Annotated in this window: 44 protein-coding genes and 2 pseudogenes (1 of these 46 running past the window's edge); 29 read left to right on the top strand and 17 right to left on the bottom strand. The window is 60.6% G+C overall.

Annotated elements, in window-relative coordinates; all coding sequences use genetic code 11:
- Window positions 1–116: 116 nt before the first annotated feature.
- Window positions 117–1,385, bottom strand: coding sequence for an acyl-CoA dehydrogenase family protein (locus NL64_RS19915; protein ID WP_052321267.1), 1,269 nt, complete (start codon window positions 1,383–1,385; stop codon window positions 117–119).
- Window positions 1,386–1,897: 512 nt separating this feature from the next.
- Here NL64_RS19915 and NL64_RS19920 point away from each other — a divergent pair.
- The 7 genes from NL64_RS19920 (at window position 1,898) to NL64_RS19950 (ending at window position 10,356) form a co-directional block, all read left to right on the top strand.
- Complete coding sequence (locus NL64_RS19920; protein ID WP_034149780.1) at window positions 1,898–2,953, top strand: ABC transporter substrate-binding protein; 1,056 nt, start codon at window positions 1,898–1,900, stop codon at window positions 2,951–2,953.
- Window positions 2,954–2,968: 15 nt separating this feature from the next.
- On the top strand, window positions 2,969–3,700 hold the full coding sequence (locus tag NL64_RS19925; RefSeq protein ID WP_034149781.1) for a class II aldolase/adducin family protein: 732 nt from the start codon (window positions 2,969–2,971) through the stop codon (window positions 3,698–3,700).
- 165 nt (window positions 3,701–3,865) lie between these two features.
- On the top strand, window positions 3,866–5,065 hold the full coding sequence (locus NL64_RS19930; RefSeq protein WP_034149782.1) for an LLM class flavin-dependent oxidoreductase: 1,200 nt from the start codon (window positions 3,866–3,868) through the stop codon (window positions 5,063–5,065).
- A 10-nt stretch (window positions 5,066–5,075) separates the two neighbouring features.
- Window positions 5,076–6,647 (top strand): ABC transporter substrate-binding protein, encoded by a 1,572-nt coding sequence (locus NL64_RS19935; protein WP_034149783.1) that lies wholly within the window; start codon window positions 5,076–5,078, stop codon window positions 6,645–6,647.
- A complete protein-coding gene (locus NL64_RS19940; RefSeq protein ID WP_034149784.1) occupies window positions 6,640–7,701 on the top strand; it encodes an ABC transporter permease in 1,062 nt (353 codons plus the stop codon). The genes NL64_RS19935 and NL64_RS19940 overlap by 8 nt, the downstream gene beginning before the upstream one ends.
- 10 nt (window positions 7,702–7,711) lie before the next feature.
- Window positions 7,712–8,557, top strand: a complete 846-nt coding sequence (locus tag NL64_RS19945) for an ABC transporter permease (protein WP_034149785.1) — start codon at window positions 7,712–7,714, stop codon at window positions 8,555–8,557.
- Window positions 8,554–10,356 (top strand): dipeptide ABC transporter ATP-binding protein, encoded by a 1,803-nt coding sequence (locus NL64_RS19950; protein ID WP_034149786.1) that lies wholly within the window; start codon window positions 8,554–8,556, stop codon window positions 10,354–10,356. The genes NL64_RS19945 and NL64_RS19950 overlap by 4 nt, the downstream gene beginning before the upstream one ends.
- A 143-nt stretch (window positions 10,357–10,499) precedes the next feature.
- Here the strand turns inward: NL64_RS19950 and NL64_RS19955 are convergent, their stop codons facing one another.
- The 6 genes from NL64_RS19955 to NL64_RS19980 form a co-directional block, all read right to left on the bottom strand.
- Window positions 10,500–11,585, bottom strand: coding sequence for an LLM class flavin-dependent oxidoreductase (locus tag NL64_RS19955; RefSeq protein ID WP_034149787.1), 1,086 nt, complete (start codon window positions 11,583–11,585; stop codon window positions 10,500–10,502).
- A 29-nt stretch (window positions 11,586–11,614) separates the two neighbouring features.
- Window positions 11,615–14,197, bottom strand: coding sequence for a TonB-dependent receptor plug domain-containing protein (locus NL64_RS19960; protein ID WP_034149788.1), 2,583 nt, complete (start codon window positions 14,195–14,197; stop codon window positions 11,615–11,617).
- Between the two features lie 164 nt (window positions 14,198–14,361).
- Window positions 14,362–15,948, bottom strand: a complete 1,587-nt coding sequence (locus tag NL64_RS19965; RefSeq protein ID WP_034149789.1) for an ABC transporter substrate-binding protein — start codon at window positions 15,946–15,948, stop codon at window positions 14,362–14,364.
- 4 nt (window positions 15,949–15,952) lie between these two features.
- Window positions 15,953–17,161 carry an LLM class flavin-dependent oxidoreductase gene (locus NL64_RS19970; protein ID WP_034149790.1) on the bottom strand — a complete coding sequence of 403 codons (1,209 nt, stop codon included), beginning with the start codon at window positions 17,159–17,161 and terminating at the stop codon, window positions 15,953–15,955.
- Between the two features lie 15 nt (window positions 17,162–17,176).
- Complete coding sequence (locus NL64_RS19975) at window positions 17,177–18,400, bottom strand: lipase family protein (protein WP_034149791.1); 1,224 nt, start codon at window positions 18,398–18,400, stop codon at window positions 17,177–17,179.
- Window positions 18,401–18,414: 14 nt separating this feature from the next.
- A complete protein-coding gene (locus NL64_RS19980; RefSeq protein WP_034149792.1) occupies window positions 18,415–19,488 on the bottom strand; it encodes an ABC transporter substrate-binding protein in 1,074 nt (357 codons plus the stop codon).
- Window positions 19,489–19,895: 407 nt separating this feature from the next.
- On the opposite strand from NL64_RS19980, the gene NL64_RS19985 reads away from it, so the two are divergent.
- Together NL64_RS19985 and NL64_RS19990 are read left to right on the top strand one after the other, a co-directional pair.
- Window positions 19,896–20,975 carry a sigma-54 interaction domain-containing protein gene (locus NL64_RS19985; protein WP_034149793.1) on the top strand — a complete coding sequence of 360 codons (1,080 nt, stop codon included), beginning with the start codon at window positions 19,896–19,898 and terminating at the stop codon, window positions 20,973–20,975.
- Window positions 20,976–21,137: 162 nt separating this feature from the next.
- The gene (locus tag NL64_RS19990) at window positions 21,138–22,529 is read left to right on the top strand and encodes an SGNH/GDSL hydrolase family protein (protein ID WP_155292768.1); all 1,392 of its coding nucleotides are present in this window, start codon (window positions 21,138–21,140) and stop codon (window positions 22,527–22,529) included.
- Between the two features lie 39 nt (window positions 22,530–22,568).
- On the opposite strand, the gene NL64_RS19995 is transcribed toward NL64_RS19990, so the two are convergent.
- From NL64_RS19995 to NL64_RS29185, 5 genes are all read right to left on the bottom strand, one after another.
- Entirely contained in the window at window positions 22,569–23,090 is a 522-nt protein-coding gene (locus NL64_RS19995) for a hypothetical protein (RefSeq protein WP_034149795.1), read from the bottom strand.
- Entirely contained in the window at window positions 23,083–23,931 is an 849-nt protein-coding gene (locus NL64_RS20000; protein ID WP_034149796.1) for a winged helix-turn-helix domain-containing protein, read from the bottom strand. The genes NL64_RS19995 and NL64_RS20000 overlap by 8 nt, the downstream gene beginning before the upstream one ends.
- Before the next feature lie 131 nt (window positions 23,932–24,062).
- Window positions 24,063–25,400 (bottom strand): GGDEF domain-containing protein, encoded by a 1,338-nt coding sequence (locus NL64_RS29180; protein WP_052321268.1) that lies wholly within the window; start codon window positions 25,398–25,400, stop codon window positions 24,063–24,065.
- A gap of 138 nt (window positions 25,401–25,538) precedes the next feature.
- Window positions 25,539–26,663 (bottom strand): response regulator, encoded by a 1,125-nt coding sequence (locus NL64_RS20010; protein WP_034149797.1) that lies wholly within the window; start codon window positions 26,661–26,663, stop codon window positions 25,539–25,541.
- Between the two features lie 241 nt (window positions 26,664–26,904).
- Window positions 26,905–30,642 carry a PAS domain S-box protein gene (locus NL64_RS29185; RefSeq protein ID WP_052321269.1) on the bottom strand — a complete coding sequence of 1,246 codons (3,738 nt, stop codon included), beginning with the start codon at window positions 30,640–30,642 and terminating at the stop codon, window positions 26,905–26,907.
- A gap of 298 nt (window positions 30,643–30,940) precedes the next feature.
- On the opposite strand from NL64_RS29185, the gene NL64_RS20020 reads away from it, so the two are divergent.
- The gene (locus NL64_RS20020; protein ID WP_034149798.1) at window positions 30,941–31,657 is read left to right on the top strand and encodes a class I SAM-dependent methyltransferase; all 717 of its coding nucleotides are present in this window, start codon (window positions 30,941–30,943) and stop codon (window positions 31,655–31,657) included.
- Window positions 31,658–31,837: 180 nt separating this feature from the next.
- Here NL64_RS20020 and NL64_RS20025 read toward each other — a convergent pair whose 3' ends face one another.
- Window positions 31,838–33,004 carry an MFS transporter gene (locus NL64_RS20025; RefSeq protein WP_034149799.1) on the bottom strand — a complete coding sequence of 389 codons (1,167 nt, stop codon included), beginning with the start codon at window positions 33,002–33,004 and terminating at the stop codon, window positions 31,838–31,840.
- Between the two features lie 94 nt (window positions 33,005–33,098).
- Between NL64_RS20025 and NL64_RS20030 the strand changes: the two genes are divergently transcribed.
- Together NL64_RS20030 and NL64_RS30640 are read left to right on the top strand one after the other, a co-directional pair.
- Window positions 33,099–33,992, top strand: a complete 894-nt coding sequence (locus tag NL64_RS20030) for a LysR family transcriptional regulator (RefSeq protein WP_034149800.1) — start codon at window positions 33,099–33,101, stop codon at window positions 33,990–33,992.
- 230 nt (window positions 33,993–34,222) lie between these two features.
- A pseudogene (locus NL64_RS30640) lies at window positions 34,223–34,408 on the top strand (IS30 family transposase); the annotation flags it as partial.
- Here the strand turns inward: NL64_RS30640 and NL64_RS29740 are convergent.
- Both NL64_RS29740 and mhpT read right to left on the bottom strand, forming a co-directional pair.
- Window positions 34,351–34,515: pseudogene (locus NL64_RS29740) on the bottom strand (IS5/IS1182 family transposase); the annotation flags it as partial. The pseudogenes NL64_RS30640 and NL64_RS29740 overlap by 58 nt on opposite strands.
- A gap of 161 nt (window positions 34,516–34,676) precedes the next feature.
- Complete coding sequence (mhpT, locus tag NL64_RS20035; RefSeq protein WP_034149801.1) at window positions 34,677–35,894, bottom strand: 3-(3-hydroxy-phenyl)propionate transporter MhpT; 1,218 nt, start codon at window positions 35,892–35,894, stop codon at window positions 34,677–34,679.
- A gap of 332 nt (window positions 35,895–36,226) precedes the next feature.
- Here mhpT and NL64_RS20040 point away from each other — a divergent pair, with 332 nt between their 5' ends.
- A complete protein-coding gene (locus tag NL64_RS20040; RefSeq protein WP_080758037.1) occupies window positions 36,227–37,549 on the top strand; it encodes an OprD family porin in 1,323 nt (440 codons plus the stop codon).
- Window positions 37,550–37,598: 49 nt separating this feature from the next.
- Here the strand turns inward: NL64_RS20040 and NL64_RS20045 are convergent, their stop codons facing one another.
- Window positions 37,599–38,087 carry a MarR family winged helix-turn-helix transcriptional regulator gene (locus tag NL64_RS20045; RefSeq protein ID WP_034149802.1) on the bottom strand — a complete coding sequence of 163 codons (489 nt, stop codon included), beginning with the start codon at window positions 38,085–38,087 and terminating at the stop codon, window positions 37,599–37,601.
- Window positions 38,088–38,295: 208 nt separating this feature from the next.
- Here NL64_RS20045 and NL64_RS20050 point away from each other — a divergent pair, with 208 nt between their 5' ends.
- From NL64_RS20050 to NL64_RS20090, 9 genes are all read left to right on the top strand, one after another.
- A complete protein-coding gene (locus tag NL64_RS20050) occupies window positions 38,296–39,126 on the top strand; it encodes a p-hydroxycinnamoyl CoA hydratase/lyase (protein ID WP_034149803.1) in 831 nt (276 codons plus the stop codon).
- Between the two features lie 108 nt (window positions 39,127–39,234).
- Window positions 39,235–40,683, top strand: a complete 1,449-nt coding sequence (locus NL64_RS20055) for an aldehyde dehydrogenase (RefSeq protein ID WP_034149804.1) — start codon at window positions 39,235–39,237, stop codon at window positions 40,681–40,683.
- A 159-nt stretch (window positions 40,684–40,842) separates the two neighbouring features.
- Window positions 40,843–42,726 carry a feruloyl-CoA synthase gene (locus tag NL64_RS20060; protein ID WP_034149805.1) on the top strand — a complete coding sequence of 628 codons (1,884 nt, stop codon included), beginning with the start codon at window positions 40,843–40,845 and terminating at the stop codon, window positions 42,724–42,726.
- Complete coding sequence (locus tag NL64_RS20065; protein ID WP_034149806.1) at window positions 42,723–43,964, top strand: thiolase family protein; 1,242 nt, start codon at window positions 42,723–42,725, stop codon at window positions 43,962–43,964. Before NL64_RS20060 ends, NL64_RS20065 begins: the two co-directional genes overlap by 4 nt.
- A 42-nt stretch (window positions 43,965–44,006) precedes the next feature.
- Entirely contained in the window at window positions 44,007–45,755 is a 1,749-nt protein-coding gene (locus tag NL64_RS20070) for an acyl-CoA dehydrogenase (protein WP_034149807.1), read from the top strand.
- Between the two features lie 361 nt (window positions 45,756–46,116).
- Window positions 46,117–46,461: a cupin domain-containing protein gene (locus tag NL64_RS20075; protein ID WP_034149808.1), complete on the top strand. Its 345-nt coding sequence runs from the start codon at window positions 46,117–46,119 to the stop codon at window positions 46,459–46,461.
- Between the two features lie 214 nt (window positions 46,462–46,675).
- A complete protein-coding gene (locus tag NL64_RS20080; protein ID WP_034149809.1) occupies window positions 46,676–47,515 on the top strand; it encodes an amidohydrolase family protein in 840 nt (279 codons plus the stop codon).
- A 1-nt stretch (window position 47,516) separates the two neighbouring features.
- On the top strand, window positions 47,517–48,320 hold the full coding sequence (locus tag NL64_RS20085) for an enoyl-CoA hydratase-related protein (RefSeq protein WP_034149810.1): 804 nt from the start codon (window positions 47,517–47,519) through the stop codon (window positions 48,318–48,320).
- Window positions 48,321–48,405: 85 nt separating this feature from the next.
- The gene (locus NL64_RS20090; protein WP_080758039.1) at window positions 48,406–49,710 is read left to right on the top strand and encodes an MFS transporter; all 1,305 of its coding nucleotides are present in this window, start codon (window positions 48,406–48,408) and stop codon (window positions 49,708–49,710) included.
- On the opposite strand, the gene NL64_RS29190 is transcribed toward NL64_RS20090, so the two are convergent.
- A complete protein-coding gene (locus NL64_RS29190) occupies window positions 49,655–50,284 on the bottom strand; it encodes a TetR/AcrR family transcriptional regulator (RefSeq protein WP_052321271.1) in 630 nt (209 codons plus the stop codon). The genes NL64_RS20090 and NL64_RS29190 overlap by 56 nt on opposite strands.
- 136 nt (window positions 50,285–50,420) lie before the next feature.
- Here NL64_RS29190 and NL64_RS20100 point away from each other — a divergent pair, with 136 nt between their 5' ends.
- The 7 genes from NL64_RS20100 to NL64_RS20130 form a co-directional block, all read left to right on the top strand.
- Window positions 50,421–51,185: an SDR family NAD(P)-dependent oxidoreductase gene (locus NL64_RS20100; RefSeq protein WP_034149811.1), complete on the top strand. Its 765-nt coding sequence runs from the start codon at window positions 50,421–50,423 to the stop codon at window positions 51,183–51,185.
- An 89-nt stretch (window positions 51,186–51,274) separates the two neighbouring features.
- Window positions 51,275–52,924 (top strand): (2,3-dihydroxybenzoyl)adenylate synthase, encoded by a 1,650-nt coding sequence (locus NL64_RS20105; protein ID WP_034149812.1) that lies wholly within the window; start codon window positions 51,275–51,277, stop codon window positions 52,922–52,924.
- Window position 52,925: 1 nt separating this feature from the next.
- Complete coding sequence (locus NL64_RS20110; protein ID WP_034149813.1) at window positions 52,926–53,696, top strand: crotonase/enoyl-CoA hydratase family protein; 771 nt, start codon at window positions 52,926–52,928, stop codon at window positions 53,694–53,696.
- A 42-nt stretch (window positions 53,697–53,738) separates the two neighbouring features.
- Window positions 53,739–54,932 carry an acetyl-CoA C-acyltransferase gene (locus NL64_RS20115; RefSeq protein ID WP_034149814.1) on the top strand — a complete coding sequence of 398 codons (1,194 nt, stop codon included), beginning with the start codon at window positions 53,739–53,741 and terminating at the stop codon, window positions 54,930–54,932.
- A 60-nt stretch (window positions 54,933–54,992) separates the two neighbouring features.
- Window positions 54,993–55,931, top strand: a complete 939-nt coding sequence (locus NL64_RS20120; protein WP_034149815.1) for a SphA family protein — start codon at window positions 54,993–54,995, stop codon at window positions 55,929–55,931.
- Between the two features lie 285 nt (window positions 55,932–56,216).
- A complete protein-coding gene (locus NL64_RS20125) occupies window positions 56,217–57,572 on the top strand; it encodes an MATE family efflux transporter (RefSeq protein WP_034149816.1) in 1,356 nt (451 codons plus the stop codon).
- A 61-nt stretch (window positions 57,573–57,633) separates the two neighbouring features.
- Window positions 57,634–57,671 carry the 5' end (the start) of a TetR/AcrR family transcriptional regulator gene (locus NL64_RS20130; protein WP_034149817.1) on the top strand. It continues 610 nt past the right edge of the window, so 38 of the gene's 648 nt are visible here — the first part of the coding sequence; it begins with the start codon at window positions 57,634–57,636; its stop codon lies off the right edge, out of view.

Raw genomic sequence — 57,671 nt, forward strand, 5'->3', positions numbered from 1 at the left:
TCTTGAGGACGCCATCGCCAGCAAGCCAGCTCCTACGGTTTAACCGCGTGAACCCGATTCATCCCTGCGAACCCGATTCTGTAGGAGCCGGCTTGCTGGCGAAGGCGGGCGTCCAATCACCGCCCGGGGCTGGTGGCACCCTGTTTTTCCTTGGCGTTGAGGATCGCGGTGTATTCGCCCGGGTCGACACCATTGAGGTAGTAGTTGCCGACATGATGCAGGCGCCAGCGGATCGGGTCGTGGGTGGTGTGAACCCGGGCGTTGCGCCAGAAGCGGTCGAGGTTCCATTTGTTCAAGGATGAGCTGGCACCGAGCAGAGAGAAGATGTCGCTGGAGATCTTCAGCGAGGCCGCATCGGAATGAGCGCGTGCGGTGGCCACTGAGAGAATCAGTTCGTCCTGCAGCTCTTTGTTGTCCGGGTCCAGTTCATGTTGATCGAACACCCGTGCAGCATCCCGCAGCAAGGACTGCGCACCACGCAACGCCACGGCGTATTCGCCGATCTGTTTGATGATGTGCGGCTCATGATTGGCATGGTCGACGCCGCTTTCCACCCAAGGGCGAGCGTTGTGGTTGAGGTATTGCACCGCAGCCGACAGCGCGCCTTCGGCAATACCGGTGTCGATGGCCGCGTGGAGAATCTGCGGGAAGGTCAGGCCCGTGCGCTTCATCGGTCCTTTGCGCTGAGAGACGAAGCCTTCGTCGAGTTCGATGTTGTCGAAGATCACCGTGCCGCTGACAGAATTTTTTTGGCCAAAGGCTTCCCAGTCATCGACCAGCGTCAGGCCCGGGGTATTTCGATTGAGCAGCACCCCGGCACCGCCGTCGTCGCTGGCGGCGGTCAGGGAAATCCACTCGGCCAGGTAGGAACCGGTGGAGTAGAACTTGCTGCCATTGAGGATCAGCTTGCCATCGGCGCGACGCTCAACCCGGGTCTTGAGCGCGAACTTGTTCTTGCCGCCCACCTCAGCCAAGGCATTGCCGAAACGTTTGCCGGCCAATACATCGCGGATCAAGCGGTCGCGGATCTCGTCGGAATACCCGGTGAAAATCCCCCGCAGCATGACGTTGTGAATTTGCAGCAACTGACCGACGCCGCCGTCGGCGACTGAAATGAGGCGCACGGTTTCGACGATGGTTTCCACCGAAGCACCGAGCCCGCCAAACGCCTTGGGCACGCCAATGGCGGTCAGGCCACTTTCGGATAACAGCTGCGCCTGGCGTCGGGGAAGTTGACCGTTCTGACTGGCATCGGCGGCGATTTCGGCAATCTCCAGGGCGATTTCCTTGGCCACGGCGATGGCCTGGGCTTCGCTTTGCAACAGACGAATGGGGGCCTGTTCCTGGGTCAGTTGGCCGGCGGGATCGTGTTCAACCTTGCTCATTGTTGTACCTCTGATAATGGATCTGCTGTTGCCCGTAGAACCACACGAACCGCCCTTTGTAGGAGCCGGCTTGCTGGCGATGGGGCCATCAAATTTGCGTCGCTTTTGCGGCCGCTATCGCTGGCAAGCCAGCTCCTACAGGTCCGCGTTGTTCATCCGATTGTGTAGGAGCCGGCTTGCTGCGGGCGTCGCTCCGACGATGGCGTTCTACGGGTTTGTGAAAAGGCCTTGAGCAAGTTCTGCGCCAAGGGCTCGAAAGCGTGCCCGGCGCTGGGTCTGGCGCGGTGAAGGGGTGGCGGGTGTTGCTGGGGAAGCAGTGTGTTGAAGGCTATTGCTCGAACAGCAGCAGTCGCCGAGCAACGCTGCTGGCAGGCCAGCAGTTAGAGGCGGCTCATTTACGCTGGTTGACCTGAGGGCCCGTAGAACCGGGGCTTTCAGCTTTTGGCACGGGCACTGCAATAGCGCTGGCAACAGTCACCGCGACTGACTTGCCCAACCCGATGGAGCTGCCCATGACGCTTGCTGCCAAACAGACTCGACCCGATCCCCACACTGAGCTGGACCAAATCTGGTTCACCCGTTGCCCGGTGCCGACGGCTTCCGGAATCGCCTACAAACTCGGTTGGCTCAGCGACGAATTCGCCGCCGATGGCCTGCCGGTTTCGACCTTGCAGGAGGCCCGTCAACTGGGCCATCACCACTACGATCACGAATTGCCGGGGCTGTTTCGCGAAGGCGGAAACGTGCCGGCATTGGCGGCGCGGGCGGCCGGTGCGCCGAGTCGCTTGATCGGCCTGACCTGGATAGAAGAATGGCAGACCATCCTGGTCCGCCCGGACTCCGGCATCAGCCGGCCGCAGGATCTTAAAGGCAAGCGACTGGCGCTTCCGGCCTGGGGTGAAACCCGTCCGGGCAGCATCGCCCGGGCCATGAGCCTGCACGGCTACAAAGGCGCGCTCAGCCTGGCCGGGCTGGGTTTCGATGATGTTGAGCTGGTGGAAGTCGCGCTCCAGGATCAGGAGCGGGCAGCCAACCCGCAGGAAGGCTTGCAACGCCTGTGGTCGGGCCTCGATTACCTGGTGCGCGGCGAGGTGGACGCGGTCTACGTCAAAGGCGCTTCCGCCGCCGACGCCGCACGCCGTCTCGGGCTGGTGGTGGGGATCGACCTGGACCTGATCGCCGAGCCACGTTATCGCATCAACAACGGCACGCCGCGTCCGATCACGGTTCATCAGAGCTTGCTCGACAATCATTTCGACCTGGTGGTGCGGTTTCTCGCGCAAACCCTCAACGCCGCTGACTGGGCCGCCAATAACCGCGATGCCCTGAACACCATTCTCGAAGAAGAAACCCGCGCCGGCAGCGCCGGGGTTGCCGAGGCCTACCGCGGCGAATTCCACACCACGCTGGCACCGGATCTGTCTTCGCAGCGACTGGAGTTTCTCGATACGCAAAAAGATTTTCTGTATCTGCACGGCTTCCTGGAACGCGATTTTTCCATCGCCGACTGGGTCGATCCGCGCCCGTTGCAAGCCGCCCATGAACTGTTGGCCAAGCGCCGCGCCTGAATCTGGAGAACTGCCATGACCGTACTTATTAACGAGCAATTGATCAGCGAAGAACTGAAGAACTTCATCGACAAGGTGCTGGTCGAGGCTGAGGAAGCCTTTACCGTGTTCCGTGAAACCAACACCATCACCGCCAATGGCACCGTCGGTTTTATCGAGCGCGTACCGGGTCAGGAGCTGCTGGTGTCGGTCAACTACGGCGGCCCGTGGAATTACCGCAAGCCGCTGCAAGCGACGGTCACCGATTTTGAAGGCAAGGTGATCTACGGCAAAGGCAAAGGCGGTTTCGGTCGCTACACCAAACTGTTCCAACAACATGCGGACATCACCACCGTGTCGCATGTGCATTCACCGTATCTCGGCGCGTGGGCGCAGACCCATCGCACGCTGCCATTCCACTACGTGCCGGTGCAGCGCTATCAACTGGCCCGGGAACTGCCGGTGTACATCGACCGCCGTCAGCAGGAAGTGGATTTCATCCTCGACAAAATCGCCGAGAACCCCTTCAACCTGGCGATTCTGGAAGCCAACGGCGGCTCCACCGTGTGGGGCAAGCAAGGCTTGCGCGCCACCGCCGAGTTCATCCTGTTGCTGGAAGAGGGCGCGCAACTGCAATTGCTCGCCGATGCCTTGGGCGGTTCGCGTGCTTATGGTCCGGGGGTTCTGACCCAGCAATGGAAAATGAGCGGCCTGTACGAACAAGCCACCGAACTGGGCCTGGTGCCCGCCATCGATCGTCGCACCTGACCCGCCAAACTCCCGGTCAACACACCCTGTGGGAGCTGGCTTGCCAGCGATGGCGGCCTCAAGAATACCGCAATGTTTGCCGGCCTCATCGCTGGCAAGCCAGCTCCCACAGGGATCGGGTTTACGCCGGCCGAACGGTCGACACATAAACCAAGGAACACGCCCATGGCTGTAAAAATACTCTGGTACCTCACCACCCCCGACGGACCTTATCCGTGGGAGCCAGAAGGACGCTGGAAAACCGATTTCGAACATTTGAAGCAACTGGCCGTGGCCAGTGATCGCCTGGGGTATTACGGGTCGCTGCTGGGTTCCAGCCCTAACGAAAGCCTGGCCGTTTGCGCCGCGTTGATCGATGCCACGCAACGCCTGCGTTTTCTGGTAGCGCAACACCCCGGCGAGTTGTCGCCAGCGGTGTTGGCCAAATGGGCGCTGACCTTCGATCAATTCTCCAACGGCCGTCTGTTGTTCAACGTGGTCAACGGCAACGACGCCGGCCTGGCCATCCTCGGCGTGCATTACCCCCACGATGAGCGCTACGACTTCAGCCTCGAATACTGGCGCGCCTTCCAGAACTTCTACGCCGGCGACACCTCGGGCTATGACGGTAAATACGTCAAGCTGGCCCCTCGCTCGCCGGCTGCTGCCAGCCATCCTCTGGGCGGTTGGCATCCGCCGAAACAGAAACCCGGCATTCCGTTGTGGGGTGCCGGCACCTCGGGTCCCGGCGTCGCCCACTCGGTGCAGTTGCTTGACGTCTATCTGAGCTTCGCCAACACCCCGCCAAAACTTGGAGAAAAGTTCCGCAAAGTGGCGGCAGAAGCCGCGAAGATTGGTCGCGAACTGACCTTCGGCACGCGCCTGCAAATCATCGTCCGCGAGACCGAAGAGGAAGCCTGGGCCCACGCCGAAAAACTCCTGCAGCGCACTTCACTGCAAACCGCCCGCACGGCCATTGAACGGCAACTGCCCCCGGGCGAAACCCTGGACAGCTTCCACAGCGACGACCCGCAGATCCAGCGCAACGTCGAGACCATCCGCGCAGGCCGCCTGCCCAAGGCCCGGGACCTGGAGATCTATCCCAACGTCTGGCTCGGTCCGAGCCTGTTCGGCTTCAACATTCTTGGCCCGGCCGCCGGCACCTATCTGGTGGGCAGCGCCGAGCAGGTCGCCGAGCGCATTCGTGAATACGAAGCCCAAGGCACGTCGGCGTTCATTCTTTCCGGTTTCCCGTTGATCGATGAAGCGCACCGGGTGGCGGATCTGCTGTTCCCGTTGCTCGACCTGGATCACGGTTTCGACGTGCCGAGCCTGCGGGCCGAGACGCCTGCGCCACAACGCGCCAACGCGGTCGAGCGGGCCTGAGGAGTCAGTCATGAGCGAAGGATTTTCCCGTCGCAGGTTTCTCGGTAACGGCCTGGCAGTCGGTGGTGGCCTGATCCTCGGCAGCAGCCTGCTCAGCGGTTGCGACAGTGGCGCGGCCGTCAGTGGCGCAGCGGCGCTGTCCAGCACGCCGGTGCGTGGCGGTCGTTTGCGGGTCGGCATTATCGATGGCGACCAGTCAGGCAACCTCGATGCGCACAAACCGGTGGGCGGCGGGATCATTCGCGGCTGGGCCTTGTACAGCAAGTTCTGGGAGTGGAACACCGATGTCAGCACGCGCCTGGCCCTGGCCGAGTTCGCCGAGCCCAACGCCGATGCCAGCGCCTGGACCATTCGCATCAAGCCGGGGCTGGAATTTCACCATGGCAAGAGCATCGGCGCCGATGACATGCTGTTCTCGGTCCTGCGCCTGACCGACCCGAAACTGGCGTCGCCCTTTGCCGGGCTGGTGGGTGCGATCGACCGCAACGCCTTGCGCAAACTGGACGAGCGCACCATCGAAATTCGTTTCAAGGAAGGGCAAAGCTTCTATCCGCTGGACGAAACCCTGATCAGTTTTGGTGGCATCGTCCCCACCGATTACGACCCGATCAGCAATCCGGTGGGCGCCGGGCCTTACAAACTCAAGAGTTTCATTCCCGGCCAGCGCTCGCTCTACCAGCGTTTCGAAAACTACTACAAACCTGGGCAACCCTATGCTGATGAACTGGAAATCATCGAGTTCAAGGACCAGGTGTCCCGTTCGGCGGCGTTGCGCGCCGGGCAGATCGATGTCGCCAGCGGCGTGCAGGCCGAGCATAGCGCGCTGCTCCAGGCCGATTCGCGACTCAAGTTGTATGCATCGCCGAGCACGTCGTTTACCGGGTTCAATCTGAATCTGGCCAAGGCGCCGTTTCAGGATGTGCGAGTACGCCAGGCGTTCCGTCTGCTGGCCGACCGTCGCGAACTGGTCGACCGCGGGCTCAACGGATTCGGGCGCATCGCCAATGACCTGTATTCGCCTCACGACCCGACGTACAACCACAGCATTGCCCAGCGTCCGTACGATCTGGAACAGGCGCGCTCACTCTTGCGTCAGGCCGGGCAGGACGACCTGCGGGTGGAGCTGACCACCACGCCGGGGCCGGGCGTCAACGCAGCGCTGGTGTTTGCCCAGCAAGCGAAAAAGGCCGGGGTCGATATCAAGGTCACCCAGGTCGATGGCTCGGTGTTCAACGGCCCGCAACGGGAAAACTGGTTGTTGTCGCCGGGCTCGACGCCGGCTCGGGGTTTCCTTGCATCGGCGCTGCACAACGACGCGCCGCAGGCGATTTACAACCGCAGCAATTTCCACGACGAACGTTTCACTTCGCTGTACCAACAGGCGCTGGCTCAACCCGATCTGGAGCGGCGCATGCTGCTGGTGCATGAAGCGCAAAGCATCCAGCACGAGCGCGGCGGCCTGCTGATCTGGGGCTTCAATGACGTGCTGGATGCCGCCTCTGTTCGGGTCGGTGGATTGGCGCCGGAACAGACGACGTTTGCTTCATGGCGTTTCGATGAAATGTGGGTGAACCATGCCTGAGCCGTCCTGCAAAACCCCGCGCACGCCAGCCTGGCTGTCCTGGTTCATCGGACGATTGGGCTACGGCCTGCTGACCGCGTGGGTCATCAGCCTGGTGGTGTTCATCGCCACTCAGGCGCTGCCATCAGACCCGGCGCGGGTGATCCTCGGCCCTGATGCGCCGCTGGAAAGCATCCTCACTTTGCAACGCCAGTTGGGCCTCGACCGGCCGATCATCGAGCAATACCTTCGCTGGCTGGGCCATGCGCTGAGTGGTGAGTTGGGCGTGTCGCTGGACTCCAACGTGGCGGTGGGCAGCATCCTGTTCGGTCGTTTTGGCTACACGTTGGCGCTGCTCGCCGGGGTGATCGCGCTGGTGGTGCCGGTGGCGTTGCTGCTCGGCGTTTCACTGGCCTTGCGACGTGACAGTCGCCTGGACCGCTGGAGCTTGTCGCTGTTGATTTTCCTCAAGGCCACGCCGGGTTTTCTCTTGGCCATCGGCCTGGTGTTGCTGTTTTCCATGCCGCACATGGACGTGTTGCCAGCGGTGTCGATTCTCGATCCGGACAAATCGCTGCTGCGCCAATTGCAATTTCTGGTGCTGCCGGTGCTGACCCTGAGCCTCTCGGCTTTGCCGTACCTGACGCGCATGGTGCGGGCGTCGATGATCGAAGCGCTGGAGTCCGACTACGTGGTCGCCGCCAGGCTGCGGGGGATTCCCGAGTGGCGAATCGTCTGGCGTCACACCTTGCCCAATGCCTTGATTCCGGCGATCCAGGGCGTGGCCCTGACCCTGCGCACGTTGATCGGCGGGGCGCTGTTGGCCGAGGTGATCTTCAGCTATCCCGGCATCGGCACCTCGCTCAATTCGGCGATCCAGATGCGCGATTTGCCGATGGTCCAGGCCATCGTGCTGGTGATCACCCTCGGCGTGGTGCTGATCAATCTGTTCGCGGATCTGCTGACGGTGCTGCTGACCCCGAAACTGCGCACCGCCCGCCGGGTCACCATGATCCAGCGTAACCGTCGGGGCATCCAGCCCTGGTGGCGACGCTCCCCATCCAAGGCGCCTTGAGAGGTGATGCATGACTGACTCCCGACGTCGGCGCTGGCACCTGTGGCTGGCGGAACCGCAAACCCGCAAGGGTGCGTTGATCACTCTGGCGGTGGTGGCGCTGGCATTGCTTGGCCCGTTACTGGCGCCCCACAGCCCGACGGACATGGTCGGTTCGGTGTATGGCGCGCCGGTGGGCGCGGCATTGCTGGGCTACGACTTTCTCGGGCATGACGTGTTGTCGCGCTTGCTCAGCGGCGGCGTGTCGGTGCTGTGGATGTCGGTGGCGGCGGCCTCGATCGCATTGTTGGCCGGCAGCACTCTGGGCTTGTTGGCGGGGTTTTCCCGGCGACGCCTGGATCAATTGATCACTTGGCTCGCGGACGTGTCACTGGCTTTTCCCGACCTGATTCTGGTGCTGTTGATTGTCTCCATGCTGGGGCGTGCGCCTTGGCTGATTGTGTTGACCGTAGCCATCGCTTTCACGCCGGGGGTGATTCGTCTGGCCCGTGGCAGCGCGGTGGCGGTGGCGGGGCAGGAGTTCGTCGAGGCCGCGCAGATGATGGGCTATTCGAGACGGCGGATTCTGTTCAAGGAAATCCTGCCGAACATCCTCACGCCGCTACTGGTGCACTTCGGCAACATGCTGACCTGGGGTGTGGGCATGCTTTCGGGTTTGAGTTTTCTCGGTTACGGCGTGGCCCCGCCAACCGCTGACTGGGGGCTGATGATCAACGAGAATCAGGCGGGCCTGCTGGTCCAGCCCTGGGCGGTACTGGCCCCGGCGATCCTGATCGGCATCTTCGCCTATGGCACCAACATTCTGGCCGAAGGCATCGGCCGCAGCAGTTCCAGGATCGGAGAGAAACAGCCATGAACGCCATTGCCGGGATCGAATCCCGCTCTACTGTGCAGGCGACGCAGGTTTTGCAGGTTCGCGATTTGCGGGTCGAGTTACCGGGCCAAATCGATGTGCTGTCCGGGGTGACCTTCAGCCTTGAACGCGGAGAAATTCTGGGGTTGGTCGGCGAGTCCGGTTCCGGCAAGACCACCCTGGCCACCGCCTTGCTCGCCCATGCCCGAAGGGGCGCGCGGATCGTCGGCGGTCAGGTCGAGGTGTCCGGTCAATCATTGCTGACCCTGGCCGGCGAAGACCTGCGTCGAGCCCGGGGCAGCCTGATCGGCTATGTGGCCCAGGACCCGGCGACCGCGCTGAATCCGGCGCTGCGTATCGGCAGTTTGCTGCGGGAAACCCTTAGCGTTCACCAGATTGAACTCGATCGCACGGCGCAACAGCAGCGCATCGTCGAGACCTTGCGGGATGTCGGTTTGCCCGATAACGCGGCTTTTTTGCAGCGATTCCCCCATCAGCTGTCCGGCGGGCAGCAGCAACGGGTGATGCTGGCGCTGGCCTTTGTCTTGCGCCCGGCATTGATCGTCCTCGATGAGCCGACGACTGCACTGGATGTGACCACCCAGGCGCACATCCTGGCGACGTTGCGCCGGTTGTGCAAAAGCCTGGGCGTGGCGGCGGTGTATGTGTCCCATGATTTGGCGGTGATCAAGGATCTGGTGGACCGGGTGATGGTGATGTATGCCGGGCGTATCGTCGAAGTCGCAGAGCGTGAAGTGCTGTTCCATCGGCCGTCTCATCCTTACACCCGCGGCTTGCTGGCGGCGATTCCCGATGTGGCGCAACGCAGGGATTTACTGGCGATTCCGGGGCACGCACCGGCACCGGGGCAGCGACCACAGGGATGTGCCTTCGCACCTCGGTGTTCCCGTCGTGTTGCGGCGTGTTCGGTGGTTGAGCCGCAGTTGCAGGATTTATTTTCACAGCAGCGGGTGGCGTGTCTGGCTCCGCATCTTCAGGCCTTGGAATTGGTCGGCCAAAGCGCTCTGGCGCCAGTCATCGAGGCGTTAGAGCGCACGCCGCTGCTGGAGATCAAGGACTTGAACGTGGCCTATGACCGTCAGGTGCTGTTCGATGTGTCGCTGCGTGTGGCGGCTGGAGAATGCCTGGCGCTGGTGGGTGAGTCCGGCTCCGGCAAGACCAGCCTGGCCCGTGCCATTGCCGGGCTGGGAGAAAACGCCGAGGGCGAAGTGCATTACGCCGGCGAGTTGTTGAGCCTGTCGGCGCGTCGACGTGACGGGGCGCAACGGCATCAGATCCAGTACATCTTCCAGAACCCGTACCGGGCGCTGAACCCGCGGCAAACGGTTTATCAGACCTTAAGTGCGCCGCTGGAGCATTTCTTCGGTATCAAGGGTGCAGCCGCTCGGGAACGTGTGTATGCAGTGCTCAAGCGGGTTTCGCTGCCGGCCTCGGTGGCGGATCAGTATCCCCACAGCTTGTCCGGGGGCGAGCGTCAACGCGTGGCGATTGCGCGGGCGTTGGTTTGTGAGCCGAAGCTTCTGATCTGCGACGAAATCACCTCGGCGCTGGACGTGTCGGTACAGGCATCGATCCTGGCGCTGTTGCGGCAATTGCAAGGGGAAGGGCTGACGCTGCTATTCGTCACCCACGACCTGGGCGTGGTGCGCGCCATTGCCGACCGGGTGTTGGTGCTGAAATTGGGCCGTGTGGTGGAGCAGGGGCGGGTGGATGCCGTGCTGGACCAGCCGCAGGCTGCATACACACGGTCGTTGCTGGAGAATTCGCCGACGTTGCGTTGACGTCGACCTGCGAAGCTCCGACCAAGCAACAGCAAGATCAAAAGATCGCAGCCTTCGGCAGCTCCTACAGGGGAATACGGTCACCTGTAGGAGCTGCCGAAGGCTGCGATTTTTTATTTGCCTGCCCCATCGACGGGCGTGCCTTACGCCACCCGCGCCTTGCGACGACGCGCTTCTTCGCGCACGGCGGGGATGATCCAGCGGCCATAATCCACGGTGTCGTAGAGCGGGTCGTAGCCACGGTTGAGGAAGGTGGTTACGCCCAGATCGACGTAGTCGAGCAAGGCCTGGGCCACGGTTTCCGGGGTGCCGACCAGGGCGGTGGTGTCGCCGTAGGCGCCAACGGCGGTGGCGGTGGGCATCCAGAGTGCACGGTCGTGGCGATCACCCAGGGCTGCGGCGGCAAGCAAGCGTTCCGAGCCGGTGCCCTTGATGCGTTTTTGCCAGGGGCTGCCTGCCGCAAATTGCGGGTTGGCCTTGATCTGATCAAGAATCTGCTGCGCTCGTTGCCACGCCAATTCCTCGGTCGCGCCCAGAATCAAACGCACGGACAGACTGACGCGCGGCGCCTCGACACCTGCCGCGCTGGCAGCCGAGCGCAATTTGCCGATCTGTTCGGCCACGCCGCTTAACGGCTCACCCCACAAGGCATACAGGTCGGCGTGTTTCACCGCGATCTGGTAGGCAATATCCGAAGACCCGCCGAAGGAAATCGGAATGTGCGGCTGCTGCAACGGTTTGACCGGCGAGAAGGCACCCTTGATGTTGAAGTATTTCCCTTCGAAGTCGAAAGGCTCCTCGGCGGTCCAGGTTCGGCGGACGATTTCCAGGTATTCATCGGTACGTTTGTAGCGCTCGGTCTTGTCCAGCAGGAAGTCGCCTTCCTGAGGTTCGGCGGTGATCCCGGTGATGGCGTGCAGGCGAATCCGCCCGCCGCCGGTGGTGTGATCGAGCGTCGCGAACGCCCGGGCCGCGACTGTCGGGGCGGTGAGGCCCGGGCGGTGGGCGATCATGAACCCCAGGCGCTCGGTGTGCGCGGCGGCGTAGGCGGCGATCTGCAAACTGTCGGCGCTGCCCGGGCCGCTGGCGATCAGCACCCGGTCGAAGCCGGCATGCTCATGGGCGCGGGCGTGGTGGCGGATAAAATCCAGATCGAAATCCGGGCTGCGTATGCCTCGGGTCTCGGACCACTGGCGAGGGAAAATCATGCCGACAAATTCAATGGACATGGGAACACTCCTGATGGTGATAGGCGGTTTTAGAATTGGTAATCCACTTGGGCCAGCACGGTGCGGCCGGGCATGGGTTGCAGGAAGGTGTTGGTGGAACCGGCCAGACCGCTGACGAAGTTCAATTCATCGGTCAGGTTGAGCACGCGCAAAGTGGTGCTCCAGTGCGGCTGGCGGTAGTACACAGCGAGGTCGAGGTTGTATTCGTCGGGGACTTTCACGGTCTTGCTCAGGTTCAGGTACCAACTGCTGGTCCACCAGCCGGACAGCTCGGCACCAAAGCCTGAATCGAAGCGATAGTCGAAGTATCCGCTGGCGGTGTATTCGGGAATCTGTACCGCGTCGAACCGCCCGGACGGCCGCTGATTGAGGCTGTTGTTGTCGCCGAACACGGTGCCGTTATCGGGAATGAACCCCGCCGAAGCAAAACCGGCCTGGGAGGCAAATTCGTTGTAGGCGGTAAGTTTCGAAAGGTTCAACGCCGTGCGCAGGTGATCGTCTGGCTGGTAGCGAATGGTCGACTCCACGCCCTTGATCACCAGTCGCGCAATGTTGTTGTTGCTGTCGGGTGACTGATCCCGCTCTTGCTTGAATGCGGCCAGGGTCATGAACAGTTCGTTGGGCACCGCTTCGACTTTCAATCCCACTTCGTGCAGCACGCTGAGGCTTTCGAACGCTAGCGGGTTGAGCAGGTTGGCACCGGCGCCACTGCCCCAGCCCAGTCCGTTGGAGAAGAACCCGGTGTTGACCGCCAGTGAGCGATCGAAGGTGTAGTACAGCGTGCTGTTTTCGGTGGGCTTCACGTACGGACTGACCTGAAAGGCAAACAGTCGGTAGTTGTCACTGTCCTTGCGCGGGTTGCCGCCGGCGAGCACGAACGGGTTTTCGATTTCGGCGTCGATCCAGCTGCGGCTGGCGCCGATGTTCAGGCCCACTCGCTCACCGAACCGCAGGTTGTGCTGGGTGAACAACGTGCGCGTGGTCCAGGTACTTTCAGCGGTGTAAGGCGCGACGGATTCGGCGTACAGCCCGTGGCCGGCCGGGTACATGGCCGGTAGGTTCAGCCAACCGTAGTAGTTGGAAAATTGCGGCACACCGGGCTGGCCGATCCAGGCACCGTTGCCGCCCGCCGGATTGGAACCGGTCAGCCCCAGCAGATCTCCCGGATTCTTGCCCGACGGATTCTGCGTCAGGTCATAGGCGTTGATGGTCGAGCCGAAATTGTTGTTGGCGGCGATCGACTGGTTGAACTCACGGCGGTAGATCACCCCGGTATTGCTGTCATCACGCAAGGTCAAGCCGCCCAGCTGCGCTTCGTTGCGCGAGCGGAACTCGAAGCGGTTGTCGAAAATATTGTCCTTGGACTGCACCTGGAACGAGCCGACGGCGTCGGTCATGTCCCGCGAACGCTGGTAAAACGTGTTGTTGGCCAAGGTGATGGTCGGGGTCAGGTCGGCTTCTGCGCGCAGTTGCGTGGTGAAGCGCCGCGAGGTGTTTTCATCCTCGTCGCGCTGACCGGTTTGCGAGGACAGGGAGGTCAGGCCGTTGCCGGCGAGCGAGGGGTCATACACCCAGCCACGCAGGCTGCCCGGGTTGGTTCGGGTGTTAGGGGAGGCCGACTGGAAACTGCCATCGACCACGCTGTATTGGCCCTGAGCGTTACGTTGGCGTTTGACCCATCCCAGGGTCGGCGCATCCGCGGCCCCGGACGCGAGTACCGGCGACCACAGGGTGTTGCCGTTCTGAATAATCGGAGTGGCCCGCCCGGCGTAGTATTTGCCGCTGTCCACCAACTCCTGGTTGGCGCGGTTCCAGCCGTGAGTGATGTTGTAGTCGTAGTAGTCGTCGTAACTGGCATTCCAGTCCACGCGCACGTTGTCATTACGCCAGGCAAGGGCGCCGTAGAACGCGTCGAAGTTGTTGTCGACGTTGTCGTAGTAATCCTCCTGGCGCTGCTTGGTAATGCTGATTCGGTAGGCCAGGTTGTCACTCAGCGGGCCGGTGTTGTCGACGCTGAATTTGCTGGAGTCGCGGGATTCACCGTCCGGTACCCAAGTGCCCAACTCACCGCTGAGTCGGGTTTTGAATTCACTGAAGTTGGGTTTCTTGCTCAGGTAATTGACGTAACCGCCACTGCCGGACACTGAGCCATAGGTCACCGAGGACGGGCCGGCGACGATGTCCGCGCCTTCATAGGCGTTGAAGTTGGCCGGGTGCCGCACGCCGTAAGCGCGCTGGCCGTCCTGGAACACTTCAGAACCCTGGGCGCGGAATTGCGGTGCGATCCCGGCGTTCTGACCGCCGCCACGGGTGATGCCCGGGGCGTATTTGACCAGGTCGTCGGCGCTGCGGATCGGGTCGTTGGCCAGTTGTTCGGCGTTGACCTGGGTGATCGAGCGCGGGGTGTCGATCACCTTGGTTTCGATGCCGCCGTAGATCGACGACTCCGGGCGGGTGGGCAGGGCGTCATCGTCCGGATCGCTGGCGCTGGCCTGAACGGTGACGGTTTGCAGTTGAGTGTCGGCGGCGAAGGTTGGTAGCGAAAATGCCGACACCACCGCCATGGCCAGGGCGGAGCGTTTTACGGGCAAACGAAAGGCGATAGAGGGCATAGCGAATGAGCCTCGCAAAAAAATTATGGGTCGATTGGCGATGCCTGAAACAACGCCATTCCCTGTAGGAGCGGGCTTGCTGGCGATGGCGGTGGTGGCCGTTATGTCGGCATCGCCAGCAAGCCGGCTCCTACAAGTCGGTGGTGTCTGGCCGCGCGCGCGGGTCAGGCCGTGTCTTTCAACCAGAGCTTTTCAAAGCGCCAGGTGCTGAATAGCGATTCCTCGGCCTCCGCGCCGCCTACGCGGTTGGCCACGCTGTCGAGCAGATCGGCGTAACCCCAGATCAACATGCCGCCACGTTCGTACTGGATCTGCTGGACCTGGTGAACCAGCGCCTTGCGTTTCTCCAGGTCGGGCTGGGCCATGGCGGCCAGTAACAGCTCGCTGAATTGCGGGTCGTTGAAATGGGTCTTGTTCGACACGGCAAACGGTGCGTCGGTGTGAATCGAGCTGGCCAGGAATGGCGCGCCGATGCTGCCGCCGGTGCTAAGTGTCCAGTCGTTGCGCAGCGGTCCCTGGAAGGTCGCCAGATCAACCTGCTTGACCTTGAGCGTGATACCGATGCGCTTGGCCTGCTCAGCCAGCACCAGCGCCGATGTAAGCCCCGGTCCGGGTGTCGTCACCAGTTCCAGTTCAAGGTTTTCGTGCCCGGCTTCCTTGAGCAGTTGTGCCGCACGTTGCGGGTCGTGAGGGCGCGGCCCGAGCGTGTGGTTAAAGGTTGGATCACTCGGCGCATAGAGGTCGTTGGCCACTCGGCCCTGACCGTTGAGCGCCCGGCGCACGAGCTCTTCGCGGTCGGCCAGCAGGCGAAACGCCTCCCGCACCCGCGGATCATTGAACGGCGGCTTGTCGAGGTTCATGTCGAACGACAACCAGTTGCCGGTGACCGATTTGAGCACCCTGAGCCGTGGGTCGCGCTGCAGCACTTCCAGCTGTTCGGTGGGCATCACGTTCGCCATGTCGATTTGCCCGGAACGCAGGGCCGCCAGGCGCGAAACCTGATCCTTGAAGTCTATGATCTCCAGCTCGTCGGCGTAGGGTTTACCGTCCTTGTAGTAGTTCTCGAACCGCGTGAACAGCGAGCGCTGGCCGGGGGTGAAGCTTTTCAGTTTGTAGGGGCCGGCGCCTACCGGGTTGGTCACCGGGTGATAGTCCACTGGCACGATCCCGCCGAAGTTGACCCAGGTTTCCGCCAGCGGCATGTAGCTGCGGCCTTCACGAAAATTCAGGCGCACGGTGCGTGAGTCGAGCTTGACCAGGTTGTCGCGGTCCACCCAGTGCAGCAACGCAGCGTAAGGCGAGGCCAGTTGTGGATCGGTGAGGCGGCGGATGGAGAAAATCAGGTCATCGGCATCGATGGTTTTGCCATGGTGAAATTCCAGGTCCGGGCGCAGGCGCAACGTCCAGCTGCTCGCATCGGCATTCGGCTCGGCGAATTCGGCCAGGGCCAGGCGCGGCTGCATTTGCTCGTCCCATTCCCACAACTTGCTGTAGAGAGCAAAGCCGCGAACGATGCCGCTGCCAATGGGTTTGTGCGCGTCGAGGTTGCCGCTCTGGTTACCGTCGAGAATGCCCAGGCGCAGACGTCCGCCATACCGCGGTTGATTGTCGGCAGCGGCACTGGCGATTGGCTTTTCGCTGCTCGGGCCGCAGCCGGCGAGCAAGCCACCGCCGAGCAGCAAACCACCGCCAAGCAGCGCACTGTGGCCGAGAAAATCCCGGCGGCTGAAGAGTGAGTGATCGTTGCTCATGGCATCAGGCTCCGGCCGGGCCGTTGGCGGAACGCAGCTCCAGCGGTGCTTGCGACGGGCGACTCAGTTGCACGCGTTCACTGCGAAAGTGCGGCAGGATGTGCTCGCCCAGGCGGTAGGCTTCTTCCAGGTGCGGGTAGCCGGCGAGGAAGAACAGATCGATGCCGATGGCGTTGTACTCGCGAATCCGCGCCACGACATTTTCATAACTGCCCACCAGCGCGCAGCCCGGCGGAATGCCGATGTAGCCAAAACCGGTCCAGACGTTGGGGTGAATGAAAAAGTCGTCGAAGCTTTGGGTTTCGGTTTTTTGCGCGAACCCGGTTTCATAACTGAGTTTGCGCGCAGTGCGCAGCCCGGCATGGGCCGCCACAGCCTTGACCGCGCCCCGGGCGATACCTTCGTCGAAAAAACGCTTGGCTTCGGTGCGAGCCAGTTCCTCGGTCTCCCGGGTGATGACATCGATCGACAAACCGAAACGAATGTCCGTGCGCCCGTACTTCAAGGCTCGCTCGCGAATATCGGCAATCAGCGCGGCAATTTCATCCGGATGCTCAGCACGCATCAGGTAGAAATCGGCGTGCTTGGCCGCGAACTCCCGGGCCGGGATCGACGAGCCCGCAGTGCAAATCAGCGGCAGCTCGGCCTTTTTCAACGGCCCGCGCAAACCACCGCCTTCGGCTTTGTAGAATTTGCCGTCGTAGTGGAAGTTCTCGTTGTGCCAATAACCCTTGACCACGTCCATGAACTCGATGGCCCGCTCATAGCGATCGTCATGATCGCTGAAGTCACCGACCTGACGCTGAATCGCGTCCGAGCCGCCGTTGATGATGTTCCACACCAGGCGGTTGCCGGTGGCGCGCTGATAGGTCGCAGCTTGCTGCACGGCGACCCACGGCGTGTAGTGGTAGGGCTGGAACGCGGTGACGAATTTCAGCGTGCGGGTTTCCCGGGCCAGCAGTGAGCAGACGGTCCAGGGCTCTTCACCTGAAGGCGCGTTGACCATCAGGGCACCGCCAAAACCGTTGATCTCTGCGGCTTTGGCGATCTGCCCCAGGTAGTCGATGTAGGTGAAGTGGTCACCCACGCTGAACGCCGAGACGGCGCCGGTGCTCGGGCCGCCGCGATGCCAGTCGCCGCGGTTGCGCGGGTCGCCGGGGAGAAACTGGGTTTCGCCATGGAGGGGTAGGCGGGTGAAAAATTCAATGCTCATGTCGAAGGCTCCGGCTCACTGCACGTTAGGGCTGCAGATCGGGGTGATCGGCTGGTCGTTGATGACCTTGTGGGCGAAAGGCACCGAATCCTTGAGCGAGGCGTTCACCGTTTCGCTATGCCCCAGCCCTTTGTAGAGATGGCCTTCAACCACGGAGCCGGTTTTGCAGGCGTCCTGCATCAGCGCGACCTGGGTCGAGGCTGCCGGGGTTTTGTCCTCGGCGCCGGTACCGATGAAAATCGGTTGGGCCAGTTTCAGCGTCGGGTAGGACACTTGTTTTTGCCACGCCGCGAGCTGGTCGCCCTTGTAGTCTTTTTTGGCGTTGGCCGGCGTCAGGCCGACACCGACCACATCGCTGACCAGCGCCGCCAGGCAACTGGTGCGGGCCTGCTCGAACAGTGGCAATGCCTTGCCGGTGTAGAAGTCCTTGGGGTTGATGCTCGGGTCGTACTGCTGGGCCGCCAGCAAGGTGTAGAAACCGTAGGCAAGGGAGGCGTCGACTTTGTTGACGTCCTGTTCACCGACGTTTTTCGCACCCACGGTGTAGATCACGCCGGTGCCGATGCTGCCTTTGACGCCGAGGTCCGGCGCATAAGTCGGGGCGTAGGCGGCCGAGGCGAAGGCACCTGCGCCGCCTTGGGACTGACCGACGATCAGCACTTTGTTGGCCAGCCCCGGCACGCCGGAGACTACGGCTTTGGCCGCATCGAGAATGCCGTAGGCGGCCATGCGATTGTTCAGCAGGGGGTGGCCGCCGGGTACGCCGAGGCCCTGATAGTCGGTGGCGACGATGGCATAGCCTTCGTCCAGCCAGCGGCTGAGGTACTGCACGTCGCGATAGGAACGGCCTTGCCAGGACGGCGCGCAAACGTCGGCGACACCGACCGTGCCATGGCCCCAACTCGCGACCGGCCAACCACCTGCAGGCGCCTTGCCTTTGGGCAAGAAAAGCGTGCCCGAAACCACGATCGGGGTCTTGTTATCGATGCCGTCGGTGGAGGTGTAGAGAATCCGCTGCGCGCTGGCAGCGTTGGGCAGGCTCAAGGTTTTTTCCAGCGGCTCGCTACGCAGCAGTTTGCCCGGTGTGGACGGGATAACCTCTTGCCAGGTGTAGAACGACGAGACACGACCGTCACCTTGCCGCGGGTCGGGTTTTGGCGCGTGGGTACCGGCAGCCAAGGCACTCATGGACAGCGCCAGGGCACTCAAACCGAAGACGATTTTTTGCGGCAGTTTCATCAGGATTTCCCTATTCATGGATTGTTGCTGACCTGGCCACGCAGGGCCGGCCAATAGTCGGTGAGTTGCAGATCGATCAGCGCCTGGTTGGTGAAACCGGTGGCCAGCGAAGGGGTGATGTCGTAGTTGTCGCGAATCAGGTGGTTGGCCAGGGCGTAGGCGGTCAGGGCCTGGTAATGCGCCTTGAGTTGTTGGTCGCTTTTCGGCGCCCAGCGCTCTTTCCACGACACGGGATCGTTCTGGTCGTCGCGACGCAACACGCTTTCAGCCGTGCCGGCGCGGGAGGAGAGTTGGTAGTAGGCATCCTGGTTCTGTTCTTGGCTGATCCACCACGCGGCCTTGACCCAGGCCGTTGCCAGCATCTGCGTGATGTCGGGGTGCTGGGTGACGAAGCTGTCGGTGCCCCAGAGGTCGGAAATCAACCGCCAGTCGTTGGCGCCTTGTTTGGTCGACCAGAGAATCTTGCCCACGCCTTTGTCCTCCAGCGCGTAGGCCTCGCTCAGCAGCACCGCTGCATCGACTTTGCCGGCGGACACCGCTGCGGCGCCGACTTGCGGGTTGAGGTTGGCGATTTTGAAGTCGTCGAGCTTCAGGCCTTTGCTGGCGAGGAAGTTGCTGAAGGCGAACTCCCAGGGGCGACCACGGTGCAGGGCCAGGCGTTTGCCTTTGAGGTCTTCGATGCTCTTGGCTTCGGAACCGGCGGGTACCACCAGGTAGATGTTGTTGCCGCTTCCACCGGGCACGATCAACTTGCCCGGCACGCCACCCGCGCCGGCGATCACCGAGGGCAGGTCGCCGCGCACGGCGAAGTCGATGCTGTTGTTGCTGAAGCCTTCGTTAATCTGCGGACCGGCGCCGGCGTGGGGTAGGGCGATCCACTCCAGTTTCACGCCGCGCTGGCTCAGTTGCTGTTCGAGCCAGCCGTCCTCGATCACCCGCCCGGCGATACCGCCAAACACCGGTTTGCCGCCCTGGGTGTAGGCGACGATGGCGATCTTCACCGTGGTCGGTGCCTGTTCGGCCAGTGCAAAGGCACTGAGCAGTAACCCGGTCAAGCCGACCAGGCTGTTACGCCAGAAACGTTTCATCGAAATCTCCCTGTATGGCTATTGGCAAAAGCACTCTGTAGGAGCTGGCTTGCTGGCGAGGAGGCCTTCAAGTCCTGTGGCGTTGTTGAGGACGCCATCGCCAGCAAACCGGCTCCTACAGTTAGTTTGCTGTTTGGAGGGAGAGAGCAGATTGCATGCCACAGCGTGAAAATCGGGCTGCAGGCCTTGCGTGGCGGGGCTATTGGGGTATGGGGCGGAGGTTGCTCAGAGCGGAGGGTGCTGATCTGCAAGCAGGGCGATGCGTGCCAGTTGCTGCTCCAGCAACAAGGCAGGAGCAATTCGATGACATATTCAAAATAGGAATATTCAAATACGAATTAATAATTTTTTAGTCTAAATATCTTCGTGCACTATTGAGCACGCGCTTTTACTGCCAGGAATGCACCATGTCGCTGATCACTCATCCAAATGCCCGCGAATTGACCAAATCGGTAAGGGCCACCGTTCTGGTGTTCAAGGACCCGCGCTCCCAGGAGTTGCTCAGTCGAATAGAGCGCCTGGCGCCCAGTGAGGCCAACACATTGATCATCGGCGAAACCGGAACCGGCAAGGAGCTGGTGGCCCGCCATATTCACCATCTGAGCCGAAGAGGGCGTGAACCTTTCGTTGCAGTGAACTGCGGTGCCTTTGCCGAAACCCTGGTGGAAAGCGAGTTGTTCGGCCATGAAAAAGGCGCGTTTACCGGCGCCACTTCCAGCAAGGCCGGCTGGTTCGAAGCCGCCAATGGCGGCACGCTGTTTCTCGACGAAATCGGTGATCTGCCGCTGAACATGCAGGTCAAATTATTGCGGGTCCTACAGGAGCGCGAAGTGGTGCGCCTGGGCTCGCGTACGCCAATTCCGATCAACGTTCGCCTGGTGGCCGCGACCAACGTCAACCTGGCGGATGCAGTGGTTGCCGGGCATTTTCGCGAGGATCTTTTCTACCGATTGCACGTCGCCACAATTCGCCTGCCGCCGCTGCGGGAGCGACCGGGAGACATCCTGCCACTGGCGGAATTTTTCCTCGAAGAACACTGCCAACGCCTGGGCTACAACCGCGCTTCGTTGAGTGTCGAGGCCGAACGCAAACTGTTGGAACACAGCTGGCCGGGCAACATCCGCGAGCTCGAAAACTCCATCCACCACGCTTTGCTGGTGTGCCGCAATCAGCGCGTCGCCCCGGCGGATCTGCACCTGGTAGACATGCGCTCTTCGGGTATCCGCCACGAGCAGGAACAAGCCGTCCATTCGAGCCCTGGCATCGCTGCACCGGTTAGCCTGGAAGCGGCGCTCAACGCATTGTTCGAGCAAAACATTCCAGACCTCTACGAGCACATTGAAGAAACCATCTTTCGCGCGGCTTATCGGTTTTGCCACGGCAACCAGTTGCAGACCGGGCGACTACTGAACATCAGCCGCAATATCGTCCGGGCGCGGTTGGAAAAAATTGGCGAATTGAACAAGCCGTTATCGGTGGAGGAGTAGCGAATCACCGTGACTCCTGACCGAAACGCCTCATGGCGTCAGCAGTGATGTCGGATACACTCCTGTGCGAGGATCTCTTGCAGCACCCCTGACAGGTGATGCGTACGATTAATTGTTTACTGCGGTGCTTCTATGGGTCGGAACGTTAGTTGTGGCGTCATCTTGAGCCTGGTGCTCGCAAGCTGCTTTCTAACGGTATCCGCAGATCCTGTTCCTCCAGAGCCCGATCAGGCGATTGGCCGTTCGTTGTCAATTATTCGTTCGGCAACTCCGGAGAAGCCTCAGGTCCTGAAAGTTCTTTTCTACGGACAGTCGATCAGTACGCCGAAATGGACCGACCAGGCTATCGCGACGTTGCGAGCCAGATATCCCAACGTGGCCTTCGATTACCGTAACCTCGCTTTGGGCGGGTGGAGCGCCGTTCTCTTGGAACAGGCGGTCGCCCGCGACATCGAGGAGGTCTATCCCGACCTGATCGTTTTTCATGTATATGGCGATCACCGGGCCTACGAGCGAATCATCCGCACCCTTCGCTCCAAAACCGCAGCCGACATCATCATTCAAACAGACCACGTCGTTTATCCGGTTGAACCTGTGTGTGACACTGGCTTACATCTTCGATGGTCGCCGCCAGAGGGTTGTACGGGGCATTTTTTGTTCAAGCAAAGGAGCTGGGAGGAGTTCATGTCCGACGTCTGGGCCCCGGCCCTGGCAGCGAAATATGACCTTGCGCTGGAACCGCGGCGCCAGCGCTGGAATGCCTATTTGCGGGAGCACAACCTTCAAATAGCTGATTTGCTCGCCGATCCGCCGCATCCCAACACTGAGGGGTGGACCCTCATGGCTAACCTGTTCACTTCTTGGGTCGGGGAGCTTGTGGATCATCCTGAAAATAATGAGAACAACACTTTCGGCCATGTTCAGAGCTTTACTGCGCCTGTCCCTGGCGAAAAGACCCGCTACGAATTCGATGGCAACCGCGCCGAATTAATCGCCGCGGGTCCCTTGGACGGAAAAGTAAGTCTCAAGATCGACGGAAAGGACCCCGGCGAGCTCGACGGCTGCTGGCAGACCAGCCGCGTAACGCGGTTGCCTAATGTCCCGGAATGGCCGGCTCTGAAAAAAATCGACGTCCGCCAGACTTATCACGAAGCGGATGTGTGGACGCTTCGGGTCCGGCATCTCGATACCCCGCAAGAAAGTTTCGACTTTGATCTAGAGAGCGCTCGTACAGGCGCAGAGGGAAGCGGCTCGGGTTCGGAGGTTTTCAAGTCGCTCTCGGGGAACGTTACGATACAGCCGGGTGCCTGGAACCTTTCCTATGCCAAGAAAATATCCGGTAAAGGTCTGGAGGAGGAACAAAGCTTTCAATGGGAGCGGCGCTTCGCCTGCGTAGACGAACCGGCGACTCCCCTGGCAAATGGCTCGGTGCAGCAGCGTCATGTGCTGGTAACCGGTCTTCCAAATACACGTCATGTCATCGAGTTAACGGTTTCTTCTGATACTCCCGCGATTTCGGAATTTCGAGCTTATCGGCCGCCGCTTATCGAGTGATTTTGCGGCGTCTGGAACGAGCCTGGCTGATTCCGGCGATTAACCTCTGCTACTCGATGCTGGACGCTGACTGCACAGGATGAACATGTCATTGCCATCATCGAACAGGAAGCGCGTCTCGGACAACGAACGCATCCAGTAACTCACGCTGTTGTCCGAGCGGAAGATAAACATCCCCAGTGCACCCGATAGTTCAGGTAGCGGACTGTCCGCTTCGCCCTTGGCGGCACGCACGACATTGATCTGCAAGCGGTGCTCCTGTTGTTGCACCTCAAAGGCACTGTTGCGACGCAGGGAGCCCAATTCATTTCCCGAGTCGGCCTCGATCAATTCGGCGCGCATACGCATGTGGCTGACCCCGGTGGGCCGCAAGTCCAGTCTGAACCGAGTGGTCAACCACGCAGGACGCAATGCGGACGGCACTTGATGCGCACTCTCTCCAGTGCACCAAAGATCCGGATTGCTCGTGTGCCCGGCCGACAGGCGCCCGAGCGCCACACCCAACAGACCCACGAGTACGAAGGCCAGGCACCACACGATGTTTGCGGTGCGTCTAGTCATATTGTTGTACGCCAATGCAGCGACTGCTGACCATTTCCAGCTCGCCATCGCAAAGAATCTGGTCGGCCCCACGGCGGGACGGTAACAGGTACAGGTGCATGTTTTGCGCCGGGATGCCTAGATGCCCCGCCAGTTCGCGACTGTTCTGCACCAACGATTGCAGGTGCGATGTCGCCGGGGGATGTACGTCCTGCGCCGACAGATGCACGTGCACATCATCTATGGTAACGGGCGCGGCGAACGCGGGCGGTGCCACCTCAGGAGAAGGCCCCAGCCAGATTCTTCCGGACAGGAATGCCAATACCCCCCAAAGAGAGAGTGCGAGCCACAAGCCCCATCGCTTTGGTGGTGTTGTGGGCTGCACTGGACGCGGCGCCGAAGTGGGTGCGGTTGGTGCAGGGTTTGCCGTGATCGATGGCGCTTCGTCCGGTTCGTCTTCTGCATCGGCCATGGTTGAAACCGGCGTTGCAGTTGGGGCAGGCGCCGCTTGCGCAACCGCGGACAACTCCTCGACGCTCACGCCATCGGCGAGCTTGTAACCGATGCGCGGCAAGGTCTGGATGAATTCGCGATCGGGCTGCAGTTTCTCCAGGGCCAGGCGCAATTGCCGGACAACCTGGGCCAGGCTGTTGTCGGTCACTTCCAGTCCATATTGGCCCCAAGCGCCGGCCATCAGTTCGCGTTTGCGCACCACGGCGCCACCCGACCTGAGCAGCATGGCCAGGCATCGACTGGCAATGGCGCCCAGGCGCAAAGGCTCTTCATTGACGGCATCGACGCGAAACAACAGGAAGTTGCTTTCGTCGAACACCAAATGTTCATCAATCAGTAATTGGCCCATGGCGAGCTTCCGTGCGTGGCACGACGGTAAGTCGGAGACGCGTCGTCGACCTCTAGAGTTAAGCGGCCATTTGTTGCTTTAGCCAACGACTACTCAGAATAGACGCCGAAATCTCGGCCTCAGCGCCGAATTCAGGCCAGCTCAGAGTCGGGCAGGAGCTCACTGACATAGCGGTTACGACCTTGCTGTTTCGCTTGATACAGCAGCCGATCCGCACGGATCAGCAAGTTTTGAACACTTTCACCTGGGCCATGCCAGTCGATGACACCCATGCTGCAGGTAACGCCAAACTGCTGGCCGGCGTACTCGATGGTCGAGGTTCGCAGCGCTTGCAGCAAACGATTGGCCATCCGCTGTGCGCCTGGCAGATCGGTGTCCGGCAGCATGATGAGGAACTCCTCGCCGCCGATGCGGGCCACCAGATCCTGTTGCCGTACCGTCCGGGTCAGCAACTGTGCGAAAAACTTCAGCACCTGATCACCGCCGTCATGGCCGTAGGTATCGTTGACCTGCTTGAAATGGTCGATATCCAGCATCAAAACGCATACGGGCGCCGGCTTGCGTGTGGCGCGCGCCAACTCCATTTCTGCCCGTGGCATCGCGTATTGGCGGTTGTACAGGCCGGTGAGAAAGTCGCGAGTGGCCGCGCGATGTTGCTTCACACCGGCATCCATCAGATGCGCCACCAGCCCACTGATCAGCAGTAAACACGCCACGACGGCGGCTGCCAAAAACAACCCGAGACCGTTAAAACTCAGGAATAGCGGCAGAAAGTCCGGGGCCAACGGGTCACTGTAAATACGCATTTGCAGCCCATGGTGCAGATTTGCATAGTGCCGAGAGAAGCGCTCCTGGCCTTGCACTTGAACAAGCTGCGAGGTCGACCAGGCAGCCTCCGAGCCCGGCAGGTAGGTTGCCTTGCCGGAAGTGAAATGGATGTCGATATACAAGGTGGGTCCCTGATCCTGTGTCAGGGCGACATGCACGATCAGCCCCTTGGTGTTCGCTGTCCCCATCGTCTGGGACGGCAGCAGCGGCTGTGGCTCCAGGCGGGTTTGCGTTTCCTGGATCACGGCGTAACGCCCATCACAGGTATAACCCAGCTGTTGCCGGCTGGTCATGTTGATGCCGCCGTCTTTGAGGCGAATGCGTGGCGCCTGCGGCTTGGGCATCGGTGCCAACTGGTGAATCGGTACCCGCAATATGTACTGTGTAAGCCCATCGACATCCGCAGTCAGGGTCGCGGTTGAGCGCTGCTGCCCGGCAATGAATTCGTCTGACAAACAGCCTTTGGGCGGCGGATTGGCCGTCAGCATGGACTGTTGCAGTTTATGGGTTTGCAGATTGTTCAGCAGGCCCGAATACCCCCATTCGCTGCGTTGAGCCAGCAGTGCTTGCTGACTCTCCAACAGCATGTGGTATTGGCGCTCATAGCGATCGACCACGGCAAAGACAATAAGCATCGACATAACGGCCACTGTTATCCAGCAACTGCGCTTGATAGCCTGCGCGTGCCTCACGACCCAGCTCATGATCTTTACTCCAATGTGCCAGTCGGCACCGTTTGTATTGCCATTGACATTGCCATTGCTACGCCTTGGCAGCCGTCAACCCGCCGTGACCCCAGAGGACTCTTCGGTAACGGGGTCGGCGTAGCGTTCGGCGATCTGTTCAAACTTTTTTTCGAGGTCGATGAAGGCTGCCGCCACATCCGGATCGAAATGCCGGCCGGCACCATCGCGGATGATTGCCACCGCGGTCTCGTGGCACATTTGCGATTTGTAGACCCGTCGACTGATCACCGCGTCGTAGACATCGGCGACCGCCATCAGGCGGGCGCTGACGGGAATGGCCTCACCGGCCAGGCCATTGGGGTAACCGCTGCCATCCCATTTTTCGTGGTGACACAGCGCAATTTCCTTGGCGATGCGCAGGAAGGGCACTTGCGCCCCCAGCATTTCCTCGGCATGGACCAGCGCCTGATAACCCAGCCGGGCATGGGTCTTCATGATTTCGTATTCGGCGGGCTCAAAGCGCCCCGGCTTGAGCAGGATATGGTCGGCAATACCGACCTTGCCGATATCGTGCAGCGGCGCCGACTTGAACATCAGCTCAATGCTTTGATCATCCAGACAAGCGCTGAATCGCGGGTGATCGCGCAATTTTTCCGCCAACAAGCGAACGTAATGCTGCGTGCGGCGCAGGTGGTTGCCAGTCTCGTTGTCGCGAGTCTCGGCCAGCGATGCCAGGGCCAGGATGGTCACGTCATGGATGGCTTGCAGCTCCCGGGTTCGCGCCAGGATTTCCTGATCGAGGTAGCTGTTCTGCGAACGCAACAGGTCCGCAGTGGCCTTGAGGCGCAACTGGGTCTGCACCCGCGCCATCAGCGTGGGCGGGTTGATCGGCTTGAACAGGTAGTCCGTCGCCCCGAGTTCGAACCCCAGACACTCATCTTCGTCCTGATTGCGGGCGCTGAGAAACAGGATCGGCACCTCCTGTGTCCTGGGGTCAGCCTTGAGACGACGGCAGACTTCATGGCCATCCATTTCGGGCATCATCACATCCAGCAGGATCAGATCGGGAATCGCCCGCTCGACGATCTGCAACGCCTGGGCACCGCTGGTAGCAATGCGCACGTGATAGAGATCACACAGCAGTTCACTGATCAGCTGCAGATTGGCCGGCATATCGTCGACCACCAGCACGGTGGCTCTAGAGGTTGAGCTGTTCAAAGGGACGTCCTTGTGACGGGGTCACTGGATGGGTCGTTAAAGCAGCCGGGGGAGTCCGGAAGTACGACGGGAAATCAGGTCCCGTCATTTCTGCCAAGTGAATGCAGTAACGCACGCCACCCGAACCACTGCTCTGAAATGGCCTGATGCGTTGCCGCCGGGCGCTGAAAAACGCTGAAAACTTCTGAATCGCCCGTTTTCGAAGGCATGAACGGCGTCTTGCCCGTGTGTTTCCATCCGTTTATTGCGCCGGTTGCGCAGCCCGCATGTTCTCTCTCAGGCAGACTTGCGCCCGCTCGAAATCGAATTGCATGACAGCGCTTTCCAGTGATGGGAAGCGATGGGCAAACGCGCTGCGCAACAAGCCCGCATGGGAGGAAAAACAGGTCACTGCCTGTGCATCAAAATCACCCAGAAGGGCGTCGAGATCGCGGCAGATCCGTTGCAGCTCGACAACGTCGACCCCTGTTGGCATCGTCTCGACTTTGTCGGGCAATTTCTCGCGCAACTGCTCGAGCAGTGCGTCCAGGGGGGCAGACAACGCTTGCAGGCTGATGTGCAACTCATCCATTGGGCGCCTGGCGCGCAGTGCCTGCTCCAATTCACTGGCGGCTTGTGCGACAGCGTCGGCACCGATGGTCGCTGAGGCGCCTTTGCAGCCATGGACCAACCACTCGGCCTGAACCCGTTCGTCCGCCGCCAGCGCCGCATGCAGCTGTTGCAGCAACGGGCTCTGGTCGGCCAGATAGCGGTGCAACAGATCCGCATACAGGTTGTGTCGGCCCAACACCCGTCGCAACCCCGCAGCCATGTCCAGTCCTTCGACTTTCAAACCCGAGTCACACACCGCTGCTTGCGGCATCCCTGCGCGAATTGGGCGGGCCGGATGCTCAGTGAGCCAACGTCGCACAATGGCGTAGAGCGTCTGTGGCTCGAAGGGCTTGCTGACAAAATCATTCATGCCGGCCGCCAGACACGCGTCATGATCACGCTGGCTGGCGTTGGCGGTCATCGCGACAACGGGCAGTGTGCTCAGACCCGGCAACCGGCGCAGCAGACGGGTGGTCGCCAATCCATCGAGCACCGGTATCTGCATGTCCATGAACACCAGGTCATAGCGTACTTCGGACAGCCGATTCAGCGCCTGACGGCCATCCGCCGCGATATCCACCCGACAACCCACCGCCTGCAGCAACTCGGCGGCCACCTGCTGGTTCAGTTCATTGTCTTCCACCAACAAGACACGGGTCCCTTCGACAGCTCTCCAATCGCTCAAAGGCTCCCCGGCGGTGAGGCCATCAACGACATCGCTGCTGGCCAATTGCAGACGGACTTCAAACCAGAAGTTACTGCCTTCGCCCAACAAGCTCTGGACGCCGACCTCACCCCCCATCAACCCTGACAGTTGTTTGGCGATCGCCAGCCCCAGGCCCGTACCACCAAAGCGTCGTGTGGTAGAGGCGTCGGCCTGCTGGAAGCTCTGGAATATGTGCTTGAGCTGTTCGGGCGAGAGCCCTATGCCGCTGTCGTTCACGCTGAAATGAAGCAAGGCATCGTCCGCGCCGGCCTGACGCAGGCTCACCTCAACCCGGATCTGCCCACGTTCGGTGAATTTCACCGCATTACTCAGGTAGTTGAGCAGTATTTGCCGCAGTCGTAATGGATCGCCGCACAAGCATTCGGGCACATCGGCATCGACATCAAGGCGCAGGTCCAGGCCTTTATCGGCAATGCGCGGACGTACCTGGTCGAGCACTTCTTCAAGCAAGTGGGTCAGGCTAAAGTCGCGGACCTCCAGTTGAAGCTTGCCGGCCTCGATCTTGGAAAAATCCAGAATGTCATCAATCACACCCAGCAAATGGCGGCTGGAGCTTTGGACTTTGTTCAGGTAGTCGCGCTGACGTTCGTCCAGCTCAGTCCTCAACGTCAGGTGCGTCATGCCGATAATGGCGTTCATTGGCGTGCGAATCTCATGGCTCATGTTGGCCAGGAATTCGGCCTTGATGCGTGCACTGTCCTCGGCCAGTTGCCGCGCTTGCTGCATCTCGTCTGCCGCCGCCTGTTGGGCGGATATGTCTTCGATGATCCAGATCGAACCGCGTGACTGATTTCCGGAGGCGATGGCCCGGGCACTGACGCTGGCCCAGAAGCATCGGGCGTCCTTGCGACGAAGTTGCAATTGCTGCTGGTAGATTCCGCCGCTGTCGAGCGCCTCGCGAACCTGCGCTTCCAGGGTCATCAACGATTGCTCCGAAATAACCTGATCCAGCCAGATCAGCGGGGAGCACTGCAATTGCTCGTCCGGCGCGTATCCCAGTAATTCATCCAGCCGCGAATTGGCCTGGGTGATCAACCCGTCCTGCACCAAGGCAATGCCATAGGGTGCCGAGGTCACGATGGCTTGTTGCTGTTCGTGCGCCTCGCGCAGGCTGCGTTCTTCCTCTTTGCGCTGGCTGAGATCGCGAATCGCAATGCACAGGCATGGCTTTCGATCCTGTCGCGCCGGTAACAGGCACAGGAACACTGCGGCAGGAAACTCATGACCATCCGCACGACGAGCGACCAGCTCGGCGGTGTCGAGTACCTTGTTCACACGCACTCGCTCGAGCAGGGCATCAATGGCTTCGAGCTGACTGGCCGGGAACAGCGAGCGGTAACTCAGACCCAGCAAGTGGCCGGGGGCGTAACCAAAGACCTGTTCGCTTTCCTGATTGGCCAGGATCACACCGTCCTCGTCGAACACCAACAGCGCTTTAGGGGCGAACTCGACGATGCCGCGATACCAGCTTTCGGTCGCTTCCAGGGACTGCTGGCGTTGCTGCAGTACCAGCGCCTGACGCTCCAGTTGCCGCGCTTGCAGGTGGGCTTGCTGCAGTAACTGCTGATTGTGCGTGCGTTGCTCCAGCAAGTTCAGCAATGGGCCGAGCCGATTGGGCAAGCTGTCGAGCAACTTCAACTGGGCAGGGGCCGGGCGATGGGCGAAATCGAGTTCAAGGCTGGCCAGCTGCTGCCCCTGTTGCAGCAGCGGCAAACTGTAATGCACCTGGCCGGTACGCATGACAAACGGCTCTGCGTCGAATAGCAAAAGCGTGTTGCACCCCAGCCATTCGCCGAGTTTCTGCTGCACCGTTGCGGCAAAAGCCTCGTGACTGGTGCACAACTGCAACGCTTGCACCAACTCGCCGAGGTGGCCCTTGACCCAGTGCTGTCGGTGCAGTTCTTCATTGACCTCGACATAAGCATCGAAGGCCTCGGCCAGGGTTACGACTTCGCCAAGTCCCTGGGGCTGGTGCGGTTCGCCAAGAGCCTCGCCCGCACGCAGGCGGCGCATGCGCTCGGACAGGCGCAACAGAGGGATCATCAATCGGCGGCGCAGCAACACCAGAAATGTCCAGAGGCCGGCGCCCAACGTCGTCAGCTGCATCAGGACATTGATGTGGCTGGCCAGCCTGGCTTTGTTCCGGGCGGCCTCGAAGTCACTGTTGAAACGCTGGGTAGTGGAGAGGGAGAGTTGATTAAGCGCGTCTGCAAAATTCCACTCGGAGTTGATGTAAGTGGTCCCTGACAGCAGTGACGGCCCCCCTCGGTGCCAGCTCTCTTCCATGGCCTGACGCTCCATTGCTGTCTGCTTGAGATCCATCTGCTCGACTTTGGACAGCATTCGGGTTTCCGAGTCAGTCAGTCCGATCTCGCGAAAACCCTGCGCCGCTTCCTGGAACGTCCGGTCTCTTTGCCACTTTTGGTTGTATTGGGTCAGAAACAGTTCATCGCCCGTGCTGACATACAGACGCGCCAATTGAGTCAATTCGCGGTTGAGGGTCGCCATCCGGGCAACACCGGTGATGGTCTGGTGACGGCGATCAGTGGCCCGCTCGGCTTGGGCACCGTAATACTCATCGAGCGTTACGGAGATCAGGCAGGCAATCAGCGCCATGCCAAATCCTACGGAAATGAGTTTGCTCAGACGTTCCAGGCTCATGAACCCTCCTGCGACAAAAGCCCCGGACAGGTGCCGCAAGCTTGGGTGTGCAGTAAACAGCCGCGCCTGCGTCGGTGCTGTGAAAACCGCTGATCCCGTCGAATTGGTTCGATGAAAAACGCTGAAAAGCTGTGAAACGACGCCGCAGTTGACGCAATGGCAAGTGATTGCGGGGAGGGAAGGGCATGGATCACTGAGTAAGCCCTGCATTCCTTGTAGGAATGCAGTACATAAAATTAATGAATTTTTATTATCGCCGTGGGTGACGTAGTTTGATTTGAGGACACGGAGAACCGCCTTGAAATCATCCTCTTTCGACGCCGCTGATAAATTTGATACTTCACGAGCCGATGAATACGGACGTCAGAGCCGTATTGCCCTGGCGGGATATGACGCCTGCCAGGACTTGGCAGCCTGCATGCTATCGGCAAGCCTGGGCAGTCCGGATTCGGCCAACATCCTTGTGGTGGGCGCTGGCGGTACGGCGCAGGAAATTATCGCCATGGCCAGGCTTGAGCCGGGTTGGCACTTCACCGCCGTTGATCCATCCGAGCCGATGTTGGCGGCCGCGAAGGTGCAGTTAGCGGCAAACCATTTGCTTGAAAGAACGACCGTGCATCTTGGGCATGTGGATGAACTGACAGCCGACGAGTCCTACGACGCAGCCACCTTGATCGGCGTGCTCCATCATCTCCCCGGGGATGAGGCCAAGCGACAAGTTTTACGATCCATTCGGACCCGTCTGAAGCCAGGTGCGCCGCTGATTGTCGCGGGCAATCAATATGCTTACGCCAGTCAGCCGTTACTGCTGGCTGCCTGGGGGCAACGGTGGCGGCAGCATGGAGCCAGCCCGGATGAGATAAAAGTCAAACTCGGGAAAATCCTGCAAGGCGCTGACCCTCCACATTCCGAGGCGGCGGTTCAAAAGCTTTTGCAGGAAGCCGGTTTTGGAGAGGGTACGCGTTTCTTCAGCAGCCTTTTCTGGGGGGGCTGGTTGACGTGCAAGATGGCCTGAACCTGGGGGGCGATGGTCCGCTTTTGGACGATTGCTGCTGATTGCGAAGGGGTGCAATCGACCCAAAGCTGCCGGACACCTATGGCTAAAATTGACCGATTGCCGCCCCTCGAAAAGGGTAGCAATTCTACCACTTGGCCCTACTCATCGATGGTAGCGAACCACTCCCCCTCATCTTCGTCACACCACTGCTGCTTCAATCGTTCTGGAACGCCAGGCATAAGCCAACACCATCAGCAGCCCCAGAGCAGCCATCGCCGCTCCGGCCAGGGAAATCGCCGGATAACCCAGACCAGCGTTTATCACTGCTCCGCCCAGCGCTGCGCCGATCGCGTTGCCAAAATTGAAGGCGCCAATGTTCACCGCAGAGGCAAGATTGGGCGCGTCCTTGGCTGCTTCCATTACGCGCATCTGTAGCGGCGGCACCAGGGCGAAACTGGCGATACCCCATATCAGGATGGCCAGAGCAGCCGGCACCGTCCAACGCATCAGCAGGGTGAATGCCAACAAGACGAGAATCAGAACACTTAGCGAGACGATCAAGGTGCGATCTATCGAGCGGTCGGCGGCCTTGCCGCCCCACATATTGCCCAGCGTCAACCCCACACCAAAAAGCACCAGCATGGCGGTGATGTAGGCGGTGGAACTATTGGTCTCGCTGCTGAGGATCGGCGCGATGTAGGTGAAGACGGTAAACATTGCGCTCGATCCGACTACGGTCAGGGCCAATGCGCCCAGCACCGGACCACGCCCCAGTGCCCGAATTTCGGCCATTACACCGACGCTTTGCGGCGTCTTCAGGTTAGGTAGCGCGAACCACAACGCGGCCATGGTCATCACGCCGAGGCCGGTAATTCCCCAGAAAGCAGTGCGCCAACCGAACAGTTCACCAAACCAGGCGGCCAGCGGCACACCGCCGATGGTCGCCAGGGTCAGGCCCATGAACATCGCCGCAACCGCCCCGGCACGTTTCTCCGGGGCGACCACGCTGGCGGCGACGATGGAGCCAACGCCAAAAAATGCACCATGGTTCAGTGAGGTCACCACCCTGGCGACCATGAGGCTGTAGTAATCGGTGGCCAGGGCTGACATCAGATTACCCAGGGTGAAAATCGCCATGAGTCCGATCAGCAGATAGCGTCGGGGAATCCTGCCGGTGGTCAGGGTCATCAGCGGTGCGCCGAGCAATACGCCCAGCGCATAAGCACTGACCAGCAAACCTGCGGCGGGAATGGAAACGCCCAGATCCGCAGCGATACTCGGCAACATCCCCATGGGGGCGAATTCTGTTACGCCGATGCCAAAGGCACCAATGGCGAGCGCGACAAGTGGTGGATTAATACGCATGGAAGGCTCCTTATCTATGCCGCTAATGCTACGATCCAGTCTTTTCAGGCGGTAGATAGCATTTTTGGCAATCACCTTTGCGCAGGAGGCACAAATGGATTTCAACGGCAGGTCAGGTGAAATGAGCGTGTTCACCACCGTGGCGCAGGAAGGCAGCCTGTCGGCCGCCGCGCGTGCACTGGGCCTGACACCCTCGGCAGTCAGTCGGATCATCGCGCGTACTGAGCAACGTCTTGGCACCCGCCTGCTGTTGCGCACCACCCGAGCGATTACCTTCACTGCCGAGGGCGAAGCGTTCCTGCGCGGCGCCCGGCGTATCCTGGCCGACATGGACGAGGTCGAAGAAGCCATCGCCGACCAGGGCGTACCCAGAGGGCGATTGCGGGTCAGTGCCGCCCTTGGCCATGGGCGGCTGGCCATCGTTCCCTTGGTTGCAGCATTCAGCGCCCGTTACCCGAACATCGTCGTCGACCTCACCCTCGGCGACGAAGTGGTCGACATTCTCGGCGGGCAGGCCGATGTCGCAGTCCGCTTTGGCCATCTTCCCGACAGCCCGCTGACCGCGCGCAGGATCGGCGACACCGGCCAGGTAGTGGTGGCATCGCCCGAGTATCTGCAGCGCCACGGTATCCCCCAGGAACCGGAAGACCTGCTACAGCATAACTGCCTGCGATTCAACTTCCGGCGTGCCGAACCCAACTGGCCGTTCATCCGCGATGGAAAAGAGTTTTCCCTGAAGGTCAGCGGCAACATCGAATGCAGCAGTGGTGAAGCGCTGGCACAACTTGCACGAGTAGGTGCCGGCATTGCGCGTATCGGTGAGTTCAGCGTGAGCGAGGATTTGCGACGCGGCGACCTGATTCCGCTATTGGAAGCCTGGAACCCCGGGGACCAGGAACCGATTCATGCGGTGTTCGTCGGCGGGGCGGCAATGCCGGCGCGGGTGCGATTGTTCGTTGACTTTTTGCTGGAACATCACCGGATGTAAGCGGAGGCGTAAGCTGATATTTCCGGGTACTTGTGATGTTGAAGTGACCAAAACATTTTTGGGTGCACTATCAATAGGTGGTTTGCCTTACTGGAACAATCGTGAGCTCTGGCATTGATGGGTCGTCCGCACCTCTTAAAATGGCCGTCGTGAAAGTCCGCTTTTGGCTGTGGATTCAACCGGTCGATGCAACACAACTAAATTCTGTGTAAGCAGAAGGAGTGTTGCAGATGAAGCACAGACCTCGGATCTATTACACCGAAAGCCAGAAAAAACTGACGTGGGATCACTGGCAGAAAGGCGACTCTCTCCAGCACATAGTCCAACTATTTGATCGAAACCATTCATCGATACAGCGCGTCTTGGCGGGAATGACGCCTTCAAAACCCCGCTTACCCAGGTCAAGTTCATCGACAAAAACGTCGACTACGCGCACCGGATTGGTATCACTGACGTAGTTGTCGAGGCTTTCGGGAAGTAAGGTGCTTTGCCCTCGATGTTCGCCTTGGATAAAGCGCTTCATGGGCGATCCCTGCGATGAATTCCTCAGAAATCATCGCAATGGTTCACGAATGTGTTTTTGAGCAATCTGGGCCGGAAAGCGACGGTTTAGTTGCGACCGTCGCTGGGGGATATACACCTCTTACTGCTTACCTGCCTCTTTTATGTGGAGATAAGCCCGCTTTAGTTGGCGGTCTTCAGTTGCACTTCGGCGGTCGAACTGGAGCGGGCGATCACAGTGAGGATCGACAGGGCGGCGATCACCAGCCCTGGTGACGTCGCCAGCAGCACGCCAGTGGTGCCCGCACCGGCAGCAAGGATTTGCCCTGCGGCCAAGGGGCCTGCCACCGAGCCCAAGCGGCCGATCGCCACGGCCGCGCCGACGCCGGTGGCGCGCACTGCGGTCGGGTAGGACGGTGGCGCCAGGGCGTAGAGCACCAGTTGCGCAGCCATGACGAACAACCCGGCGGCAAACCCGGCGATCGCCATCGGCACGATGCCCACGGCCAGGCCGACCCCGGCCAGCGCCGTCAGCAACCCGGCATAGACGAACAGCACGACCTTGACGCCGTTGCAACGGTCCAGGAGCAGGCCGCCGAGCAGCGAGCCAAGGGCGCCGCCGATGTTGAACAGCATCTGCACCAGACCCGCCTGGGGTTTGCTGAAGCCCTGTTCCAGCAGCAACGAAGGCAGCCAGTTGAGCAGCATGTACATCACGGTCAAGGTGAAGAAATAGCTCAGCCACAAGGCCAGGGTGTTGCGTGTGCGGCCTTCGCCGAACAGCGCCTGGGCACTGGATGGCCGCTGGCTGCCAGTGGCTGAGTGTTGTTGGCGGAAGGCGCTGGATTCGGGCAGCAGCAGGGCCATCAGCGGTACCACCAGCAAGGGCACCAGGCCGCCGATGATGAAGGTGGTTTGCCAGTGCTCGCTGGAAAACATCGCCACCACCGCTGCGAGCGCACCGCCCAGGGGCACGCCGCAATACATGACACTGATGGCGGTGCCGCGGTTGCGTTCACTCACGGCCTCGGCGCACAAGGCGATCAGGTTGGGCAGGGCGGCGCCCAGGCCCAGGCCGGTCATGAAGCGCACCAGCAACAGGCTGGAGTAGCTCTCGACGTAGGCCGTGCACAGGGAAAACAGGCCGAACAGCAGCACGGCACCGACGAGGATTTTCTTGCGGCCGATGCGATCGGCGACCCAGCCGCCAAAAAACGCCCCGGGCAGCAGGCCGATGATCCCGGCGCTGAACACCCAGCCCATCATCTTCGGGTCCAGGGCAAAACTCTGGCGCAACCCGGCGGCAGCGGTGCCGGCGGCCTGCAGATCGAATCCTTCGATCAGCGCAACGATAAAGCACAAAGCGATTGTCAGCGTCGAACGACGCGATGGGCTGTCCATGGGTGGAACCTCATTGTTGTTTTTGTTGTGGAGTCGAGCCATCCCATCGCACCGGGTATGTGGAAGATGGCTGCTGACGAATAAGATAACAAAGATAACTAAAAAATGAACTGCCCAATGAAAATCGCAAAAAACAACAAATAAGCTATATAAATCAACTACTAATATCGATATAAGGCGGCCAGTCTAAAAATAGATAATAATATTAATGTTCGATTATCGGTCATTTGCCATTGACAGGGTTCATTGGCTGTTTCCATTCTCTGTTCGCGAAGCCGGCTGCACTGGGCTCTGCCGGCGGCACAAACAACAATAAAAAATGGAAATCGAACATGCCAAATCTCCCCACGCACGACGTTGCGACGGCGTCAGCCACCTGTGTGCCCGATATCAACCGAGGGTTGGTCCTGGCGCTGCTCGGCTTGAGCGTTCTACCTACGCAGCTTCGCGCCGCAGGCTTTATCGAAGACAGCCACGGGACCCTGACTCTGCGTAATTACTACCTGGACCGCCAATACAAGGACGATGGGGCCAAGACCGCCGCGCAGGAGTGGGCCCAGGGTTTCATCATGAACATGGAGTCCGGGTTTACCGAAGGGCCGCTGGGTTTTGGGCTGGACGTTCGCGGGCTGCTGGGGGTCAAGCTCGACTCCGCGCCGGATCGCAGCGGCACCGAATTGCTGCCGGTGTCGGCCAGCGACAATCGGGCGGCGGATGAGTACTCGCGCCTGGCCCCGACCGCCAAGCTGCGGTTTGCCCAGACCACGGTGAAGTCCGGGGACGTCTCGATCTTCCTGCCGTTTGCTTTTGCCAGCCCCTCGCGATTACTGCCACAAACCTTTCGCGGTACCACTCTCAGCTCCAGGGACTTCGATGGCCTGACGTTGAACACCGGGTACATCGATCGCATCGACAAGCGCAATTCCACCAACTATGAGGCGATGACCCTCGCTTCGCCCAACCGGCGCTTCAACGCGACTGCCACGACCTCGCACATGGCGTATGTAGGGGGCGATTATCAAGTCAACAAAACGTTGAGCCTGCGTGCCTACCATGCCGAGGTGACCGACTTGTACCAGCAGGATACGTTTGCGCTGCTGCATGACCTGCCGCTGGGCGGGGGAGTATTGACCAGCGATCTGCGCAGTTTTTTCAGTCGCGAGGATGGCAGCGCCAAGGGCGGTGAGGTGGATAATCGCAACGTCTCGGGGCTGTTCAGCTACCGTTACGGCGGACACAAGCTGGGCATCGGTTATATGCATTCCAGTGGCGACTCGGCGACGCCTTACATCTCCGGAACTGAGTTGATGGGGATGAGTGAGCTGACCATGGCTTCGGACTTTCTCAATGCCAAGGAGCGCACGTGGCAGGCCATCTATGACTACGACTTTGTGGCGTCCGGAGTGCCCGGGCTGAGGGGCCGGTTGCGTTATCTGCGTGGTGACAATATCGAGCTGGCAGCCTTCAACGCCGAGGACCGCAAAGAGCGCGAGTTTCAGATGGAGCTGGGCTATGTGGTGCAGAGCGGTCCGCTGAAAAATGTCGCACTGGTGGCGCGCAAGGCGATCTACCGCAACGATTTCCCGACCGGTGCGGCCTTTCGCGATGAAAACCAGACCCGCTTCCTGGTGACCTACACCTTACCGATCTGGTAACCCCGCGGTCCTGCAGACGCCTCACCGGCACGTCCCTCTGGGGCGTGTCTCACTCCTGATAAATCTTCTTCAGCAGGCGCAGCAGCTCTTCCCGCTCCTGATCGTCCAGCGCCGCGGTGGCGTCCAGGTCGCTTTGCGCGGCGATCTGGTTCAGCTCCTTGAGCAGGGTCTCGCCGGTCTTGCTGAGGAAGATCCCGTACGAGCGCTTGTCAGGCTTGCACCGCACGCGCACCGCCAGCGCACGGCTTTCCAGTTTATTGAGCAGCGGCACCACCTGGGGCGGCTCGATGGTCAGAGCCCGGGCCAGATCGGCCTGCATCAGGCCGGGGTTCTGGTTGATGATCGCCAGGGCGGAGAATTGAGCAGGTCGTAGATCGTGGGCCGAGAGGCGGCCAATCAGGTTCTGAAACAGCTTGAGTTGTGCGCGGCGCATGGCGTAGCCGATCAGGTCGTTCAGCGCCGAATCCAGTGGTGCCTGAATCTCTTCGTTGGTCGACGCTGCCTCGATCGACTCGGCGAGGGGGGAGGGCTTGGCCATTGCGGGTGAGTCCTGAGGGTTTTGGGTTAACAAGGCTATCTATTTTGCCGGCGTTGATCGGTGATTGCTATGGCCAATATCGCTGTGTAAGGACAGTGGGGCTCGGCGCAATGGAAAACAGGTTAATTTTATTAATAGTTAATTGACATAACTAATTTGCCGGTTTAATTTCTAGTCATCTTCAAACCAAGAACAAGAGAGCATCGTCATGAGCAATTACGAAGGTCGCTGGACAACGGTCAAAGTGGAAATCGACGAAGGCATCGCGTGGGTCATCCTCAACCGCCCGGAAAAACGCAACGCCATGAGCCCGACCCTGAACCGCGAGATGATCGATGTTCTGGAAACCTTGGAGCAGGATCCGGACGCCGGCGTACTGGTGCTGACCGGTGCGGGCGAAGCCTGGACGGCTGGGATGGATCTCAAGGAGTACTTCCGCGAAGTGGACGCCGGCCCGGAGATCCTCCAGGAAAAAATCCGCCGCGAAGCGTCGCAATGGCAATGGAAACTGCTGCGCATGTACGCCAAGCCGACCATTGCCATGGTTAACGGCTGGTGCTTCGGTGGCGGCTTCAGTCCGTTGGTGGCCTGCGACCTGGCGATCTGCGCTGACGAAGCGACCTTCGGCCTGTCGGAAATCAACTGGGGTATCCCGCCGGGCAACCTGGTCAGCAAAGCCATGGCCGACACCGTGGGCCATCGCCAGTCGCTGTACTACATCATGACCGGCAAGACCTTTGGTGGGCAGAAAGCCGCCGAGATGGGCCTGGTCAATGAAAGCGTACCCCTGGCGCAACTGCGTGAAGTCACAGTGGCGCTGGCGCGTAACCTGCTGGAGAAAAACCCGGTGGTGCTGCGTGCGGCCAAGCACGGTTTCAAACGTTGCCGCGAACTGACGTGGGAGCAGAACGAGGATTACCTGTACGCCAAGCTCGATCAGTCACGCCTGCTTGACACCGAAGGCGGCCGTGAGCAGGGCATGAAACAATTCCTCGACGACAAAAGCATCAAACCTGGCCTGCAAGCGTACAAACGCTGAGGTGCTGCGGCCAGTAACCGGGCGCATCCCGCTACTGGCGGTTGCGCCCAGGTGCTGCGGTTACATCGTTTTATGCATTCCCGATAAAGACAATAAAGAGGAATCACCATGCTGGACGTGCCCCTGCTGATAGGCGGCCAGTCGTGCTCCGCTCGCGACGGTCGAACCTTCGAACGCCGTAACCCGGTGACTGGCGAATTGGTGTCGCGGGTTGCCGCCGCCACCCTGGAAGATGCCGACGCTGCTGTGGCCGCTGCTCAGAAGGCGTTTCCCGTTTGGGCTGCACTGGCGCCCAATGAGCGTCGGACCCGTTTGCTCAAAGCGGCGGAGCAATTGCGAGCGCGCAGCGCTGAGTTCATTGAGGCTGCCGGCGAGACCGGGGCCATGGCCAACTGGTACGGTTTCAACGTGCAGCTGGCAGCCAATATGCTGCGTGAAGCAGCGTCGATGACCACTCAGATCAATGGCGAAGTCATCCCTTCGGATGTGCCTGGCAGTTTCGCCATGGCCCTGCGCCAACCCTGCGGCGTAGTGTTGGGCATCGCTCCATGGAACGCACCGGTGATTCTCGCCACGCGAGCTATCGCCATGCCATTAGCCTGCGGCAACACCGTCGTGCTCAAGGCCTCCGAGATTAGTCCTGCGGTGCACCGCTTGATCGGTCAGGTATTGCAAGACGCCGGTTTGGGCGATGGAGTCGTCAATGTCATCAGCAACGCTCCGGCGGATGCCGCGGCGATTGTCGAGCGGTTGATCGCCAACCCTGCGGTGCGCCGGGTCAATTTCACTGGCTCGACACATGTCGGGCGCATTGTCGGCGAACTCTCTGCGCGCCACCTCAAACCAGCATTGCTGGAACTGGGCGGCAAGGCGCCGTTGCTAGTTCTCGATGATGCCGACTTGGATGCTGCGGTAGAAGCGGCCGCCTTTGGCGCCTACTTCAATCAGGGGCAGATTTGCATGTCCACCGAGCGTCTGATCGTCGATGCCAAGGTTGCCGACGCCTTTGTCGCGAAGTTGTCGGCCAAGGTTGCAACGCTGCGCGCAGGGGACCCTGCGGACGCCGATTCGGTGCTCGGTTCGCTAGTGGACGCCAGCGCCGGTATGCGCATTAAGGGATTGATCGACGACGCCTTGGCCAAGGGCGCGCGACTGGTGGTTGGCGGGCAACTGGACGGCAGCATTTTACAGCCGACCCTGCTCGACGGCGTCAACGAGAGCATGCGCTTGTACCGCGAGGAATCCTTCGGTCCGGTCGCCGTGTTGCTGCGCGGTGAGGGGGATGAAGCGTTGTTGCACCTGGCCAACGACTCTGAGTTCGGTTTGTCTGCGGCGATTTTCAGTCGCGATACCGGGCGTGCCCTGGCTTTGGCCCAACGGGTCGAGTCAGGCATCTGTCATATCAATGGCCCGACCGTGCATGACGAGGCGCAAATGCCTTTCGGCGGGGTCAAGTCCAGCGGTTACGGTAGTTTTGGTGGCAAGGCATCCATTGAGCATTTCACTCAATTGCGTTGGGTCACCTTGCAGAATGGGCCGCGGCACTACCCGATCTGAACACGCTGCGCCACGTCGGGCATCGACTTCCCTGAAAGCGAGTCGCCCGCGTGCAAGGCCGAAATAACAATAACAAGGCTGCAGCCAACGGCTGCCACGCTATCTGTGAGTCATCTGTGTGTGGCTTGGGTTTAGCGTGCCTCGACGGAGAACAAGCACTTGAGTTCCGAATTCAGTTTGCAATCCCATGCCCCGGCCAGCGCACCGCGCTATCGCCACGTGTCCATCGGTTGCACGGCGATCGAGGTCACCGAGCAGCAGGGCGTATTGCACATGCGCTCCCTGGAACCGTTGGCCGAGATGCCCAAACGGCTGCTCGACCGTCTGGTGCATTGGGCCCAAGTGCGTCCCGAGCAGACCTTTATTGCCGCCCGCCAGGACGGCGGTGATTGGCGCCGGGTGAGTTACGCCGAAATGCTCGACAGTGTTCGGGCTATCGCTCAAAGCTTGCTGAGCTACGGTCTGTCGGCAGACAAGCCCCTGGCGCTTCTCTCGGGCAATGACATCGAGCATTTGCAAGTCGCTTTCGGCGCCATGTATGCGGGCATTCCTTACTGCCCGGTGTCGCCGGCCTATTCGCTGCTCTCCCAGGATTTCTCCAAGCTGCGCCACGTTTGCGACCTGCTGCAACCAGGCCTGGTTTTCGTCAGTGACGCCTCAGCGTACCAGCGCGCCATCGACGCCGTGTTACCGGCCGATACGCCACTGATTACCGTGCGTGGCCAGGTCGCGGGACGTAGCCAGGCGAGCTTTGCCAGCCTGCTTGAGCAAACGGGCGGCGCTGAAGCTGAAGCCGCTTTTGCCGCCACCGGCCCCGACAGCATCGCCAAGTTTCTTTTCACTTCCGGCTCGACCAAGTTGCCCAAGGCAGTGATCACCACTCAACGCATGCTCTGCGCCAATCAGCAGATGTTGCTGCAGACTTTTCCGGTGTTTGGCGAAGAGCCTCCGGTGCTGGTGGACTGGCTGCCGTGGAACCACACTTTCGGCGGCAGCCACAACCTCGGCATTGTGCTCTACAACGGCGGCAGTTTTTATTTGGATGATGGAAAACCTACTGCGCAGGGATTTGCCCAAACCCTGCGCAACCTTAAAGAAGTGTCCCCCACCGCCTACTTGACCGTGCCCAAGGGCTGGGAAGAACTGGTCTCGGCCCTGGAACAGGACGCGGAGCTACGGGAGTGTTTTTTCAAGCGCATCAGCCTGTTTTTCTTCGCCGCTGCCGGATTATCGCAAAGCGTCTGGGATCGCCTTGACCGGGTCGCCGAACAACACTGCGGCGAACGTATTCGGATGATGGCCGGGCTCGGCATGACTGAGGCCGCGCCATCCTGCACCTTTACTACCGGGCCATTGTCCATGGCCGGTTATATAGGCTTGCCGGCGCCGGGTTGTGAGGTCCGGTTGGTGCCGAAGGATGGCAAGCTGGAAGGGCGCTTTCGTGGGCCGCACATCATGCCTGGGTACTGGCGGTCTCCGCAGCAGACCGCCGAGGTGTTCGACGAGCAGGGCTTTTACTGTTCCGGTGATGCGCTCAAGCTTGCTGACCCGCGTGATCCGCAACTGGGGCTGATGTTTGATGGGCGCATCGCCGAAGACTTCAAACTGTCTTCCGGGGTGTTCGTCAGTGTCGGCCCACTGCGCAATCGTGCGGTACTGGAGGGCTCGCCCTATGTCCAGGACTTGGTAGTGACCGCGCCGGATCGAGAGTGCCTGGGGGGGCTGGTATTCCCGCGATTGTACGAGTGCCGACGCCTGGCGGGGCTCGCAGCCAGTGCCAGCGATGCCGAAGTGCTTGCCAGCGCGCCGGTGCGCGAGTGGTTCGCCGACTGGTTGCAGCGGCTCAATCGCGAAGCCAGCGGCAATGCCAGCCGTCTGGAGTGGATCGCGCTGCTCGACGAAGCCGCGTCCATTGATCGCGGTGAAATTACCGACAAAGGCTCGATCAACCAGCGTGCGGTCTTGCAATGGCGTGCGGCCAAAGTCGAGGCGATGTATCGCGGTGACGACCACTCGATCCTGCGCGCCGGTCCACGGTCTTGAGTTGCGCGGGGCAATATTCGTCATTCAGGGATGTGGCGATTCTTGAAGCCGTACGAACGCCTTGGGTTGATATCGGCGGCGCGCTGGCCCAGGTCTCTCCCATCGATCTGGGCATAAAGGTTGGTCGTGAAGTGTTGGCCCGTGCCGGGCTTGATCCGCGGGCAGTTGACACTGTGCTGGCCGGCTCCATGGCCCAGGCCAGCTTTGACGCTTACATGCTGCCACGCCATATCGGGCTTTACAGCGGCGTGCCGCAACAGGTACCGGCACTGGCGGTGCAGCGCATTTGCGCGACCGGTTTCGAGCTGTTGCGCCAGGCCGGCGAGCAACTTAACGGTGGCGCGGATCTGGCTTTGTGTGTGGGCGCTGAATCCATGTCGCGCAACCCGATTGCCGCCTACACCCATCGGGGCGGGTTTCGCCTCGGGGCGCCGGTGGATTTCAAGGATTTTCTTTGGGAAGCGCTGTACGACCCGGCTCCTGGACTGGACATGATCGGCACAGCAGAAAATCTCGCCAGGCGTCACGGCCTGAGTCGCGAGGCGGTGGATACCTATGCCCTCAACAGTCACCAACGAGCGCTGGACGCACAGAGCTGCGGCTGGTTCAGCGATGAAATCGTCCCGGTGCGTAATGAGTCGTTTGAACTGGAAGGCTATCAGCCCCGGGGTATTGCACTGCCGCGTCGATGTGACGGGGTCACCCTGGACAGCCATCCTCGGCCCACCGATTCCCACGCGCTGGCCAAGCTGCAGGCGATTCACGCCGGTGGTGTGCAAACCGCCGGCAACAGCTGTGCGGTGGTGGACGGCGCAGCGGCCGCACTGGTAGGCCGAGCGTCAGTGAGTATGCGTCCGGTATTGGCGCACCTACTGGCGACTGCGGTGGTCGGTGTGGCGCCAGAGTTCATGGGGATCGGTCCGGTTCCGGCGATCCAGTTGTTGCTGCAGCGCAGTGGGCTGGTCCAGGAAGATATCGCTCTTTTTGAAGTCAACGAGGCTCAAGGCGCGCAGGTGCTGGCGGTGGCTCAGATGCTGGAGATGGATAGCCATCGGCTTAACCTCAGAGGTGGTTCGATCGCGCTCGGGCATCCATTGGCAGCCACCGGCCTGCGTTTGGTAATGACCTTGGCGCGGCAGTTGCGCGAGCAACATCTGCGTTACGGGGTCGCCGCTGCCTGTGTCGGCGGCGGGCAGGGCATGGCCGTGCTAATTGAAAACCCGGGATTTAGCGGCTGAACCGTTGCGGTGTTCTTCCCTTTTGACAGTACGAGGTTTGCCATGTGGCATTACCAGGCGCCGTTGCGCGACATGCAATTTATCTTTGAACATTGGCTGCAGGCTCCCCGGGCATGGAGTCAAATGTCTGCATTTGAGGCTCTGGACTTGCCGCTGGCGCTCCAGGTGCTTGGAGAGGCCGGACGTTTCAGCTCGGATGTATTGGTGCCGCTCAATAGCAGCGGCGATCGCCAAGGTTGCCGCTTCGACAATGGCCAGGTCAGTACTCCGGATGGTTTTGTACAGGCTTATCGAGCTTTCGCCGAAGGTGGCTGGCCGGCATTGGCCTGTGATGAAGCCTTCGGTGGCCAGGGGCTGCCGCAACTGCTCGATGCCGCATTGCAGGAAATGCTATACGCCAGCAACCACGGTTGGGCCATGTACACGGGGATCGCCCATGGCGCTTACCTGTGCCTCAAGACCCACGCACCGCAGTGGATCAAGGACCGTTATCTGCCTCAGATCGTCAGTGGTGAGGCGCTGCCTACCATGTGCCTGACCGAACCCCAGGCTGGCAGCGACGTCGGCCTGCTGCGCTGCCGCGCTGAACCGCAGAGCGACGGCAGTTATCGGCTGAGCGGCTGCAAGCTATTCATTTCCGGAGGCGAACATGACTTGACCGAGGACATCCTGCATCTGGTGCTGGCCCGATTGCCAGGGGCGCCCACCGGTAGTCGTGGTGTTTCGCTGTTTCTGGTACCCAAACGCCTGGATGACGCTCATGCCAATGCGGTGCGCTGCGATGGTATCGAACACAAGATGGGCATCAAAGGCAGTGCCACCTGTTCGCTGGTCTTCGACGGCGCTCAGGGTTGGCTGATTGGCGAGGCGAATCGTGGTTTGGCCGCGATGTTCGTGATGATGAACTCCGCGCGATTGCATGTCGCCCTGCAGGGCCTGGGACATGCCGAGTCTGCGTGGCAGAACGCTTATGCGTATGGACTGGAGCGCAAACAAATGCGTGCGCCCAATCGCCCTGTCGGCGTTGCGGCCGAAGCTGTCGACCCCATTCACTATCATCCGGCCATGCGTCGCGTTTTGCTGGAGTTACAGGTCTACGCGGAGGGCATGCGAGCCGTCGGTTATTGGGCGGCACATTTGCTCGATCAGGCCGAACATGCCCCGGACCTGGTCACTCGGCAGGGTGCCTTGCAACTGGCGGAGCTCTTGACACCGGTGATCAAGGCTTTTTTCACCGAACAGGGTTTTCGTCTTGCCAGCAACGCCTTGCAGGTATTCGGTGGCTACGGTTACGTCACCGAATTTGCCATTGAGCAGACCCTGCGCGACAGCCGCATCGCAATGATTTATGAGGGTAGTAACGAAATTCAGGCCAATGATCTTCTACTACGCAAAGTGCTGGGCGATGAAGGCCGCTCCTTCGGCCAATTGTTGGCGGTTATGCGCGAAGAAGCTGGGCAGACCTGCGAAACCGCCAGCTTTTGCGCTGAGCTGGTGCTGCTTTGCAATAAACTCGAGTGTTTGCAAATAGAGATACGTGACCTGGCCGTCGAGGAGGGCGAATACCCATATCGGGTTGCTGGCGATTTTCTGCGTTTGTGTGGCGTGGCCCTCTTGGCTTATTCCTGGTCTCGAGCGGCGCGTGTCTCTCGGTTGTTACCCGACAGCGATCCACTGCGCGCCAGTAAACTGGAAACAGCCGGCTTTTTCTTTGCCTACTTGCTGCCGGAAGCGGATTACCGGATCGCTGCCATTCGTGCGGCCAAGGCACCCCTGCCGTTTCTGAGGTGAGTTCAAGTTAGCGCCAGGAACGAGGGTGAGTTGCATCTACCCCCGCGTGACATCAACCGTAGAGCATGTTCAAGCATTCGAAACAAAAGCTAAGACGCTGTTGGATCAAGCTAACGCTTATGGCGAGTTGTCCCGCTCTCCCGCACATGAATGCTGACCGCCACCTTGGTCCGAAGCACGTTATCCAGTGCAGAGCACTTGCGCTATGAAGCAGGGAGGGCAATTGCGTGACTGTCCACTATTGGCCGATTACTGCCCGTCGCCAAGGGCCGTGAACGACCCTCTGTCGCTTCTCGTCTCAGCCGATTTTTTTAGGTGTCTACTTCCAGATAGACCCTGCAGCTGCAAAAAGGAGCGAGCGATGAGCGACAAACAGGTAGCACCTGAAACGCGAGGCGTTACGGTGGAGTTACTTGCCTCGATGGACCTTGGTCCCGAAATTGAAGGTATGGCAGGCCGCCAACTTAGAACGTGTAGGGTGACAATCGAGCCTGGAGGCGTCTTCGGGCCGATTCACAACCATAAAGACCGACCAGGCAGCGTCTACATACTGCAAGGCACGATCACCGATCATCAAAATGGAGTCGCCACGGACTATGGGCCGGGATTAGGTTGGACCGAGGACAGGAACACCACGCATTGGCTTGAGAACAGAGGAACAATTGCGGCGGTGGAGATCTCGGTCGATATCGCCAGGCAAGAGTAAGCGTTCCCTGGGTAACCTCTTCATCGCCTTGCTTGCCGTACCGCACCACTTCATCTCCCGCCTGGTGTGCGCTGAACCGTAGTCCATCTAACCCTTCGATAGATTAACCCCTCAAGCGTCAAAACCAGGTGTGCCTGACGCTTGACATAAGCTGAACTCGGTCATATAAAGAACATGTTCATAAATGATCAACAACAATAATGGATGCGATCATATGCGCCGAATCGACCTGCACTGCTATCCCAACACACAACGCTGGATCGACTGCCAAGGTCCCTACGTCGAGGCTCTTGCGCAATACTGGCACCGCGACTGGAAAGCCAAGACCGAGGAAGAAGTGGTTCGCGAGTTCCAGAGCGCCGGCATCGAGGCGGTGCTGGTGGCCCTTGATCTGCGAGCAACCATCAACACGGTGCCGTGCGACAACGACTATGTGGCCGGCATGCGCGATCGCCACGACTGCATCATCCAGGCCTGGGGTGCCGTGGAACCGGCCATGGGGCAGGTGGCGATCGATGAGGCCAAACATGCGATCCGCGACCTGGACATGCTTGGGTTTCACTTCCACCCGATCATGCAGCACTTCAGTGTCGATGATCAGCGCTATTACCCGCTCTGGGAAGAAATCAACGCCCTGAAAGTGCCGGTGATGATCGACGTCGGCATGACCGGCATGGGCGCAGGCCTGCCCGGGGGCTTCGGTGCCAAGACCCGGCATGCACATCCATCGTCCATCGATACCCTGGCGGCGGACTTCCCGGACTTGACCATCATCATGGCGCACCCGGGTTACCCGTGGATCGACGAAACCACCGTCTGTGCACTGCACAAGGGCAATGTGTTCTGGGAAATGTCCGGCTGGGCACCCAAATACCTGCCAGAGGCGCTCAAGCGCGATATTCGCGGGCGACTCAAGCACAAGGTCATGTTCGGTAGCGACTACCCCAGCATTCCCCATGAGCGGCTGTTCAAGGAGTGGGGCGAGTTGGGCTACTCCGATGAAGTGCTGGAGTTGTTCTTCCACAAGAACGCCGAACGCGTGCTGGGTCTCTGACATGGGTAGCGAGCAGCATAATGTGGTGACCGAACGGCGCGGGCATGTGCTCCATATCCGCATCAACAGGCCTCAGGTTCGCAACGCGCTGGACCCGCTCACTTACCATCAGTTGAGTCTGGCCTGCGATGAGCTGGAGGCTGACCCCGAGCTGTGGCTCGGGGTGCTGACCGGGGAGGGCGACCAGGCCTTCAGTGCCGGCCGCGACCTCAAGCAACTGGCGCAAATGGCTGTTGCCGATGAGGCGCAGAAACAGGCTGAAGCGGCGTTATGGCAGTGCACCACACGCTTGACCGACCGCTTCGGTTTCGCCAAGCCGCTGATTGCACGGCTCAATGGTTCGGCCCATGGCGGCGGACTGGAGCTGGCCCTGGCGTGTGACATCATCGTCGCCGCCGAACATGCCCAGCTCAGCCTGCCCGAGCCCCGGCGCGGGCTGATTGCCACTGCGGGCGGTGTCCATCGCCTGCCGCGCCAGATCGGCCTGAAGGCGGCAATGGGGTATCTGCTGACCGGGCGAGCCATGACCGCGCAACGGGGTTACGAGCTGGGCCTGATCAACGAAGTGGTTCCCGCGCACTTGCTCGATGAGGCTGTCGAGCAATGGGTGGCGGACATCCTGGCCTGTGCGCCACTGGCGGTTCGCGCTACTAAGGCCTGTGCCATGCAGGGCCTTGACCTGCCGCTGGCAGAGGCCGTGGCCCGGCGCTACGACGCCGAAGAGCGGCGCAAGGCCAGTGAAGACAGTCGCGAAGGGCCGCGTGCCTTTGCCGAAAAACGTCGACCGCAATGGCGAGGATGCTGAAGCACTGCTCCCGGTTTCTACCCGATACGGTACGCTCAGACGACAGTACCGCTACCTGAATAAAAATAATCACAGGTGACAGGCAATGAATACGTCGCGCATGTTTTACGGCTGGTGGGTCGTGGTCGCATCGATCATGGGGATGATCGTCAGCCAGGGTCCCGTCCTGGTATTTACCTTCGGCATTTTCATGAAGCCCTTGAGCGCCGAGTTCGGCTGGAGCCGTTCGCAAGTTTCGCTGGGGCTGACCATCGCTATTCTCACCGCCGCCTTGTGCACCCCCTGGATCGGTCGGTTGATCGATCGCAAGGGGGCGCGCCAAGTGGCCATTCCGGCGTTGCTGTTGTTCGGCGTCGGGATCATGTCGCTCGGCCTCTTGCCGGCCAACCTGGTGCTTTTCTATCTGGCGTTCTGCGTGATTGGCCTGTTGTCCACCGGCGGCACTCCCACGGCCTATGCCATGGCCGTGAGTTGCTGGTTCATCCGCCGCCGTGGCCTGGCCCTGGGCTTGAGCATGGCGGGTATCGGCATCGGAGCGGCGTTGCTGCCGATGCTGGCGCAACATGCCGTGGCCGCACTGGGCTGGCGCCTGGCGTATGCGGTGATGGGCCTGGTGATTGTTCTCGGCGCGGTTGGCGTCGCCTGGAAACTGCAGAACAAGCCTGCTGACCTGGGGCTGTTCCCGGACAACCAGCCCACCGTGGATGGCGCCCCTCATTCGCCGGACAAGGTTGGCCTGACCGTGGGGCAGGCGCTGCGCAGCCGCTCGTTCTGGCTGATCGGCGTGGCGTTTTTCCTCGCGGCCCTGGCGATCAACGGCTGCTCGGTGCACTTCGTGCCCTTGCTCACCGACCGCGGCATACCGGCTGGCGAAGCCGCTCGCATTGCCTCGATCATCGGTATCGCGCTGATCGTCGGCCGCGTGGGCGCAGGGTATCTGCTCGACTACCTGTTCGCGCCCTTTGTCACGGTGTTTTTCTTCATTGGCCCGGTGATCGGCATCCTCTTGCTCTACAGCGGCGCCAGCGGCAGCAGCGCAATGTTCTGCGCGGCCCTGATCGGCCTGGGTGTCGGCGCGGAGGTGGACCTGATTGCCTACCTGATCGCGCGTTATTTCGGGTTGCGCGCCTTTGGTGAGATCTATGGCTACCTGTTCGGCCTGTTCTGTCTGGGCACAGCCTTCGGACCGTTGTTGATGGGCATTGGTCAGACGCTCAATGGCAGTTACGACGCGGTCCTGCTGTTGTTCGCCGGCTGCATGGTGGTGGCCTGTGTCCTGATGCTCTGTGTCGGTCGTTATCCGGACCTCCATGGGCAGCACAAGGTGCCGGCGATCACGCCGCCTGCAAACCATGCATTATCAGACTCAGGCGCTTCATCAGCTCATTGAGACCGTCTTGCGGATCCTGCGAGTCGTCCGCCAGCCACATGCGAATCTCCGCTGCCAATAGATGGAACATGGTCTTGGCGATCATGCTGTCGTCTTCCTGGCAGCGCACTTCACCCTGGGCCCGGGCATGGCCAAGCAGGGTTGAGATCGAGTCGATGGTACGCGCCCGGGTCGCCTGGAAGCGTTCGCTCTGCATCCCCGTTGTGTAGAAGGTGATCTCACGGGTCAGGTCCCGTGAGATCACCTTGTCCTGCCCGTAAAACACGAAAAAGTGCCGCAGCGCGTTGCGCAGGTTGTCCAGCAGTGGGCGGTCGGCGCGGCAGTCGGCGAAAGCCCGCGTAGTCAACTCGTCGAGATCGTCGTTGAACACCAGGAACAACAGGTCGCGCTTGTCGGTGGCGTAGAGAAACAGGGTCGACAGGCCAACGTCCGCTTCCTGGGCGATTTGCCGTGTCGTGGTCGGCTCAAAGCCATTCTCGGTGAAGAGTTTTTTCGATGCGGCACGGATCCGCAGGAATTTGTCGAGCTTGTTTCGTTCGCGCAAACCCAGCGGGGCATTCGATTTCACGTTCATGTCAGACCTTTGATTTTTCTGGTTTTGTCGGGGTTCTGGAAGAACTCATCTTAAGGGATGGCCAGAGCCTTGACAAACAATATGATCATGTCTAAAAATGAACATGTTCTTTTAAAAACAATAAACGAGGTTGAACATGTCCCCATCCAAGAAAGTCGCCCTGGTCACAGGTTCCGCATCCGGCATTGGCGCCACGGTGGCCGTGGCACTGGCCAAGGCCGGTTATGACGTGATCGTCAACTACAGCCGCAGCGAAGCCTCGGCCAGGTCCACGGTGCAAGCCTGCGAGGCAGCCGGGGCACGGACGATGTTGCTGCAGTGCGACGTGTCGAATGAGGACAGTGTCAAAGCCATGGTCGCCGCCATCCGTGAGCAATACAGCCACTTGGACGTGGTCTGCAGCAACGCCGGCGTGTCCATCGATACGCCACCGAAAAAGTTTGACGAGATCGAAGTGGAAGATTGGGACCGGGTATTCGCGGTGAACGTACGCGGCCTGTTCCTGATCGCCAAGCACACCAAGGCCCTGTTGTTCGAGGCACCCCGGCCGTGCATGGTCAACACCGCCTCGATTGTGGGCATGCGCCCTGGTGCCCAGCCGCTGCCGTATTCGGCGTCCAAGGCGGCCGTCATCAGCATGACTCAGACCCTGGCCAACGCACTGGGCCCCAAGGTACGCGTCAATGCAATCGCCCCGGGCTGGATGGAAGGGGAGTGGATGGAATGGATGCTGGGCGACAACTACGACAAGTTGATGACCCGTCGCGCGCGCGCCACGCCCTTGCAGCGCTGTGTGACCATGCCGGACGTGGCTGAAGTGGTGCTCACCCTGATCGAGCACATGCACTTTGTCACCGGCGAAACCATTGTCATCGATGGCGGTTTCGCCAAGACCACCTGATTCTTCAGGGCCAATTCTTCCGGGCGAGAGTTGCGCTCTGGCCCCTGCGGGTTCCTTCCAACAATAACGACAACATCGAGGACATTTCCATGATGGGATTCGTGCCGTTTCCAGAAAAGTTCGTTGAGCAGTATCGCGCCAAGGGCTACTGGCTGGACCAGACCCTGGCGAATACCTTCCAGGCTGTATGCCGTCAGTACGGAGAGCGCATTGCCGTGTGCGATGCTTCCCGTGAGGTGAGCTACGCCGAGCTTGACCAGGTTGCCACACGCCTGGGTTTGAACCTGTTGGATGCCGGTCTGGTGCCGGGCGATATCGTCGTCTTGCAACTGGGCAACGTGCTGGAGTTTGTCTTCGTTTACCTGGCCCTGCAGAAAATCGGAGTTCGGCCGATCCTTGCGCTGCACACCCACCGATACCGTGAGCTGCGCCAGTTCGTCGAGTTGTCTGGCGCCACCGCAACTATTTCGGCGGATCGCTCCAAGGACTGCGATTTCATCGATATCGTCAACCGCGTTCAAGCTGATACCGCCAGCATCCGTCGCAAGTTTGTCCTCGGTGCCGCGGCGGACGGTTTTGTCTCGCTGGGCGACCTGCTGGCGCGTGAGCCACGTCGGAATGTTGCTGAAATCGAGGCGATTCAGGCGGCGATCGATCCGTGCAGCCCAGCGCTGTTTCTATTGTCTGGCGGCACGACCGGCATCCCGAAGATGATCCCGCGCTCGCACAACGACTACGTCTGCAACTCGCGGCTGGCCTCCAAATACACGGGCATTGATGAGCACTCGGTGTTGCTGGACGTGCTTCCCATTGCTCACAACTTGCCGCTGGCGTGCCCTGGCTTGCAGGGCTTCATGCTCTGCGGTGCCAAGGTGGTGTTACATGCCAGCACTCGGGCTGAAGAGGTGTTCGGTTTGATCGAGCGCTTCAAGGTCACCCATATCCATGTGGTGCCGGCCCTGCTGATCATGTGGATGAACGACCCCCGGGTCGAGTCCTTCAATCTGGACAGCGTGCGAGTGATCCAGTCCGGTGGCCAGCGTCTGCAACCGGAGACGCGGGCCTTGACCGAGCAGGTCTTGCATAACTGCACGGTGCAGGAAAACTTCGGCATGGCCGAAGGCCTGTTGATGTTCGTGCGCCTGGACGATCCGCTGGATGTACGCCGCGAGTCGGTGGGCAGGCCGGTGTGTGAAGACGACGAAATCCTCTTGCTGGGCGAGGACGACCTACCGGTGCCGCCGGGTACGCCGGGCGAGCTGTGCTGCCGAGGGCCCTACACCTTGCGCGGTTACTTCAACGCACCGGAGCATAACGCGCGGGCGTTTACCCCCGAAGGTTTCTACCGTTCCGGCGACATGATGCGCGAGCTGCCCTCGGGCAACTATGTGGTGGAAGGGCGCAAGAAGGACCTGATCAACCGCGGCGGCGAGAAAATTTCCGCCGAAGAAATCGAGAACCTGGTGCTGGCTCACCCGGCCGTTACGAACGTGGCGTGCGTGGCCATGCCCGACCCGGTGCTGGGCGAAAAAATGTGCGCCTTCGTGATCCTCAAGCCGGCTGCGCAGTTGAGCCTGGAAGAGCTGGTCGATTACCTGCAGAGCCATGAAATCGCCCGTTTCAAACTGCCGGAGCGCCTGGAGCTGGTGGACAGTTTTCCGCTGTCGACCTTCGGCAAGGTCTCCAAGAAAGACCTGGTGGAGCGCGTCAGCGCCCAGCTAAAAATCGAGGCGGCCTGAGATGAGCGACTTTATCCAATACCGCTTCGAAGACGGCATCGCCACCTTGACGCTGTGCGCGCCCGAGCAGCACAACGCCTTGAGCCATCAGGTGCAGTTCGACGGGTTCACTCAGGTTTGCGCGCGCATCAACCGCGATCCGCAGGTCAAAGTGGTCATCCTCACAGGTTCCGGCAAATCGTTCTGTGCCGGTGGCAACGTCAAGGACATGAAAGCGCGGGCGGGGCTGTTCGCGGGTGATCCGTATCAGCTGCGCGATGGCTATCGCCATGGCATCCAGCAGATTCCGCTGGCGGTCTACCACCTTGAGGTGCCGACCATTGCTGCCGTCAACGGTGCAGCGATTGGTGCCGGTTGCGACCTGGCATTGATGTGCGACATCCGAATCGCCTCGCAACAAGCGCGTTTCGCTGAAAGCTTCGTACGCCTGGGAATCGTGCCCGGGGATGGCGGCGCCTGGCTGTTGCCCCGGGCGCTGAACAACCTGTCGCGGGCCTATGAACTGTCATTTACCGGCGAGACGGTGTCGGCGCAGCAGGCGCTCGAATATGGCCTGGTGTCGCGCGTTGTCGCGCCGGATGACTTGTTGGTGGCCGCTCAAGACCTGGCCCGACGGATCGCGGCCAACCCCGGGCATGCTCTGAGGTTGACCAAGAAGCTGTTGCGCGAAGGGCAGCACACCCGGCTGGAACCCTTGCTCGAACTGTCCGCTGCCTATCAGGCACTGGCCCATCACACCGAAGCCCACCAGGCCATCGTGCAGGCACTTTGATCGCAGCCGGACGCTGCACGCGGCGTTCGGCCGGAGGTTCTCATGCAAGACGCAGTGATTGTTGCTTATGCCCGATCGGCCATTGGCAAGGCTTATCGTGGCGCGTTCAACCACACCCCAATGCCCAGCCTGGCTGCGCCGATCATCCAGGCAGTGCTCAAACGTGCCCAGACTCAGGGCGCCGAGGTTGAAGAATTGGTCATGGGGTGTGGACGGCCTGAGGGTACTCAGGGCAAGAACATTGCCCGGCTCAGCGCTTTGCGAGCCGGGTTGCCGGACAGCGTCGCGGCGCAGACCGTCAGCCGCCATTGCGCGTCGGGGTTACAAGCCATTGCCAGCGCCGCGCAACGTATCCAGCTGGACGGCAGCTCGATAATGCTGGCGGTTGGTGGCGAGTCCATAAGTCTTGTGCAGAACGCCCACACTAACGAGCACTACGGTCAAGACCCGTGGCTGCTGGAGCATCGACCTGACGCCTATATCAGCATGCTCGAGACGGCTGAAAGGGTGGCCAGTCGTTACGGCATCTCCCGTGCTGATCAGGATGACTACGCCTTGCTCAGCCAGCAGCGTATGGCTCAGGCCCAGCGCGACGGGCTGTTCGATGAAGAAATCGTACCGCTGGACGTCATCTCCAAAGCCGTGAACAAGGCCAGTTATGAGTATTACGACAAGCCCCTGCGTATCGACCGAGACGAATGCAATCGGCCGGGCACACAGCGTGCCCAACTGCATGCGCTCGCAGCGGTGCTGGAGGGTGAGCATCGAACCGTGACTGCCGGCAACGCCTCGCAACTCAGTGACGGCGTGGCGGCGTGTGTGTTGATGAGTGCCGATCAAGCCAGAGCCAAGGGTTCAAGACCTCTGGGGATCTTCAAAGGTTTTGCCAGTGCCGGCTGTGCACCTGATGAAATGGGCATCGGCCCAGTGCTGGCTGTGCCACGCCTGTTGGCCCGCCACGGGCTGAGCGTCAATGACATCGATCTGTGGGAATTGAACGAAGCCTTTGCCTCACAGGTGCTGTATTGCCAGCGTCAGTTGGGAATCCCGATGCAGCGGCTGAACGTTAACGGTGGGGCCATCGCCATGGGGCACCCCTACGGCATGTCGGGTGCGCGCATGGCCGGGCACGTTTTGCTTGAGGGGCGTCGCCGGGGGGCACGCTATGTGGTGGTGACCATGTGCGTGGGTGGCGGGCAGGGCGCCGCCGGTTTGTTCGAGGTGTGCCATGACTGACGGCTAGGACCGGGCATCGCTTTTGCTGCGTCTCTACAACAACAAAAAGAGGGACTTTCTATGAAGGCTGTTCATGTTCGCGCCTTGCAGGCCGCCGGCTTGCTCTTGTGTTTCCACGGCGCCGTCAGCGCCACCGAGGGCAATGGCAACTCCTACCCACTGGGTGTGGAAACCAATATGTCCGGGTTGATGTTGCCCGAAGGCCTGACGTCGCTGTTGTACTACACCCATTACGATGCCACCCACGTCAAAGGCAACGACGGCGACGACAACCCCGGCATCGCCCGATATCGCATCAGGTCCGATAGCGTATCCCTGCGTCTGAGCTATGTCTGGCCCGGGGTGAAATGGCTGGGCGCGAATGTCGAAACCCGAGCCGCACTGGCGGCGCCCACGATTGACCTGACCCTGGACGTTGTCCGCCCTGCGCCCCTGGCACCGCTGGACAAGGGCGGCACCTCTACAAATCTTGCCGACCTCAGCTTTGCCCCGGTGCTGCTCGGCTGGCACAGCAAGACCTTGCACCAGACCGCCGGTATCGAAACCTTCCTGCCCACCGGCGACTATGACGAGGATGAGCCGGTGAACACCGGGCGCAACTACTACCAGGTCGCACCTTTCTATGCCGCGACGTGGTTTCCCACCGAGCACTGGGAAGCCAGCGCCAAACTGCGCTACGGCATCAACTCGAAAAACGACAAGACCGACTATCGCTCTGGCGATGAGCTCACGCTTGAATTCAGCGCGGGCTATCGCTTCAACGGACCCTTGAGCGCCGGCATCAACGGCTACATCTACCAGCAGACAACCGATGACCGCCGTGATGGAACCTCGGTCAATGGCAACGGTAACCGCGGTTCGGTCGATGCCTTGGGGCCCTACTTCATGTACCGCTTCAGCAAAGACTTTGCCGTGGTTGCCAAGTTGCAGGAGGAGTTCGGGGCGAAGAACAAGTCCGAAGGGACGCGGTTGTGGTTGCAGGCGCGGTTGCCGTTCTAGAAAACTGTGAGCTGATCCTGTCAACGCTGAAGCTCCAGGGATGTGCGCAGGCTCGTCGATCATGCCAAGTCTGCGCATTACCCGCTGCAAACCGTTCTCGACAATCGGTAATCATGAGGATCGCAGTTCATCGCAAGGCGGTACATCCGCTGGCATACCGCGACTCGCCCTCGTATCATTTACCCCGATACATCTCCGATATCCCCTCGCAAAAGCCCCGCTTCCTGTAGCGCTGGCCCGGGCAAGCCGAATGCAAGTGATCGCCTTCCAACATCGAGCAACCAAATGACCACCCATGGTGCCAGTTTCACTGAGGGGCCCGTTGGCAGGCATGTGTTGAGCATGGTGGGCACGGGCGCCCTGGGCTTGCTGGCGGTTTTTCTCGTCGACATCCTCACCCTGATGTACGTGTCCATGCTCGATGACCAAAGCCTGTTGGCCGCCGTCGGGCTGGGAAAGACCCTGGTGTTCATCAACGGGGCATTTTCCACCGGGCTGGTTATCGGGGCCGTGGCGCTGCTTTCCGATCGTATTGGCAAACATGCCGGCAAAACCCTGGCTCGACTGGCCAGCCATATGCTGATCATGGCGTTCCTGCTGTCTGCCACCCTTGTCGTGGTGGAGATGGTTTGCGCTGAGCCCTTGGCCCGATGGTTGGGTGCGGACCTGGCGGCTTATCAAAACGCACGGCATTACCTCTGGCTGGTTGTGCCCGCCAGCCTATTGATCGCTATCACGCAGATGTGCGCACAGATGCTCAGGGCGAAAGGGCAGGTCAGGCTCGCACTGAACGTCCTGCTGGCGGGGGCGGGGACATTGGCGGTGGCAGATCCTCTGTTCATTTTTGGCTTTGGCATGGGGCTGGAAGGGGCAGGGGTGTCCTTTCTCCTGTCGGCTGCCGTGACATCGGTGGCAGGGCTGGTGCTGGTCAAACGGCACATCGGGCTCTCGGCGACGATCAATCTCAAACTGTTGTCGCTCCACACCCGCCGTACCTTGCGAGTGGCGCTGCCGGCGATGCTGGCAAACCTCGCCATGCCGGTGGGCATCACCTACCTGATGGTGGTGCTCGCGGGCCTGGGGACATCAGCCCTGGCCGGGATGGCGGTGGTGGATCGCGTCCTGCAGCTTGGCTACTGTGTGTTCTTCGCACTGCCGGGTGCACTGGTGCCGGTGCTCGCGCAGAATCTGGGTGCAGGCCGCGATGATCGGGTCCGGGCGATCCTGGTCTTTACCCGCCGGCTCGTGGTCCTCTATGGTGTGGCGTTGTGGTTGCTGCTGGACGTGTCGGGACCCTTCATTGCCAACTACTTTCACCTTACGGGCATGGGCCGAGAGATGTTCATAACGTTCTCCCAGTTTGGTGTGGGTCTGTGGATCGTCTTCGGCCTGGACTTTGTCGCGCAATCGATGTTCCTGACGATGGAGCGCGCCTGGTGGGTGCCGGTTTTCGGGTGGATTCGCGGCACCTTGGGCACCCTGCCATGGGTGTACGCAGGGGCGCAGGGTTTCGCTGGCAGCGGTGCCGTGATCGGCATGTGGACGGGTAACGCACTGGTCGCTATCGCAGCGATTGTCACCGCCTCGCATGTTTCGCGGCGCTTTTTTGTGCAGCGGGCGAAGGCGCACCGGCTGCATTGAACGAACAATCGCGCCGCTGCCAGACCTGGCAGCAAGGGCGTCCCAATTTCAACGGAATTCTATGGCAGTCATGGACACTCATAACGAATCGGGCGATTC

Origin of the sequence: Pseudomonas fluorescens (genome assembly GCF_000802965.1) — a bacterium.
Lineage (GTDB): Bacteria > Pseudomonadota > Gammaproteobacteria > Pseudomonadales > Pseudomonadaceae > Aquipseudomonas > Aquipseudomonas fluorescens_A.

Coding starts and splice junctions, on each gene's coding strand:
- NL64_RS19915 (WP_052321267.1), bottom strand. CDS start 1,385: ATGAGCAAGGTTGAACACGATCCCGCCGGCCAACTGACCCAGGAACAG.
- NL64_RS19920 (WP_034149780.1), top strand. CDS start 1,898: ATGACGCTTGCTGCCAAACAGACTCGACCCGATCCCCACACTGAGCTG.
- NL64_RS19925 (WP_034149781.1), top strand. CDS start 2,969: ATGACCGTACTTATTAACGAGCAATTGATCAGCGAAGAACTGAAGAAC.
- NL64_RS19930 (WP_034149782.1), top strand. CDS start 3,866: ATGGCTGTAAAAATACTCTGGTACCTCACCACCCCCGACGGACCTTAT.
- NL64_RS19935 (WP_034149783.1), top strand. CDS start 5,076: ATGAGCGAAGGATTTTCCCGTCGCAGGTTTCTCGGTAACGGCCTGGCA.
- NL64_RS19940 (WP_034149784.1), top strand. CDS start 6,640: ATGCCTGAGCCGTCCTGCAAAACCCCGCGCACGCCAGCCTGGCTGTCC.
- NL64_RS19945 (WP_034149785.1), top strand. CDS start 7,712: ATGACTGACTCCCGACGTCGGCGCTGGCACCTGTGGCTGGCGGAACCG.
- NL64_RS19950 (WP_034149786.1), top strand. CDS start 8,554: ATGAACGCCATTGCCGGGATCGAATCCCGCTCTACTGTGCAGGCGACG.
- NL64_RS19955 (WP_034149787.1), bottom strand. CDS start 11,585: ATGTCCATTGAATTTGTCGGCATGATTTTCCCTCGCCAGTGGTCCGAG.
- NL64_RS19960 (WP_034149788.1), bottom strand. CDS start 14,197: ATGCCCTCTATCGCCTTTCGTTTGCCCGTAAAACGCTCCGCCCTGGCC.
- NL64_RS19965 (WP_034149789.1), bottom strand. CDS start 15,948: ATGAGCAACGATCACTCACTCTTCAGCCGCCGGGATTTTCTCGGCCAC.
- NL64_RS19970 (WP_034149790.1), bottom strand. CDS start 17,161: ATGAGCATTGAATTTTTCACCCGCCTACCCCTCCATGGCGAAACCCAG.
- NL64_RS19975 (WP_034149791.1), bottom strand. CDS start 18,400: ATGAAACTGCCGCAAAAAATCGTCTTCGGTTTGAGTGCCCTGGCGCTG.
- NL64_RS19980 (WP_034149792.1), bottom strand. CDS start 19,488: ATGAAACGTTTCTGGCGTAACAGCCTGGTCGGCTTGACCGGGTTACTG.
- NL64_RS19985 (WP_034149793.1), top strand. CDS start 19,896: ATGTCGCTGATCACTCATCCAAATGCCCGCGAATTGACCAAATCGGTA.
- NL64_RS19995 (WP_034149795.1), bottom strand. CDS start 23,090: ATGACTAGACGCACCGCAAACATCGTGTGGTGCCTGGCCTTCGTACTC.
- NL64_RS20000 (WP_034149796.1), bottom strand. CDS start 23,931: ATGGGCCAATTACTGATTGATGAACATTTGGTGTTCGACGAAAGCAAC.
- NL64_RS29180 (WP_052321268.1), bottom strand. CDS start 25,400: ATGTCGATGCTTATTGTCTTTGCCGTGGTCGATCGCTATGAGCGCCAA.
- NL64_RS29185 (WP_052321269.1), bottom strand. CDS start 30,642: ATGAGCCTGGAACGTCTGAGCAAACTCATTTCCGTAGGATTTGGCATG.
- NL64_RS20025 (WP_034149799.1), bottom strand. CDS start 33,004: ATGCGTATTAATCCACCACTTGTCGCGCTCGCCATTGGTGCCTTTGGC.
- NL64_RS20030 (WP_034149800.1), top strand. CDS start 33,099: ATGGATTTCAACGGCAGGTCAGGTGAAATGAGCGTGTTCACCACCGTG.
- mhpT (WP_034149801.1), bottom strand. CDS start 35,894: ATGGACAGCCCATCGCGTCGTTCGACGCTGACAATCGCTTTGTGCTTT.
- NL64_RS20040 (WP_080758037.1), top strand. CDS start 36,227: ATGCCAAATCTCCCCACGCACGACGTTGCGACGGCGTCAGCCACCTGT.
- NL64_RS20045 (WP_034149802.1), bottom strand. CDS start 38,087: ATGGCCAAGCCCTCCCCCCTCGCCGAGTCGATCGAGGCAGCGTCGACC.
- NL64_RS20050 (WP_034149803.1), top strand. CDS start 38,296: ATGAGCAATTACGAAGGTCGCTGGACAACGGTCAAAGTGGAAATCGAC.
- NL64_RS20055 (WP_034149804.1), top strand. CDS start 39,235: ATGCTGGACGTGCCCCTGCTGATAGGCGGCCAGTCGTGCTCCGCTCGC.
- NL64_RS20070 (WP_034149807.1), top strand. CDS start 44,007: ATGTGGCATTACCAGGCGCCGTTGCGCGACATGCAATTTATCTTTGAA.
- NL64_RS20075 (WP_034149808.1), top strand. CDS start 46,117: ATGAGCGACAAACAGGTAGCACCTGAAACGCGAGGCGTTACGGTGGAG.
- NL64_RS20080 (WP_034149809.1), top strand. CDS start 46,676: ATGCGCCGAATCGACCTGCACTGCTATCCCAACACACAACGCTGGATC.
- NL64_RS20085 (WP_034149810.1), top strand. CDS start 47,517: ATGGGTAGCGAGCAGCATAATGTGGTGACCGAACGGCGCGGGCATGTG.
- NL64_RS20090 (WP_080758039.1), top strand. CDS start 48,406: ATGAATACGTCGCGCATGTTTTACGGCTGGTGGGTCGTGGTCGCATCG.
- NL64_RS29190 (WP_052321271.1), bottom strand. CDS start 50,284: ATGAACGTGAAATCGAATGCCCCGCTGGGTTTGCGCGAACGAAACAAG.
- NL64_RS20100 (WP_034149811.1), top strand. CDS start 50,421: ATGTCCCCATCCAAGAAAGTCGCCCTGGTCACAGGTTCCGCATCCGGC.
- NL64_RS20105 (WP_034149812.1), top strand. CDS start 51,275: ATGATGGGATTCGTGCCGTTTCCAGAAAAGTTCGTTGAGCAGTATCGC.
- NL64_RS20110 (WP_034149813.1), top strand. CDS start 52,926: ATGAGCGACTTTATCCAATACCGCTTCGAAGACGGCATCGCCACCTTG.
- NL64_RS20115 (WP_034149814.1), top strand. CDS start 53,739: ATGCAAGACGCAGTGATTGTTGCTTATGCCCGATCGGCCATTGGCAAG.
- NL64_RS20120 (WP_034149815.1), top strand. CDS start 54,993: ATGAAGGCTGTTCATGTTCGCGCCTTGCAGGCCGCCGGCTTGCTCTTG.
- NL64_RS20125 (WP_034149816.1), top strand. CDS start 56,217: ATGACCACCCATGGTGCCAGTTTCACTGAGGGGCCCGTTGGCAGGCAT.